The sequence below is a fragment of the Paenibacillus sp. NEAU-GSW1 genome (assembly GCF_009737085.1).
Taxonomy (GTDB): domain Bacteria; phylum Bacillota; class Bacilli; order Paenibacillales; family Paenibacillaceae; genus Pristimantibacillus.
The window spans coordinates 1-57,671 of sequence record NZ_WOVL01000019.1 but is presented as its reverse complement, the minus strand read 5'-3'; the positions used below and the strand labels follow the sequence as shown (position 1 = coordinate 57,671).

Below are 57,671 nucleotides of genomic sequence, written 5' to 3'. Positions count from 1 at the left end.
ACTACATCTCCGTCAAGCGACAGTACGGACAGCGGTTTAACGGGCTCTGTTTGAACTTCATATGGCAGTTTGCTCAGCAGTTTGCTCATTTTGAACGCTCACCTCAGTCATAATTATTTGAATATTACAATGCTCTGTTATAGAATTATTATAAACCTGTTTACCGAAAATGGTCAAAGTAAAAAACAAAAAAACCGTTGTTTTTTCGCCAATACACCAGATTCTATCTCTTAATTGTATATGTAACAGAGTTCATATTTCTGTGTAACAGCATAATACAATATAGCGTTATCATTTTGGTGTCGCCATACTATTGTTTTCCCACATGCGACCCTTTCCATTCAAATAACAGGAACACAAGGAGGATCCATAACATGACGGATGAACGATATTTAAAAAGAACGGTTTTGAAAGATTCGATAACGAGCCGCTATTTGCCCGAAGGCGAGCGCAGCCTGCGCGTATACTTGCCGCCCGGCTACAATGAGGTGCTCAGTTATCCGGCAGTCTATTGCCAGGACGGCGAAGATTTTTTCAACTTTGGACGAATCGCGACTACGGCAAATCGGTTAATCCTCGACGAAGGCGTCGAGCCTTTCATTATTGTCGGCGTAGATGTCGACAAGTCGAAGCGCACTTCGGAATATTCGCCAGACGGCGAACGCCACGCCGATTATGTCCGTTTTTTCGGCGAAGAATTGGTTCCCTATATTGAAAGCAAATATCCGATCAGACGGGAGCCCTCGCAGCGGCTGCTAGCCGGCGATTCGCTGGGTGGAACGGTTTCCTTCCATATAGCGCTGTCTTATCCTCATCTGTTCACGCGAGTGATGTCGCTTTCCGGCGCTTTTTACGACCGTTCGAGAGAAATTATGGAACAGCAATCCGATCTAAGCTGGCTTCAGCTGTATATGATCGTCGGCTTGCAAGAAACGGCTTTCGAGACAGACCGCGGGACGATGGATTTTGTCGCTATTAACCGCGATGCCCGCGACTTGCTGAAAGCTCGCGCCGCCGTGTTTTCCTACAAAGAAATGGATGGCATGCACCAGTGGGGATTTTGGCAGCAGGAAATTCCAGACGCGCTGAAATATTTTTTGGAAACGGAATAAATTACGTCAGGCCGCACGGTTAAATCTTGTTGTTTAGGATAAAGTTATTACTGACTACACTATCCAAGCTTCAGGAGGAAACCAGCATGTTCAAGAAACAATTCCAGCTTGCGGCAATTGCCATTCTGGCGGTAATGCTCGTTATGAGCGGCTGCGGCAAAAGCACAGATAACAATGCGAATAATAATGGCGGCAGCAACAACGCAGGCACGAATGCCGGCGGCGCGGCGGGCACGAAAGATATTACGGTCAACGCAGAGAACTGGAAGTTCGACCAGACTGACATTAAATTAAATGTCGGCGATACCGTCAATCTCACGCTTAAAAACACGAGCGGCAACCACGGCCTCGAAATACCGGATTTGAAAATCAACATCAAAGACGGCGAGACAGCAAAATTTACGGTCGACAAAGCCGGCACTTACGAATTCGTTTGCTCCATCATGTGCGGCACCGGCCACGCAGATATGAAAGGCAAAATTACGGTGTCCTAGTCAAAAAAAGGTACCGGCTCAATCGCCGGTACCTTTCTCATTTATCCGTTTTTTTTGCTGAAACCAGCAGCATCATTGGGCGCCGCAATTCATTAGCCATGCCTGGCATACCCAATATTCTTTTTTCCGGCTCAGGCTCGACCAGACCCGTAATTTCAAATCCGCTGCGAATAAGCGTGTTGACGTATGTCGTCAATGTTTTATGGTATTTCATGACGTCCTCGCCAAGAAAGTTTGTCGTTCGCAGACCTTCCTCGAAATAGTTGTCCACCGGCCAATGCAGCATATTCCCCGCTTCATCGAAATGCCATTCCTGCCTGCCCTCCGCCGTAAATACAGGGTGTTCTACCGAGAACACAAAACTGCCGTTACTAACTAGAAATCGCCTGATTTTATCGCAAATATCGCTAAAGGACTCGACATAATGAAGAGCGAGTGAGCTAATGACAACATCGAAGCTGTTCACTGGGAAATCAATCTCTTCAATCGGCATGCAAATGTAACGTACAGCATTTGAATCCGTTCTGATTTCAGCCTCGCTCAACATTTTTTCCGAAATATCGATTCCGACCGCCGAAAGAGCCCCTTGTTCCATCGCGTATCGGCAATGCCAGCCATAGCCGCAACCTACATCCAAAATGCGCTTGCCGGTCAAATCAGGCAGCAGCTTTTGAAACTCATGCCACTCGCCCGACCCCTCAAGACCTTTCTTCGAACGGTCCATCTGGCTATACTTTTCAAAAAAAACGTCATCATCATACTTATTCTGCTTCATACCGATCGCCTCCTAAGCTGATAACGATGCTAACTATGCCTGCAAGTCGCGCTGAATTTCCGATAGCAGCTTGGCGCAGCCTTGCTCCACCAGCTCATAAACTTCATCGAAGTTGCCGGAATAGTACGGATCCGGCACGTCGGCAATGTTCAGCTCCGGCAACAGGCTCATAAACGTAAACACGCGTCCTTCACGCCCCGTATCGCCCCCGATATCGTCTTCGATAATCGCCAAAACATCTTTTTCATTTTTCGTATCCATACATACGATATAGTCGAACTTGTCACGGTCAGCTTTGGCAAACTGCCTTGCTTTCATTCCGCTGTATGATATCCCTTTGCTGTCCAGTTGTTTTCGCGTTCCCTCGTGAGGCGGACGTCCGATATGCCAGTCTCCCGTACCGGCGGAGTCGATCTCGATCGCTTGCTCCAGTCCGGCTTTTTGCACCATGCTGCGAAAAACAGCCTCCGCCATCGGCGATCGGCAAATGTTGCCTAGACATACAAACAATACGCGCGCTTGCTTAGTCATGATCCGCTACCTTCCTTCTGTAAATTCGTTTGATTGAGCGACCGTCTAGGCAGTTTCCATTTATAATGGACCGACAGCATGCGGAGCGTAATAATAACGACGAATAAGAACAATAAATCAAGCGTGGAATGGAACCAGCCTTGTCCAATCGCAAGACCCGCAAGCATCGCCCATACCGCATAAATTTCGTCTTTGAGCACGAGCGGCTTCCGTCCGGCAAGCACATCGCGGATAATTCCGCCGCCGATTCCGGTCAGCATTGCCGCAACGAGCACAGCGCTAATCGGGTGCTTCATCTCTGTGGCATAAAGCGCGCCTTGAATGGCGAACGCGGCTAGGCCGATCGCGTCGAAAAACGCTTCGCTCCTTCGCCAGGTCAGAATCCATCTGGCAGGAAGCAAAAAAGCAATCGTCATGGCAATAATCGCGATTTTGAACAAATGCCCTTGATTCCATAGCATCGTTACCGGCATGCCGATCAGCAAATTACGCACAACGCCTCCGCCGAATGCCGTCACAAGTCCGAGAACGAATACGCCCAAAATATCGTACTCCTCTTCCATCGCAACGACGGCGCCGCTCACTGCGAACGCGACTGTGCCGATAATGCTGAATACGCCAAAAATATCAACGTCCAACAACTAATACTCCTCCGCTTCCGTATCCCGATCGCTCGCATAAGCGCATCGGTTGAGTCATTCCCCATTTTAGCCGCGCTTATTCGGTTTCGCAATGGTTTTTGCGTTCTTCCATGCAATCGTTTTATACTGACAAAAGCGAGAACGACACCCGAAAGGATATATACGATGATCAAACGAATTATGATTTTTACCGGAGGCAGGCTTGGCGAATGGGCGGCAAAGCTCGTAAAGCCTGATGATATGCTGATTGGCGCCGACAGCGGAGCGTTCTATTTGATCAGCCATCAATTGAAACCTCATACCGCTATTGGCGATTTCGATTCGGTAACCGCAGAGCAGCTGGAGCAAATCCGTTCCACAAGCACAGAAACTATAGAATGCGATCCGATCGATAAAGATTATACCGACACGGAGATGGCGTTTCGATTGGCGCTCGAACGGAAGCCGGCTGAAATTGTGCTCACCGGCGCGCTTGGGACACGCTTCGACCATTCGCTCGCGAATGTGCATCTTCTATCCCTCGCGCTAGAGCAAGGTATAGCAGCCGCAATTGTTGATGAGCACAATACGATCAGACTGGCGCAAGGACCTGCCGAAGTACGCCTGACGAAAGGCGAGTACAGCCACGTCTCCTTGCTCCCGCTGTCCGAGCGAGTAGCCGGCATTACACTTGATGGCTTTAAATATCCTTTGCATAATGCCGTCCTCCGCATCGGCCAATCGCTTGGCATCAGCAACATCATCGAGCAGCAAACCGGAAGTATCGCCTTCTCCGACGGCGTATTGCTCATTATTCAAAGCAAAGACTAGCTAACGTCTATTAATTGCTGTTCAGATCTATATTTAGTCTTCGCCTTCCGTCTCCAGCTTGAGTCCCTCCACATGCTTGCGGCTTAATAGCTTTCGTATTTTCCGGTTTTCCTTCGTTTCAAATACGATATCCATATCGTATTCCCCTTCCGGATACAGCCTCTCCTTCTCGATATACAGCTTGAGCCGCTTGCGATTGAACTTCATCTTGCTCCCCTGCACCTGCACAATAACTTCGCCTCGGGCATCCGCCTCTCGATAAACGATGCCCGTTCGCTTGAGCGGATAGATCCAAACGGCATCTCCCGGCTCAAACTCTTTCTTTAATGCTTGACGATTTTCTTCCTTGGCCTTGCGTTCTAACTCTTGCCCCTGTTTCTCCTTCGGGTTAAAGCCATTCCCTTGCGAGATTTCGGTTTCAGTTGGCTGCTCCGAAACGGGATGTGGCGAACTATCGGCTGCTGTGCTCTCTGACGGCTGCCTCATTTCCGCTATCCGTTCTGCACGCTGAAGGACACGCTCCGGCAAACCGCACCGGCGGGCAATCGCAAACGCGTGGCTGTCTCCTGCTTCCCCAAGCTCCAGCCGATACAGCGGCCTAAGCGTCTCCGTATCAAATGCCATCTTGGCGTTCATGCAGCCTGGAGTCCGCGCGGCAAAATTTTTGATCTCGTTAAAATGTGTTGTTGCGCCTACTAGCGAGCCCCTCTCAAGCAGCTCCTCCAAAACGGCAATCGACAAAGCAATGCCTTCGCTTGGATCGGTGCCAGCCGCCATTTCATCCAGCAGCAGCAAGGAACGATAGCTTGCATGCTCCAGCATTTCTTTCAGAACCGCAAGATGCGAGGAAAAAGTACTTAGCGACTGTTCCACGCTTTGCCCGTCTCCGACATCGGCAATGATTGAATCGAACAGGCCGAAGCGGCTTTTCTCATCCGCGGGCGCAAGCAAGCCGGATTGAACCATCGCAGCAAGCAAGCCTATCGTCTTTAAAGCGACTGTTTTGCCGCCTGTATTGGGTCCGGTAATAATAAGCTGCTTCCATCTTACGCCGAGCTCAACCGTCAATGGCTCAACTGCGCCGCCCAGGAGCGGATGCCTCGCTTCAACCAGCTGAATGATCGAACGATCGCTCAACGTCGTTTTTTTACCGTCATAAGAGCGTGCAAGCTTTCCTCTTGCCATAATGAAATCAAATGACGCCATCGCCTCCCGGTTGCCGAGAAGCTCAGAAGCGTACATATCGGCCATATCCGACAGCTTAGATAAAATAACGGTGCGTTCCCGTTCCTCGTCCGCCAGCCAGCTTTGCAGCTCGCTCTGCAATCCGGCCACGTCGATCGGTTCCACATAAATCGTCTGCCCGCTTGCCGACTCGCCCCACACCGTTCCCGGCACTTGCTTGCGCAGCTCTCGTTTAATGGCAATTACCGCTCTGCCGTTCCGTTTGCTGATGAACGATTCTTGCAGCGCCGCTTTATATTTCGATAGCGCGGATTGAAGCTTTTTCTCTATGCGGTCCTCTACTGCGACAATTTGTCTGCGTATCGATGCCAGTTCGCTGCTCGCCTGATCCGTAAGCCTGCCGAATCGCACGGCGCGCCCAAGCTCCTCGCGCAGCTCCGGGCAATCCCTGAGCGAGCCTGCATAGCTCGCAATAGTTGGGGCAATTTCCCTCTTGCTGTCCATATATTTTTTCATTTGCAAAACCGAGGCGAGCCATACGAGCAACTGTTCCAGCTCAGCTTCGGAATAGATTTTTCCTTTCCCGAGCAGCTCCACCAATGAATCTATGCCTTCCATTGTCGAGAGCGGAACGCTAGCGCCGGCAGCAAGCAGCCTCGACGCTTCTTCCGTCTCGTTCAGCCAAGCCGCTACTTGATTTCGATTGCCGCTGGGAGCCAGTCGCTCGGCAAGCCGCCGTCCCGAAGGCGATACCGTCATTTCAATTAGCTTTTGTTTCATTTTTCCATACTCCAAACGTTGCAAAGACGTTTCCATCATCATCAGTTATCCATCTCCTTTATCATCAATGCTGCATAAAAAAAACAGGGACAGAACGCTGCGCGCTCCATCCCTGTTTTCCTTTCAGTCAACAAACCCGTATAAACAAACGAATTGCGCCGCATTCGCACTAGCTCGCTATGCTCGCAAACGTTTATTTACACAAAAAAACCGTGCTCGAAGAGCACGGTGATTGGGCCGTTGACTAAATGTCATTTAGGCGGAATCCACATGTTCTTAACTCTTGGCATCGGACAACCGATCAAGGCAGAGAAATAGAAGCATGTGAATCCAAGTGATTCGACAAGCTCAAATAAACGCTGCTTAAAGACGATCATGTCCGATCTATCCAATTAGGAGTTAAGAACACCCGTAATCATTAAAATAGCCCCTTCCAAATGACAATAAAAACGATAACAACACTATAAAATAGAAAACACTTACTTGTCAAACCGTCTCCAGCCTAATTTCTAATCCGGTTGATGCAAACGCAATATGCTCCGGCAAGCCGTACGACTTGCGAAGATCAATATCATGCGACATATGCGTAAAACAAACGCGGCGCGGCTTCCATTCCTTCACAAGCTCGAGCGCCTCCGTTACGTCATAGACCGACCTCGTCTCATACGCGAAATGCTCTTTATAAAAGCTGGTTCCAAGCACGAGCAGATCCAGGCCATAGAGCGGCTTTTGCTGCTCGTTCGTCAAGCCGATCGCATCCGAGCAATAAACCCAGCTCTTTTTCCCGGAAACATGGTCAAAGCGGTAAGCGTACGAGTAGCCGTTCTTTCCGTGATGGACCCGCCAATTCGTCACGCGCCATTGTCCAAGCATCATCGGCTCATCATTCGCTGTAAATTGGATATGGCTGTGCAGCCACGGAAAACGAGCGCTAATCTCAGCTATCACCTCGGCAGGCGCGAATGCTTCGCCCTTTTTGCCTAGCCAGCGGCATGCGTCAGACCATTCCACAAGCCCTCCGATATGATCGAAATGAGCATGCGTGATCAGAATGCGGTCAACCTGGCGCAAGCCTGCGGCTTCCATCTGTCTGCCCCAATCAGGTCCGCAATCAATCAACGTCGTTCCCGACTCTGTTTCTTCAAGCTGCACGAGCGAACGAAGCCTCCGATTGACGCCCCCGGCCTCCGAGCGGGCTTCCCCGCAAACCTCGCAATCACAGTAGACGCGGGGAACGCCCATGGAATCCCCTGTCCCGCGAAACCAAATGCGCATCATATCGGAAGCAGCTCGATTTGCTCCATACCGCGAAGACGATCCATCATATCAAGCCAAGCCTGCGGTTTATTCGGAAGCGCCGAATAATAGCCCTCGAGAAAGCGCGTGACGAGCTCGGCCGGGATATGCGTACGGTCTTCATCCGCAGGAAGGAAGCTCAAGTTTAGCCCTTCCACCGCCTGACCCTCATGATCCCATGACGGATGGACATACTCGACAGCCAGCCGTTTATATCCCATATGCGAGAGCACCTCGCGGCGGACGAACGGATTCATCGGCGTTACGCCGCCGAACGAATGCTGCTCATCGCTGGAATACGGATCGTAAATTTCCGCGAACATGCCAATCGGCTCCGTGCCGGACTGCTCCGCCAGCCGCCTCAAATCGTTCTCGCGATTGCGCATTAGAAAACGGCCAATTCCTCGCGAATGATCTCCGATAATGGTAAAATCGGTCATCGCAACGCGAAGCTCCGGATAGTACCGGTATTCGGTCGAGCCGACGACTTCCTCTCCGTCAACAGCGACGTAGACATGAATACCCGGATCTTCCAGCGGCTCCTTCCATCGTTCATATGCAAGCACTTCCTCCGGCGGGAAAATACGGCCCAGAAGCGAATGCAGCGCAGCAAAATGCGGATCTTCGATCGAAGTAATGCGGTGGTAGTTCATCGTCATCGTATGCTTGCTCCCCTCTATGTCTTAAACGGATTTCGCCATTCCATAACGGCGGCATAATTGCAAGACTGCTCGTCGTCCAAATAATTTTCCGCCACGCCGACCGGCGTTCTGCCGCAGCGCAGCAAAAATGTAATGACGGGATCGGTAAGCTCGCCCGCCATTATCTTGCTCAAATATTGTTCCGCCGTCAGTACGGATGCATAGCTCGAATAGCCGGGCATTCGGCCGGCGCCAAGCAAGCGGGCAATGCCCAAATGAACGACAGTCTCGTACATCGACTGCATCAGCCATTTGCCGATACCCGTTTTGCGATAGGCGGGCACGACGCAAATATCGGCGATATACAGCGTATCGCCGCCCGGATTATGATTGCGGATAAAGCCGCTGTCGGTTATCTCTTCCCAGCTGTGATGATGTCCGTAATCGTCCATATCAACAATAAGTCCGGTCATGGAACCGATGATCGAGCCGCCTGCTTCCGCGCACAATGCGCCTTCCGGAAAGCGTGTAATATGCTCGGTCAATTGCTCTTTGTTCCACAGCAATTCTTCCGGATAAGGCGGCGGAAAGCTTTGCCGCTGCACCTCGATCATAGCCTCGAAGTCCGCTGCCGTATAGCGTCGAATAACCGCTTCTGCCGGCTTTCCATTATGGAACACATAGAACGTTTTCTTCATTATCGCGGCCCCTCCTGCTATCAGCAAATGCTAGTAACACGGCCTTATGCCCAATCGGGATAAAGATCCGTCCGGCGGTCTCGCCAAGTCGTTACCGAACCTCCCGACCGCACATCCTCTAGCAGCTGCAAGTCGAGATCGGCAACGACAAGCATGTCGTCGTTAATGACGCCCTCGCTCAATATTCCGGCTGGAGGGAACGGGATGTCATTCGGCGTAATAATAGCCGCTTGACCGTAATTGGCGCGCATAAAATCAACTTTGCGCAGCGCGCCTACAGTGCCGGTCGTAACGATATAGATTTGGTTCTCGACCGCTCTTGCATGGCAGCAATAACGCACGCGATAAAAGCCATGGCGGTCGTCCGTACAGGACGGACAGAAAATGACGTCGGCTCCTTTAGCCCGAGCCATCCGCACAATTTCCGGAAACTCAATATCATAGCAAGTGAGCATTCCGATTGTGCCGAATTCGGTCTCGAATACTTGCAGACCGTCGCCAGGCGTCATATTCCACTCCGCTACCTCGGTAGGCGTCAAATGAATTTTTGCCTGGCGGTCGATTTTGCCGTTCGGATGGAACAAATGCGCCGTATTGCGCCGTTTGCCCTCGCCGGCATCTACGACATGCGTTCCGCCTACGATATATACGCCATACTCGGACGCAAGACGCTGAAACAGCGCTTCGTAGGCTTCCGTAAATTCCGGAAGCGTTTCAATCGGCAGCGCAGCGCCGCTCTCATCGCCGATCGAGAGCAGCTGCGTCGTCAAAAATTCAGGGAACAGCACAAATTGCGTTCCATACTCCGAAGCGTTGCGCACATAGTGCGTCACTTGCTCGGCAAATTGGTCAAAGGAGCTAATATCCGCAAGCTTATATTGCACGGAAGCAACCCGATATTTCATCGTCCCATTCCTCTCTCCTACTTCCGCTGTTTAAACTGGATCGATATTGTCGTTCCGAGATCCGGCAGGCTGAAAACGTCGATTTTACCTTCGTGCAGGTCGACAATTCGCTTGGCTATGGACAGACCAAGGCCTACCCCCCCAGTTGCCCGGCTGCGGGCGCCGTCAACACGATAGAATCGTTCGAACATATGCGGAATTTCATTTTCCGGAATGCCGATCCCTTTATCCTTCACTTCGATTTTCACAATATTTTTCATCAGTGAGACGGATACTTCGATCGGTTCCTTGCTGTACTTGATCGCATTATCGAGCAAGATGACAAGCAGCTGTCTGATTTTATCTTTATCGCCGTACAGCCGAACCTGTTTGGACATCGCTTTAACGCGAATAGTCCGCTGGAATGTCGTCTGCAGCATGCCCGCCAGCTCGTTCACCACATGAACGACGTCAAACAGCTCTTGGCGAAGCCAATCCTCCTGCTCCGCTTCCGCGAGCATAAGCATCGACTTCGTCAAGCTTTGAAGCCGGGTCGTCTCGCGATCGATCGCCTCGATCGCTTCGTTCCGAACATTCTCATCGTCGCGTCCCCAGCGCTTCAACATCCCCGCATAACTGCTAATGACAGTCAGCGGCGTTTTCAGCTCATGCGACGCATCGGCCACAAATTGCTTCTGCCTGGCAAACGTGCGGTCGAGTCTCTCGATCATTTGATTGAACGCCCGCACGAGCTGCTGAAGCTCTGCCGATTCCTCGCTGCTGCTTGGCTCGATTTTGCGCAGCTTGCCGCTGCGGTCGATCTCGCGCATCGTATTCACCATCTGCTGCATCGGCGCCGTCAGCCTGGACGTGAACCAATACGTTCCGAAAATCGCAAACAGAATTGCGCCCGCGCTCGTTACCGTCAACGCTGCGACCAGAATTTGCAAATAATCGTCAAGCTCATTTAGCACCCGATTCACCTCAAGCATCGCAACGAGGTTGGAGCCGTCAAAAATCGGTACGCGCATGTACAAAATCCGTTCATTTCCTTTGGAAATCATCCCTGTATCGTGGTTGTTTTGAAATTGAACGGGCAAATTGAGCAGAACGGGATCAGAGCCGGTAATATTGACGACCCTATTGTCCGGCAATACGATCCGTATCATTTCGTTAACATTATAATATTCGCTAAGCAGATCCGGATCGTATATGCCCTTGCCGTTCTGGATGAGCGGATTTTCCAGCATGAGATTCACTTTGTTGCCAATCACGCGCTCTTCGCTTTCGGTCGTAATTTTGATCACATAAAAATAGACGAATATATTAAATAAAATAAGAATAAAGATTAACCAAAAAATCGTAAAAAGCGTAAATCGTTTACGCAGCGTCATGCTTCAGGCTCCTTAATCATATAGCCGACTCCGCGTACCGTATGAATCAGCTTATGCCGATACCCCTTGTCCAGCTTTTGACGTAAATATCGAATATAAACATCAACGAGATTCGTCTCGCCGATGAAATCATAACCCCAAACTTCCGATAAAATGTCCTCGCGAGACTTTTCAACGTTTTTGTTCTCAACCAGATACACAAGCAGCTCAAACTCGCGCGGGGTCAACTCGATGACGATGTCTTTGCGGAACACCTTTCTCGTCCGCAGCTCGATCGTCAAGTCGCCCACTTTAATTTGGTCGGTTCCCTCAGACTCTTTTGGATACTGTTGGAATATGCGCAAAATGTTGCGTACGCGGGCCAGCAGCTCCTCCATAGCGAAAGGCTTCGTAATATAATCGTTGGCGCCATGCTCAAAGCCGCTTACTTTATCGGGTACAGTGTCTCTTGCCGTCAGCAAAATGACCGGCACCGGATTGCCGGCTTGTCTTAATCTTCTAAGCACCTCGATGCCGTTTAGCTCCGGCAGCATCACATCCAGCAGCACAAGCTCCCACTCTCCGGAAGAAGCCATTTCATAGCCGGTTCTGCCGTCGGCGGCTGTGCCGACCGTATAGCCTTCATGCTCGAGCTCCAACTGCAATATGCGGGAAATTCCCGCTTCATCCTCTACTACCAGCACGCGATCGCTCATTCTTGATGTTCACCCGCTTCCTTATTGTGTATTTCGGACCATTTTTCCTTCATCATAATGAAGCTTACTTTCAAATGCAACTGCATAATATCCCATCCTATTTTATCATAATTTGCGATTCATTTCGCATAGCGCTTGATCTCATTCGCAATTGGCCTCAACGCAGGCAGCGCTTCCTTGCGCAGCCTCTTATCCATCGTCGGCCAAGCCCCTCTCCATATCGCATCCAGCACCTGCTCCGCCGGCAGCAGCGGGAACGCTGCGATTGGCCGGTGGGGCAGCATGCGCATCCATTCCGAGCGTCCGTTAAACTTGCAATCTTTGTTGGCGATCCACACCAGCTTGCCGCCCCGAATACGTAATTGCTCTCCCAATTCGGTAAAATAGTTCAGCCGTTCGAGACTCCATTTCGCAGGGAATGGATCTGCGATGACCGCGACAATCCGGCATTGCAGCATCCAGCTTCGAGCTTCCGCAAGATCCGCATGGCTCGAAATGTCGGTCAGCGTTACGGCGCAAGCCGTCCGCCGCAAACGAACCGCGAGCTTCTCCGATGCTTCGGCGCTATTGCTGAACGAACCATGTTTCGGAGCCATCCATGATACGCCATCGCTTGCCCATTCCGCAATACCGCTGCCTTTTCCGTCCTGTTCCTTCTCGTCAGCTATGCCGAGAAGCGCCCGCCATTCGGGCTGCGGCGACGGATATTCCGCAGCGGCGCAAGCGATGCCTAGAGTGCCGAGCAGCTTCGCCGTCGAAATGGCTAGAAACGTCGACCCTGCGCCCGCAGATAGAGGGGCAAACGATATATGTATTCGTTCACCCTGCGCAATTTGAGTCGATAGCTGATTATTAGCGGCCTTTGATTCGCTGACAAACATGCGCAGCGCCAATTCAACATCCTCCATCTTGCCATACCGGTCTATCTGCCGAAACATAACCATCCGCTCGAGAACGGCTATAAATCCAGCAGGCACATCCGATTGCAGAAGCCGGCTGGCAGGCTGCCGCTCCCGACCGTTCGCATCATAGCAATTCCCTCCGCTTAGCAAGTAATAGAGCAATGCGCCGAGTCCGAACACATCCGAGCGAGGATCGCTCTGGCCATCGTGCCGCGCTTGCTCCGGTGCGGCGAAGCCCGGCGTGCCGAGCAGCATCGTGTCCTGTGTTTGACCATTCTTATAGTGCCGGGCAATGCCGAAATCAATAAGCCGAACATGCCCGTTCTCTTCCATCATGACATTTGACGGCTTTAAATCGCGATGAATGATTTGCGGCGTTTGGCGATGCAAGTAGGCTAACGCCGAACATAGCTGAAGCCCGATTCGCAGCACCTCCTGAAACGGCATGCACCGGCCGTAGCGTTGAAACCTTTCTCCTGCTGTCTCGCCTCGAATGTACTCCATTACTATCGCTTCGCAGCTCATGTCTTGACCCGGCAAGTCAAGTCCGAAGCAATCCATGATGTGCGGCAAATTTGGATGGCTTAACCGCAGCAGCATGCGAGCTTCTTCAGAGATATCGCGATAGCCGAATCTATCGGAGCTTGGCGACGGCATCGCGATTTTAATCGCACGCAGCTTGCCCTGCAGCTTCAGATCTTCCGCCGCGAACACAGCTCCCATTCCTCCTTTGCCCAGCTTCGCTGCTATCCTGTAACGTCCGTTCCATATCGTTCCCGGCTGCAATTCGATATCCATTCGCAGTCCCCCTTTTATTGTCAGCATAAAAAAATCCCGATCCGCTACCGCGCAAATATGCGCGCAAATTAGCAGATCGGGATGCTTTCCCGCCGTAACAGCCTTCATTCAGTTGAACTTATCCTAACATAACCCTGCCGCGGCAAGCAATGGCGTTTAATTGCCACATTACCGTTTCAAGTCCGATGGAAAACAGCGGATCAAAGGCATTTACCATATCCAGAACGTTAACAGCTACCATAACCGTTTGAAAGATTGGAGCATTACTTGGCGTGGTTCCGCTATCTCGACAGCAAGGACTATGAGAACACAACGTCGAATAAGAGAAACATATTGGTGTCCTCACGCCTGTTTTCTGTGAAGAAAACGAACGCCAGACTTCGACGGATGGCTTACTGTTGAGTTTTAAAGGTGCTTGGAGCGTGTTTTGGGTGAAAAGAAACTTGCCCGCGAAAGCATTTTCGCCAAAGACAAAGGACTGCAACACGAAATGGTGAATATGCGCAAGGGGATATAGGTTAAGAAATCCATTTACCATATCCAGCATGTGAACGCTTATCATAAGCGACTAAAAGACTTTATGGACCGATTCCAAGGTGTTGCAACCAAGTACCTTGATAACTATCTATATTGGTTCAGATACCTTGAGCAAAGCAAGAAGGTTGACCGAAAAGTGCGAATAGACGGTCTATTACTTGGGGCTTGTCACAAATCGAACAAAACTACCGTTCAAATGCTAAGAAGTGCGTAGTTGGATAATGATTTATTCAACTATGGGTCAGTTTCTTAATAATTTTTGATAAGCAGGTGTAATTTTATGTTGGATTTAGAGAAAACAAGAGAAAAAATTATTGCTTTAAATGAGTCAGATGCAAAAAGCATTTTAATGCTTACAGCCGCTAATATACAAATGGTAAACGGAGGGAATGGAAGTTTTACAAGTGAAGCTTGTGTAAATGAATTAATAAGGTTATATAACAGCATCCCCGAACCTAAAGGAAAAGGAAAATGAAGATAAAGCATAATTCAACTATCGAGTGTTTTCCACAACAAAAAGTGGGAGATTGAAGGCTACTTTATTAACCTTCAACCTCTTATTCTGTATATAGCAACAATTAATACGAAAACAGCGTTTTTAAAAAAATCGGCGACAGCATGCACATACGTGCTCACTGTCGCCGATTAGAGACGGTCATTAGCTCATTAACTCTTTTCTAAATAAATCAAACTAACATCAGGGGTAATCCTTCGTTCACGAAATGGTTTATATCCTAAATTTTCGTATAGAGAAATGTTCTTATCGCTTTGGCTACCAGTGAATAATTCAAATCGAGCATTTGGATACAAACCTTCAATGGCGTTCATCAACTGTTTGCCGATGCCTTTGTTTTGAAAGTCAGGGTGAACCATCAGCTTGCCGATGAAGCATGTCCCGTCATGGTCAATCGCCCGCACGGAACCAACGATTTGGTCATCCGCCAAAGCTTTAAGTATGTTGTAATCTTTAAATTGTTGTTGAATTTGCTCTAGCGTCTGCGTTAGCGGTTCGATATTAAAATCGTTGTAGCGTAACGCTTCGCTTCGATAGGCGAGCTGTTGCAGCTTCAATATTTGTTCCGCATCCGCATAAGAAGCTTTTTCAATCACTACGCTCATCTTGTCTCATCCTTTCTTGGCTCTCCATTAAAATCCAATTCCGATAGCAGATGCACTTTTGAGGATAGTTGCATACTTTCCTCCCACTAATGCTTTTTGTTCGACGCGAAATTCTAATAATCCTTGCTATCCTAGTAGCCAAATAAAAAAACCTCCGATAACAATTATGGTTTCACTCATCGTACAGATGAACCTTAATTGTCTATTGAAGGTAATTTGCTCTAGCCCATTAAAGCTTTATTAAAACGCCCGCTTCTTCGAGCGGAGCACTTCCGCGAGGAACGCAAGCGCGAGGCCTTGGCCCCAGCCTTGCACCCGTTTGTGCGCAACGTCTTTGTAGCCTTGCTTGTCGAACATGACTGCTGTGCCTGCGGATACGTTCTGTACGGAGCCGTCTTCCGTAATTTGGCCCAAAATGCCGTCAATCGATTTTTGAATATATTTGTTGTACAGCGGTCCAAAGTTGAACAACCCGGTTGCAATGCCACAGGAGCCGGAAGTTTCTTCGTAAGCTGCAGGATCGTCAAGCACCGTATGCCACAAGCCGTTATCCGATTGGAGACGGACGAGCGCTGCAAGCTGATCGCGCAGCGAGCCTTCGATAATCATATAGGCCGGATGCTGAACCGCGATATGCGGCAGCGCCTTCGCCATCGTCAGCGATGCCCAGCTGTTGCCGCGCGCCCAGAAGATGCCGGACATATGGTTTTGCGCAATGTTGTCCCAGCCGTGGTAGTACAAATTCGTAACGCTGTCTTGCAACACCCGCTCATGTCCGTGATATTGCTTCAAGCCGTCTTCCAAATAGTCGGAGCGATCAAGCAAATGCCCCATACGGACAAGGAACAAGCCCGCCATCATCATCGTGTCTACCCAAGCCTGCTCAGGGAAGTTATATTCCTCGGAGTTAACCGTATGCTGGAAAATGCCTTCGGCAAACCGGATCGCGTCGTTTTTCAAAAAATCGGCCATTTGAATCGCAACATCCAAGTAACGCTGCTCATCTGTCGCTTTGTAAAGCGAAATCAAGGAATGGCCGATGGATACGCCGTTAATCGTCAAACGAGGCAATCCATCTTCCAACTGCTCGTCAACCCATTGCTTCAGCAAATGGATATATTTCTCGTTGCCTGTTGCCTCATACGCCTCGCATACGCCGTAGAACGCTACGCCGCCCGGCCAATCCCAGCCGAAATCCATACGGAAGGTGCGCTCGACAACACGATCAATCACGTCACGAATTTGTTGTTCATCAAATTGCAATTGCGGCATATCTATCGTCTCCTCATTATTCATCCTATTATTTCAACCCGCTTGTGCTGATACCTTCCACAATGTACTTCTGGAAGATAAAGAATACGGCAATAACCGGTACCAAGCTGACAACCGACATCGCGAACATCGCGCCCCAGTTCGATACGCTTTCGCTGTCAAGGAACATTTTCAAGCCGAGCGATACGGTGTAAGCGCTTGGTTTGTTCAGGTATAGCAGCGGACCCATCAGATCCTCCCAACGCCAGTAGAAAGAGAAGATCGCCGCTGTTGCCAGCGCTGGTACGATCAACGGCAAAATGATTTTGAAGAACAAGCCAAATTTGCCTGTGCCGTCGATAGTTGCTGCTTCATCCAATTCTCTGGGAATGGAACGGATAAACTGAACCATCAAGAAAATGAAGAACGGAATGCCGAAAAATTGCGGAACCGTGATTGGAGCGATCGTGCCGATCCAACCGAGCTTCGAGAATAAAATGTATTGCGGAACGAGTACGACATCATGCGGCAGCATCAACGTTACCATCATGATGCCAAACCAAATGCTGCGGCCGAAAAATTGCAGACGAGCAAATCCGAAAGCGACGAATGCAGACGATAGCACTGCGCCGATCGTCGAGATGACTACGATTTCAAACGAGTTGTAAATAAAGCTCATAAACGTTTGACCGGCGACGCCAAGCCATCCTGTTTTGTAGTTGGTCCAAATCCATGGATCCGGGATAAGCGATCCCGATGTCGTAAAGATAACCGAACTTTCTTTAAACGAGCTCATAATGAGCCAGATAACCGGATAGATCATAATGATGGCAAGAGCGCCGACGAGTACGTGATAGAGCGGCCATTTCATGTTGCCGATACGCATTGTTTAACGGCCCCCTTCCGATTCGTAGTGAACCCACAGCTTGGATGATGCAAATACAAGCGCTGTAAGAATGCCGACGATGATGAGCATGACCCATGCCATTGCCGATGCGTAGCCCATATCGAAAAAGACGAACGCTTGGCGGAATAAGTAGAGCGAGTACAATAGCGTGCCGTCCATAGGACCGCCTTCGCCCTTGGAAATAATGTAAGCAGGAACGAAAGTCATAAATGCGCTGATTAATTGCATGATCAAGTTGAACAAAATGATCGGCGTAAGCATCGGAAGCGTGATGCTGAAAAATCTGCGGAAGAAGCCTGCGCCGTCCACGCCAGCCGCTTCATAAAGCTCGCCTGGAATGTTTTTCAAACCGGCTAGAAAAATCAACATGGAAGATCCGAACTGCCATACGGAGAGCGTAATAAGCATGAACAAAGCGGCATCCGGATCGCCAAACCATCTAACACTATTAAAACCGAGGCCAGTCAACAGTCCGTTAATGATGCCTTGATCGCCAAACAGGTTGCGCCACATAATCGATACCGCAACGCTGCCGCCAATGATAGAAGGCAAATAATAAACGGTTCTGTAAAGCCCGACAGCTTTCGAAGTTGTGTTCAGGATCATCGCGACGAACAACGCGAAGATCAAACGAAGCGGTACGCCGATAAATACGTACAGCAGCGTAACTTTCAAGGAAGTCGCATAACGATCATCCGATGTAAACATATTGGTGTAATGCTCAAGCCCGAGCCAGCTGGGCGATGATAAAAGATCGTAATCTGTGAAGGAGAAATACAACGAAGCGACTGCCGGAATTAAAGTGAAAATGAGAAATCCGAGTACAAACGGAGAAATAAAGCTGTAACCGATCAAGTTGTTTTTCAAAGAAAGCGATTTCATTTTTACCAACTCCTACCGCTGAAGTCTGTCTTGTCTCTACTTATTATGGAATGGGCGATGGCTGATCAGCGCCAACCATCGCCCCGTTCGTTACTTATTTGTTTTTCGAAAGTACGGACTCCGCGTCTTTTCTGAATTTCGCAGCAGCGTCTTCGGCCGACATTTGGCCGTAGTTCATTGCTTCTGTTACGCTTTTCAGCGATGCGAATACTTCAGCGGAACCGATTGGATCAACTGGATCCATTGGGGAGCTGTTCGTTTCAGACCAAGCTACATAATCAAACACTTGTTGTTGCGCCGGTGTCAGAAGCGGTTTCAGCTCTTCTTTGATTACGCTGGAGACGGGTACGCCGCGCTCGCCAAGAATCAGTTTGTTCGCTTCAACATCATTAATCCAGAAGTCGATAAATTTAGCTGCTTCTTCTTTCACTTTCGAGTTTTTCGAGATGGAGAAGAACATCGACGGTTTCAGGTACAAACCTTTTTTCATTTCCGGTCCTACCATTGGAGCGAATTCCAACGGGCGGTTGGCTACTTGCTGCAGTGCCGCAAATTGGTTCGACCATTGCCAGATACCGATCGCTTTTTGTTTAACAGTCAAGTCATCTTCGATGCCTTTAATTTGTGCCAGCACGTCCGGTGTCGGTACAGAGCCGGATTTTACAAGCTCAGCCAGTCTGCCGAAGAAATCAACGAACAGTTTGTCATCGTCGTAGCCAAGGCCGTTGCCGTCCGCGTTGTAAAGCGTTTTGCCTTGTGTACGGAGGTAGTAGCCGAAGAATACTTCTGCGCGCATGCCTGTATCGAAGTAGAGACCGGCTGCTTTTGCTTTAGCCGCAAGTTCTGTGTATTGGTCCCAAGTCCAGTTTTCCGGAATGCTGTCGACGCCAGCTTGTTTCAGAAGTGCCGGATCGTATTGGAAGCCAAGCGAGTTAACGCCAAGGTTCATGCCGAAGTTGCCGTCGCCCAGTTTGCCAGCGGAAAGAGCGTTCTCGCTAATGTTCGTTACATCGATTTGTTTGCCGAAGTACGGCGTCAAATCTTCAAGCTGGCCTTTGCCTGCATATTGAGCATAATAAGCGGTATCGATTTGCATAATATCCGGAAGCTCGTTAGCGGCTGCTTGTGGAGCGATCTTTTTCCAGTAATCATCATAGTTTGCGTATTCAACTTCGACTTTGACGTTCGGATTTTTCGATTGGTACAGTTCGATAACTTTTTTCGTGTACTCGTGACGCGGTTCGCCGCCCCACCAAGACATGCGCAGCGTAACTTGCTTGTCGCCGCTGTTGCTGCTGCCAGCCTGTTCGCCAGTGCCGGCGTTTTCAGCATTGCTTCCATTGTTGTTGCCGCATGCTGCGACAAATACTAGTGCCAGCGCCATCAGGAGAAAAAGCATTTTTTTCGTGTGCTTCATTTGTTGATCCCCTTTCGTTTCTGTGCAGTTGAATTGTTGTCTTACAAGTTACATTATAGCTTTATGTATCCGCTTTCTTAATAAAGAAAACCGCTTTCTTTGTTAAAAAAACAGAGATTGCCGTCCATTCAGGACAGCGATCTCTTATATTCGGAGGGCGTATGCCCCGTATGCTTTTTAAAAACTTGGCTAAAATATTGCGGATTGTCGCCGAAGCCGAATTGCTCGGCCAGCTCGAATACTCTGACGTCTTCAATGCCTTTAATGACGTCGACTGCTTTATCGATTCGCAGCTTCATCACATAATTTGAAAATTTCTCGCCTGTTTCTTTCTTAAAGAGCTTGCCCAAATAATCAGGATTCATATATAGAATCTCGTTTGCTACCCAGTTAAGCGACAGCTCTGGGTAGCCGATATTTTGTTCAATGACAGCGATCATTTTGCGAATGACGCCCGACTGCTTCGATTTATGCGATGAGAAATTATCGGCGCATATTTGCAGCGCTGTTTCCGTCACAAAGCTTTCAATGGCGCGAAGCGTATCCAGTTCATCCAGCCTGGCGATCATTTTCAAATAATTGTTCATCTTATCGGCGCCGCTTTGCCTTACGATAGACATAAACAACGGAATGACGTATGACTTCGTCATGCCGTTGTTGAGCCGCTGTTCCGACAATAGTTGAAAATAACGTTCAAGCTCCAGCTTCGCTTCTTCGGAATTGCCTGCCTTCACGTCCATCGTCAGCTGTTCGTCATCGTAATAAAAGCTGCCGTTGTCAAAACCGGCTGGCGAGCCTACATCGTTAGGCGTAATAATGGCCCCCTCGCCTAGATGAAAACGATAATTCAAACATTCCATCGTTTCGCGGTACATTTTGCGCGCGTCCGTAATTTCCGCTTCATCACTGACCGCAATGGTCACGTCTCGCTTATAGAAATCGGAAAACGTCCGCTTAATGCCGGCCAAATGGCTGAACAACAACTCACGTTCTATTTCCTGGATCAGAATAAGCACTTGCTTGCCGATTGTCGTGCTTAGCAGCACGAGTTCCTTGCCAAGCACATCCTCCGCAATATTCGTCAGCGCAAACAAATGCTCAAATTCATAATGGCCTTCTACTTGCAGCAATATAAGCCTTACATTTTGCTGCTCGTATTCCAGATGGAACATTCTCCGATAGTCTTCCCAATCGCGTTTGCCATATGTTTTGTTAGTAACCAGCTCTTTCAGAAATTGCGACTTGGCATGGGGCAGTACTTTCGTCAGCTCCTGTTGCATCGTCATGACAAACTGGCTTTGCGACTGCTTGGCTGCAAGCTCATCGCATACTTCTTCAATAGCCTGCTCGATAGCGTTCTCGTTGCACGGCTTGAGCAAATAATGCTTGACGCCATATTGCATGGCCTTGCGGGCATAATCGAATTCGCTAAACCCGGAAAGCAAAATAAACGCAATGTGCGGATATTGTTCATACACATTTTCAACAAGCTGCAGCCCATCCATGCCAGGCATCTTAATATCAGAAATGACGATATCGGGCTGATGCTCTTCTATAAACGCAATCGCTTCGATGCCGTTTCTCGCCGTCCCGACAAGCTCGGCATTTAATTCAGACCAACGCACAAGGCTTGATATGCCTTCCAAAATAATTCGTTCATCATCGACTAACAGCACTTTAACCAAGATGATCCCTCATTTCATACGGAAGCTTTAAACTGACCTTTGTGCCGGCATTGATCGCGCTTACTACAGTCATTCCATAAGCATCGCCGTATAGCAGCTTGATGCGTTCTTCGATATTTTTCAAACCAAGGCCTGTTCCCTTCGTTTTCGCCTCGCCGCTTAACAATTGGTCCGCATACTGCTGCTTCATGCCTGGTCCGTTATCCTGAACCGAAATAAATAGGAAGTCCTCCTGCAGCTCTGCGCTCACTTGAATGACGCATGTATCGATCATTTGCTCAAGCCCGTAGTTGACCGCGTTCTCAATTAACGGCTGGAGCGAAAGTTTTGGAATGCCGCAGTACAACAGCTCGTCCGGAATTTCGAGATGGAAATCGAGCCTTTCCTCGAAACGAAAATTTTGAATCGTAATATAGTACGAAATGATCTCTAATTCTTTGGAAAGCGGAATAATCGGCTCTTTAATGCTGATTGAAGTTCGCAGCAGCGAGCCTAATGCTTCGACCATTTGCGATATTTGCGTCTGGCGGCTCATTTTTGCGCTCCAATTAATCGTCTCGAGCGTATTGTATAAGAAATGCGGATTGATCTGCGCCTGCAGCGCTTTAAATTGCGTATCTTTAATGGCCAATTGCTTCACGTAGTTTTCTTGTATGAGTTCATTAATCCGGTCAAGCATGATACGGAAATTGCGATGCATTTGACCTACTTCATCCATAGCGAGCTCCGGAGTGCTTGCGACATCCGTGTTCTCGAAATTGCCGAGCTGAACCCGCTTCATCTTCATATTCAAGCTTTCGATCGGTTTCGTGAGCTGTTTGGCAAACCGCAACGAGAACAGGATGGATAAAGCGATCAATATAATAAAAGCAATAATGATCGTATTTTTAACTTGAACAATGCTTTGGAAAATATCGTCGAACGGCAGCAGCGTATAGTACGTCCATCCCATCTTGGCAGACTTCACATGCGCGACGAAATATTGCCGCCCTTCATGCGGCATCATTTGATAGCCTCTTCCGCCATCGTTCATATGCTGCAGCGTCTCGGCTGCCACGGTCGTATCGTCAGGGTAGATCACCTTATCGCCTTGAACGATGATCATCGAGGTATGCTGTGAACTGTCCCCGGCCGTATAATCGGAAAACATTTTGTTCGTATCGACGCGAATCGTCAATATGCCCAAATTTTCAAGCTCGATATTCTGATAGCTTCGAATTTCCCTGGCAGCAGTCAGGCTGTCATCGAACTCATCGGCCGACACCCATGTATTGCCGCCTTTATTCTGGGCAGATGCCGAAATAATCCGGTTCAACCGTTCGTTCTTCATCGTAATGCTTTGGTTGCCTGCGGCATATTCCGTTCGATTGACATCGTAAATTTGAACCGATTGAATATATTTGCCCAGTCCGCCCAAATCGACGATCCGATCCTTTATGTTTCTCATAATGACATAGTTGTCATATTGCGAGCCTCCGCTGCGGATCGCGCTCAAATATTTTTGAATCGTCGAATCGGTAGCGATCGTAAAGCCTAACTGCGAAATTTTGTCTAATTCGTTCTCAATGCCGACGGATGACAGGCTCAGCGCTTTTGCGGACTGTTGATAAACCTTTTCGTCATATATGCCGAACGCGTACTGCTGCATAACGGAACTGACGCTGGTAACGACCGCCAGCATAACGAAAAAAAGGACAAACAGCTTGTATTTAATCGGCAAATTCGTATAGAGCGCCTTAAATTTCCGCATCCTGTCCCCTTCTTTCAAGTCGCAAGCTTATTAACTGATCGTTAGTCGGAAACTACGAAAAAGGTTGGACTTCCGGCTGCTGTTGATCGCTCCTACAGCTCAACCTTTCTCTCCGTTCCTTAGCCGCTCAATTTAATAAAAAGCAACTTTCAGACTCTTATTTTTTAGTTAAATGGAGCGTAATTTCTTCGCGGTTGTGGAACAGCTGTCTGGACTGCTCGATCACGAATGCAGTTGAAAGACGTTCCTTCACTTCGCGAATCGTTTGAAGCGGCTTGCGATGCATCAGTTTGACGGTAACGACCGCCGTCGCATGCGGCGCAAGAGACGGTTCCAGATCGAGCACGAGTTTGCACATTTGCATCGGACTCCAGCTCATATCGCAGACGAGCAAATCGAACGAGCCCGGTTGAAACTTCACATCGGCAGCGTTGCGCTTCAAGCAAGTCAGCATCGGATGGTTCGCAAGCGACGGATGCATCTCGCCCGGGTCAACCGCAGTTACGCGAACTCCGCGCTCCAGAAGCAGCGATGTCCATCCGCCCGGAGCCGCGCCGACGTCAAGCGCATTGCGGTATGCCGAATAATCAAGGCCAAATTCACGTTCTGCTTCCAGCAGCTTGAACTTGGCCCGCGAGATTTGCCCTTTCTCCCGTTGGAAACGGACGGCGCCGCCCGGCCAATCGGAAAGCATGTCCGACGGACTGCCGTATCCGATATACAGCTCGCTTTCGCCAGCGTATATCGCCATTATAACATCCGGTTGCTGAAGCGACGATTCAGCGCCCATTTCCTCCAGCACCGCATCCAGCAGCGCCTTTGTATCAGCCGCCGAATAAGGATACTTGGTAGCCTTCACTTTTCGCAAATGAATGGATACCCGCTTGTCCTCCAAAATAAGAGCCGCCCTTCTCGCGGTTTCGGAAAGCTCCTGCAAGTCATCCGCATCGCCATGTATGGCGATGACGCGGTCGATCGGCTGCATATGACGCAAAAAAGCAGGACGTTCGCTATGAACGGCATGAATAGCCGCCTCGCGGTCCAGCGACGTATCAAATATAAAAACCTCTCCGGCGACAAGCTGCGTCGCTTTCATATCGGGCAGAAGCCGCCGAAGTTCTTCTATCGCATATGGGGAATACCCCTGATTTGCCGTGCCAATCCATCGGCTCACACCGACACCTCCATCTAACAATCATTTCCGTTTTGCTATTTCCTCCAGCACTGCCGAAGGCATCGGCCCATTAAAGAGCTTAACATGCATTGGCGCATGCGTGGACAGCAGATGATACATTTGTATTCTTCCCGCTGCGCTCGACGTGTGCAAATATACTTGCTCCGGATACTTAGCCCGCTCTACCAAATGGCAGACGACTTCATAACCGGTCGGTTCGTTCCAGCCCAAATCATAATCCAAAGATAAAATGCCAATCGGCTCAGCGTCGATCAGCTGCTTGCATTCCTCTGCATTGCGGGCAAGCACAAAGCCTTGCGGGCAAGGCCGAAAATCGTCCAAAAAGACGTGAATCATAGATGAATCCCCCATTCACGCATCAGATTCAATTGCTTTTCGTATCGTCCATCCTCGTCTGGAGGCGTTTCCAGTATAAAGGGGACAGCTCGAAGTCCCTCCAGCGACATTATCCAGCGCATCGCTTCGAGTCCAATATAGCCTTGACCGACCGGTGCGTGCCGATCCCGCCGTGATCCTCCCGGATACAACGAGTCGTTAAAATGCACGGCTGCAACCGCATTCAAGATTCCCTGCTTTTCAGCTGTCTCAAGCCAAGCTTCGTCTCCTGCGCCTTTCCACATCCCGCTGGCAAACATATGGCATGTATCAAGGCAAAAGGCGAGCTTTGCCGGCTCATTGCATAAATTGCGAATTTGCGCCAGCTCCTCGAACGTCGTTCCCATAAACGCATGTTCGCCGGATTGTATTTCGATGAGCAGCTTAGCTTCTCCTGACCAATTCGCCGTCACCTCATTTAAGCTCTGAATAATCGATTGATAGCCTCGCAAAATCTCGGCTCCCTTATAGATGCCGAAATGCACGACAACGCCAATCGAGCCGCAATGCTCTGCAATGTCCAAATCATTGAGCAGCGATTGAACGACCCGCTCCCTAGCGCCCTCGCCGTCAGCCGCCAAATTGGTCGGATAGGGCGTATGGGCAATGGTTGCGATGCCGTGCTCGCGGCACAGATCGGCGCATTTTGCGGCATCCCGGCGATCAAAGCTTTTTACTGTCAAGCTGCGAGGGTTTTTCGGAAAGTATTGAAATGCGCCCATCCCGCTGTCCTTCGCCGTCTTGGCCGCTGCTGCATAGCCGTTACGAATGCTCAGATGCCGGCCGGTCCGCATCATCGCTTATTGGTCCTTCTGGCATGACGGGCATAGAAATGCCTTGCGGGAAGAAACTTCGATCTGCTCGATAGCTGTACCGCATTGTATGCAGGGCAGCCCGGCACGATCATATACTTTCTCATTTCCGTTAAATCCACCGGTCAGATGATCCTCTGCTGTAAACGGCATTTCCATATAGCCGCCGCGTGCCTGCGCCTCTGTTAGCACTCTATGCATCGAATCATAAAGGCGTGCCCACGTGTCATCGCCGATAGCTGTTATTTTTGTATCGGGCCTAACCGATGCGGCAAAAGCGATTTCATCCGCGTAACAATTGCCGATACCCGAAATTGCATGCTGATCGACGAGAGCCGCTTTGAGCGTTCCGCGTTTTTTGGCGAATCGGCTGACAAACCGCTCCAGCGTCAGACGTTTATCGAATGGATCCGGTCCTAGAGAGGCAAGCTCCTTGTCAACCTCTTTCACGGACATATGCTTCAAATAGCCTAGTCGCAAGCCGATGAAATAAAGATTGCCGCTCGTAAATTTGATCGTGACTTGTACTGTACGGTCCGGCTTTTGCTCGTCTGTTCCAAAAAACATGCTGCCGCCCAGCATTAAATGCAGCAACAGCCGTTTGCCGTTATCCAGATGAAACAGCAAATGCTTGCCGCGCCGCTCAATAAACCATACTGTCTTTCCCGCCAACGCTTCTTCAAACTGTTCGGCGGTCATATGAACGGAAGCCTCTCTCGTCACTTCCGTTCCTGTAATCTGCGCGCCGGCAATTCGATCCGACAGCATCAGCCGATAATTTTCCATTTCCGGCAATTCAGGCATTACCGCTCGCTTCCTTCCTGTCCGTTCGCTTCCTTCTCTTATATCCCGGTCGAGCTGGAAATATACGAGATCAGCTCATCTAAATTTGCACATACCGCATCGGGCCTGCAGCCGGCGATCGAAGCGTAGCTTTCCATATTGTCTGCGTTCGTGAGGCCCGTAAGAACCAGCACAGTCCCGCAGCCGGAAGCTTTGCCGGCAGCAATATCTGTCGCCAGGTTGTCGCCGACGACCCACGTCTCATCCGCTGTCAACTCCAGCTTATCGAGCGCATAATCCATTAAAATCGGCGAAGGCTTGCCGATCAACATCGGCTCTTGCCCGCCTGCCGCAGTCAGCATAGCGCCGATTGAGCCTGCTCCGGGCATTAAGCCCGTTTCCGACGGGAGCAGCAAATCTGGATTGGTCAACACATACGTTGCCCCGTTATGAATGTGGCGAACTGCTGCGGCAAGACGCGCATAGCTCAATTCACGGTCAATGCCTTGCAGCACGAAGTCCGGAGCTTCTTCAACCACTTGCAAGCCGGCTTCCTCCGCCGCTCGAATCAATCCGGCTTCGCCGATAATAAATACGGCCGCGCCCGATTTAAGCCGGGCAATATGCTCGGCAGCCGCTTGCGCGGAAGTGCATACCTCGCTTGCCTCCGCTGCGATCCCCATCGCATTCAGACGTTCAGCGACCGTCTCCGGCGCTGCGCTGGAATTGTTTGTGACGAACCGGTAAGGCAGCCGCCACTCTTTCAACTTATCGATCAGCCGGTCAGCGCCTTCTATTCGTTTCGTTCCATGATACAACGTGCCGTCCAAATCAAGCAAAATGCCGCCCGGCTTCGTCTCAATCCCATGCTCTTTCATTTCCCCTGCATCCTTCCCGACTTGCGCTGAAGCCGTTCTTGGCGATTCCGAAGGCTGGCGAGCTCCGCTCTTTTCTTCGCGTCTGCCCGGCCAAGGAGCGGATTGCCAAGCGCATGCTCCAGCGCCTCTGTTGCGTATTGTAAAGCCGAACTGTAATCTTTCAGCTTATGTTCATAGTACATCGACAGCTCCACGCAAGCGTTCAATGAAGCCGCACCATACTTAACCGGAACAGCTATAGCCTTCTGCCACAATAACACAGCTCGGGTCCAATTTCCAGCCTTCTTGTCACGCCCTGCGAGCTTAAGCAAAGCGTCCGCTTCGCCACCCTCGGCATCTGCGGCGAGCGCAAAAAGCAGCTCGGCTCTTTCGAGCAGTCCCATTTTCTCCAGCCACAATCCAGTGCGCACCAGCTCCTCGGTTTGCTCCGGAAGAGCCACATACCGCTTAGGCCAATCCTGCGCCTCATCCATTGTCTTGTTCCCTAGCAGATGGCCGAAACGAATGGCAAGGCAGGCAAGCGACAGCATATCGATTTCATTGTGGCGGAACACGCCCTTTAACGTATCCGGTTCGCCGTCAGCTAAATATTGAAAATAGAGCTGCGGGGCAAGCGAGCCCGGAACATCGTCGATGCGCTCGATGCCAAGCCGTTCCTCCTCCACATGGCTAAGCTTGCAGGAAGTTAACGTATTGCGCCATATGCTGCGGGCGGGATGAAGAAAATCAAGATGCAGCGGCTCCCATGCGCGGCTGTTTCTGCCGTTCATAATAAAACGGTTCAGCATAACGGGCCAATCGAACGTTTTCCCATTATAGGTCACCAGGTATCGGAAGCTAGGAAGCATCGTTTCCAAATACGCGAGCATCGCTCTCTCCTCTGCCGGATGCCGAATAAGCGTTTGCTCCACGACAAACTGCTCCCCTTGCAAATAGGCAATGCCGACCATAAAGGGCACATTGCCTGTACCGATGCCGAGCCCCGTCGTCTCCAAATCGAGAAACAGCAACTGCTCCGCATGAACCGTTTCGCCATGAAAGGCGGACAGTCCGGCCGCCGCTTCCCGCAGCTCTGTCAGCTGATGAATCCCGTGGCGATGGCTTGCCGGATATCTGGTTTCCCGAAGCAAAAATTCGCCTTCTGCATTGCATCGCAGCCGTACGCCAAAAGGCGTCCATTCCGGATGCAGCCGCTCTGTTTCAACTTCAACCGGCTGCGGCCGTGTCGCCTGTACGTCAGCCGCGGCTTGGTGCGCATCGGATGTTTCCGATAAGGCTTCGGCTGCGAGCGCGCCGGCCGCTTCGTTATAGCCAGTACTTACGCTTCCGCTCCCTCGAAGCCGATTCATTCGATCTCGCAGTGCGCTCATCGCGTCCCCTCCGATTCGAACAGCCTCTCTATCAAGCTGTTGTCATACAGATTCATTATATAGCCCCCAGTAGCTCTATAGCCTTTTGCTTGGCGTTAAGTCCTTCGATTTGCGTACCTATACATGAAGGGCAGCCGTCGGAGCAAGGGCATTTTTTTAACACGTTCTTCGCAGCGGCTTTTATTTCGTCGAAGCGCTTGTATACGTCTTCGGCCAAACCAATGCCGCCAGGGTAATGGTCATAAATAAAAATAGTAGGCAATTGCGTATGCTCGGCCCGAATCTGCGATACGACGTGAGTATCGTTTCGGTCGCACATGACATGAATCGGAACGATATGCCCCAATACATTGGCAATCCCGACCAGCAGCTGTTCCAGCGTTTTAGTATCCATGCTCGAATCGACTTCCGTCAGTTCTAACCAGGTCCCGCTGGTATGCAGCTCTTCTTCGGGAAGACTAATCGTTCCATACCCGATATTCTCGAAACTGGTTAAGCGGATTTTTTTAAAAATGGTCGGTATGGCGTTAATTCGCACCTCTCCGTAATGAATAGAAGAAATTCGTCTGCTTTCCGTTCTGTCAATATCCAGAACCTTAAGTTTAACGGCCAGGTTTGCGTCGGTGTAATAGTCGACTTCGACTTCCCGGACATAAGCTTTTTTATGTTCCCAGTCCAGCTTTTCCACTTGGAACTGGACGCCCTCGTGGAGATAGATGGCTTCGTCGTGAAGCAAGGTCATCGCGCTGAACCGGTCCATCTCTCCGATTATGTTTACGTTAGCTATGTCCGATTGGTCTATGATCACGACGTTTTCCTGAGCGGCGGAACGCAGACTTACTTCGCTGGCAGGGAAAGACTGGTTCGCCCAGTAGTAAGTACTTGCCGCGCGATGAAGCACCCTTTCTTCTACAAGGTATTCTAGCACCTCCTCTATTTCGCCTTGACCGAATTGTTCGCCCTGCTTAAACGGAAGTTCGTACGAAGCGCATCGTATATGATCGACAAGAATAAGCAAGTTTTCCGGATTAATTCGAGCCGACTCCGGGGAACGGTCGAAGAAGTATTCGGGATTCTGAACGATATACTGGTCGATAGGCGTATTGCTGGCAACCATTAATACAAGAGCTTCGCCGTGACGTCTGCCTGCCCGGCCTGCTTGCTGCCATGTACTGGCGACGCTGCCGGGATAGCCGGTCATTACGCACACTTGCAGCTGCCCAATGTCTACGCCCAGCTCCAGCGCGTTCGTACTTACTACGCCCAGAATGTCGCCGTTCCGCAGCCCTTTTTCGATTTCCCTGCGCTGGTTCGGAAGATAGCCGCCCCGGTAGCCGCGAATGGACTTAGCCGCGATTTCGTTTTTAACCAGTTCCTGCAAATGGCTTAAAATAATTTCGACCCTTACCCGGCTTCGGGCAAACACAATAGTTTGTATTTTATTAGAAAGAAATTGTTTCGCCAGCTGGTTTACTTCTGCCGTTGAGCTTTTCCGCAAATTCAGCGGCTTGTTTACGATTGGCGGGTTATAGAAAACGAAATGCTTCCTTCCTCTCGGCGCGCCGTTGTCGTTGATGAGTCGCATAGGCTCTCCGGTTAACTGCTCAGCCAGCTCCTTCGGGTTGGCGATTGTCGCAGACGTACATATAAATAACGGGCTGCTGCCGTAAAACTTGCAGACACGCTTAAGCCTTCTAATGACATTGGCTACATGGCTGCCGAAAACGCCCCTGTATGTATGCAATTCATCAATAATAATGTATTTCAGATTGCTAAACAGGCTTACCCATTTCGTATGATGCGGCAAAATCGCCGAATGAAGCATATCGGGATTCGTAATGACGATATGCCCGACTGTCCGAACGATCTGCCGAATGGCCGGGGCGGTATCCCCGTCATACGTGAAGCTTTTTATATCAATACCCATTTCCTCAATCATCTCATTGAGTTCGCTTTTTTGGTCTTGCGCCAGAGCTTTCGTCGGGAACAAATATAGCGCGCGGCTGCCGTCGTCTTCCGCTATCGTCTGCAGTACAGGCAGGTTATAGCATAATGTTTTGCCCGAAGCTGTCGGCGTGACAGCGACGACGTTCTCGCCTTTTCGAATCGTTTCATAGGCCGTGTGCTGGTGCGAGTAAAGTTCCGCAATGCCGCGTTTAGCCAGGGCGTCTTTAATGCGCGGGCTTACGCTCTCAGGCACCGGCTTTGTTCTGGCCTCCTGCGGCTGTATCTCATGCCAATTAATAATATTTTCATTTCCCCGCAATTCCTCGATTAGCTGGGAAAGCGTCTTTTTCTGAAACAAACAATCCACTCCTTAACTAGAACGGTTGTTCTTATTATAAATGGCGATACAAAAATAAAAAAGACCTGGCGTATGCCAAGACTTAGTAAATGTTCTCTTCGATATCCTGTTCATTTGCTCATAGAGTCTCTTATGCACGAATAATAATGGCAAACGGAACATTTGATGTGCAGTTTGCTGTTTAACCTACATAAAACAGGGGGGATCCCATCGTCATTTTAATGACTTATGGGACACCCCCTTTTCATATGTCTTACGGATTACGGACAAGGGATCATCATATGAAATAAATCATGAGCGGCATGCGAATTCGGGAATATAGCTCTCGCTTCCTGCTCAAGCTCCGAAATATGAAGCTCCGTAAATCTTGAGCTGAAATGCGTCATGATTAGCTGCTTAGCTCCAGCTTCGCGAGCCGCCTCCGCAGCTTCGGCTGTCGTAGAATGACCGTACAAATGTGCTTTTTCCTGCTGATCGGCTGCAAAAGTCGCTTCATGCACAAGCAGATCGGCGTTCCGCGCAAGCAGAACAGTATTCGAGCAAGGCTTCGTATCCCCAAGTATCGTAATGATTCTTCCTTTAAGCGGAGCGCCGGAAACTTCGGCCGCCGATATTGTGCTTCCGTCCGGCATCGTTATGTCGATACCTTTCTTCAGCATCCCGTAAAGCGGACCTTCGGGAACGCCAAGCGCCTTTAGCTTCTCCGCATTCAGTTTGCCGGGGCGATCATGCTCGACAATACGATAGCCAAAACAAGGAACGCGATGCTCGAGCTCCCTCGCTTCAATTGTAAATCGATCATTTTCCCAAATGACGCCCGCTTCAATTTCGTGATACTCAATTTCATAATCGAGATGCGTGCTGCTGAGACGAAGCGCCGTTTCCGTAAACTCGCGAATACCGGGAGGCCCAAACAATTTTAAAGGGCCGTTCCCGCCAACATACGATCTTGTGCCAAGCAATCCTGGAATGCCAAATGTATGGTCGCCGTGCAAATGAGTGACGAACAGCGCCTCCAATTTATTCAGCTTTAACGGCGTACGCATAAATTGATGCTGCGTCGCTTCACCTGCATCGAACAGCCATAACGCGCAATCCGGCTCAGGAAGACGCAGCGCAATCGATGTTACATTGCGTTCCTTTGTCGGCCTGCCGGCGCCAGTTCCGAGAAACCATATATCCATCACGTTAATCCCTCACATTGTTGCGAAGCGCATGACGTTTCTGTTATCTTTCGACCTTCTCGACATTGAAATATTGCGCTTCCGGATGGGCAAATACCATTGCGGAAACCGACGCTTCAGGTTCCATCATAAAGCCTTCCGTCAATTCCACGCCAATATCCTCAGGCTTCATCAAGTCGAACAACGGCTCTTGATCCTCCAAATTCGGACAGGCCGGATAACCGAACGATACGCGAATGCCTTGATAACGAGCGCCATGGCGCTGCTTCATAGTCATTGTTGGCGGATCCGGGTATCCCCATACATCGCGCATCATATGGTGCACACGCTCGGCGAGACCTTCCGCAACTTCCAATGCGACCGATTGCAGCGCATGCGAGCGTAAATAGTCGCCTTTTTCTTTCCATTCTTGCGCTAGCTCGCGCACGCCTTGACCCGCTGTAACTACGAGAAAGCCGACGTAGTCCATGACGCCGCTCTCAACCGATTTTAAATAATCGGCTAGGCACAAGTACGGATCAACCTGCTGGCGAGGGAACGTAAACCGTTTGATTTCTTTCGTATGATCCTGAGGATCGTAAATAATGATGTCATTGCCCGAAGATTGCGCCGGGAAAAACCGGTACATGCCGTGCGCTTGAATAATGCCGTTTACATGGCCCTCGTGAAGAATGCCATCAACGGTTTCTTTCAGCTGCACCGCTTTTTCATTGCCTTCGTTCAGCAGATTTTCGACATTGCCTTTCAAGCCCAGGTGATGGCCGAGCAGCATTTGCATATTGACGTATGGCACGATATGCGGAATCGGAACGTTGCGCAATACATGACGATCCGTATCCGGCGGAATGTAAACTGGCGCATCGGTCGAAATTTTCGAGCGAATGGCACGGGAAAGCTCAGGCAGCGGCTTTTTCTCTTCCGCTTCTTCCGCTCCGGAAGCCTTGTAAGCGGCCAGCTCTTCTTCCATTTTGGCGCGATGCTCTTTGTCCATCAGCTTGTTCGCAATATCGAGCCCGTCCATTGCATCCTTTGCATAAAGCACCAGACCGTCATACTCCGGACCGATTCTCGTTTTCGTAAACTTGCGAGTCAAGGCGGCGCCGCCAACAAGAATTGGCGCATCTATGCCGGCGTTGCGCATATCTTGCGCGGTTATAACCATTTGCTGAGCTGATTTCACGAGCAAGCCCGACAAGCCGATCGCATCCGCTTTCTCCTCGCGATATGCCTCAATGAGCTTCTCCGGCGGAACTTTAATGCCAAGATTAATAATTTTATAGCCGTTGTTCGAAAGAATAATTTCGACAAGGTTTTTGCCGATGTCGTGCACGTCGCCTTTAACCGTCGCCAAAATAATTTTACCTTTGACAGACGATTCATTTTTCTCCATGAACTGCTCAAGATGGGCAACGGACGCTTTCATTACTTCCGCGCTTTGCAGCACCTCGGCAACGATCAGCTCGTTATTGTTGAACAGTCGGCCGACCTCTTCCATGCCGCGCATGAGCGGACCGTTAATGACTTCAAGCGGCGAATATTTGTTGAGCGCCTCATCCAGATCCGGAATAAGCCCCTCTTTGGTACCTTCGACAACGTAGGAAGCAAGACGCTCCTCCAACGTAAGATTGGAGATTTTCTCCTTCTTCACAACCTTCTTCTCACGGAAAGCGGCAACGAAAGCGGCTAATGTATCATCGTTCGTATTGTAGATCAAATCCTCAGCCAGCTTGCGCTCATCCTCTGGAATCGAAGCATAACGCTCAAGCTTCTCCGTATTCACGATCGCGTAGTCGAGACCGGCTTTCGTACAGTGGTACAGATATACGGAGTTGAGCACTTCGCGGCCCGCATCCGGCAAACCGAAAGAAATGTTACTCAAGCCGAGAATCGTCTTCGCCCGAGGAAACTTCTCTTTGATCATCCGAATACCCTCGATCGTTTCTACAGCCGAACCGATATACTGCGGGTCGCCTGAGCCAACCGGGAACATGTTCGGGTCAAAAATGATATCGTCAGGATTCATGCCGTATTTATTAACGAGCAAATCGTAAGAACGCTCGGCAACTTCCATTTTTGCTTGGCGAGATACCGCTTGGCCGCGCTCGTCGATCAAAATCATAACGACTGCAGCACCGTACTGATGAATCAGCGGCAATATTTTTTCAAACTTCGATTCGCCATCCTCAAGGTTGATCGAGTTAATGATCGCCTTGCCTTGCGAATATTTAAGGCCAAGCTCAATGATATGATCATAAGTGGAGTCAAGCATTAAAGGAACTTTAATCTTTTTGACGACCTCTGGTATAAATTGATGGACAGCATACGCTTCATCAATATCGGTATCCTGCAGGTTGATATCGATGACATGCGCGCCGCCTTTAACTTGCGCTCTCGCAATTTCCGACGCTTCGTCAAACTTGCCTTCTTTAATCAAACGTTTAAATTTGCGGGAACCGGAAATATTCGTACGTTCGCCGATCATGATCGGACGATTTTCCGGCTCGATGTACACCGTATCGATGCCGGAAACTGCCGGTGCATGGGTGCCAAAAACGGTACGCGGCTGGAACTTGCTCATCATTTCGTCCATCGCGCGAATATGTTCAGGTGTTGTGCCGCAGCAGCCGCCGGCGATGTTCAGCCAGCCCTGCTCGGCAAAAGCAGACATTTTTAAAGCAAGCGATTCCGGCGATTCATGGTAATGGCCATTCTCGTCCGGCAGCCCGGCATTCGGGTAACAGCTGATCGCCGAATCGGCGATCTCGCTGAGCGAGCGAATGTGGTCGCGCATAAACTCAGGGCCAGTCGCACAGTTTAATCCGATAGAAATTGGCTTTAAATGCTCTAGCGAGATATAGAAAGATTCGATGCTTTGACCCGCCAACGTCGTTCCCATCGGTTCAATCGTGCCGGAAATCATAATCGGAAGTTCAATGCCCGTATGTTTATAAGCGTTACGCACACCAATGCTGCCCGCTTTTACGTTAAGCGTATCCTGGGAGGTTTCGAGCAAGATTGCGTCTACGCCAGCTTCAATTAGCGCGACCGTTTGCTCGAAATAGCTTTCGACAAGCTCGTCGAACGTGACGCCGCCGGTTACAGACAACGTTTTCGTTGTAGGTCCAAGCGCTCCCGCTACATAACGAGGGCGTTCAGGCGTTGAATATTTATCAACAGCGTTACGCGCAAGCGTAGCCGCAGCAATATTGATCTCTCTTGCCTTCTCGGGAATGTCATATTCGGCGAGCACGACGCTAGTTGCGCCAAAAGTATTCGTTTCAATAATATCAGCGCCAGCCTCCAGGTATTGCTCGTGAATACGTTGGATGACATCCGGGCGAGTCAAAACGAGCATTTCGTTACAGCCGTCCAGCTCCTCGCCGCCAAAATCCTCTTCTTTCAAATCTGCTTGTTGAATCATCGTCCCCATTGCACCGTCAAGGATTAGGATTCGTTGCTGCATAAGTTCTTTTATCGTAGGTTTAGACAAAATTCGGCACCCTTCTTTCCGAAAAATCATTAACAATTAGTGTAACAGAATCACTGCTTTGTGAAAAGGCAGTCCATCGACAATCTGCGATTTTTACGCTATAATTGATCATATCATTTAAATTCAATTGGAAAAGAGGGAATGAACATGGCTGAAATCCGAATCCGCAATACAGAAGAACGCATTACGGGCGAACAGAATGTTCGTCAATTTCTAGAAAGCCAAGAAGTGCTTTATGAGCATTGGGACGCAGGTAAGCTTCCTGAGCATCTGCAAAATAAATTTGTTCTTTCCGACGAGGAGAAAGCGGGAATTTTGGCTACCTTCGACGAGGAAATTCGTGATCTGGCTTCCCGCCGCGGCTACAAAACATGGGATTTGATCGCTTTGTCCGACGCTACGCCTAACTTGGATGAGCTGCTTAAAAAGTTTGAGCAAGTTCATACGCACACGGAAGATGAAGTGCGTGCGATTACAGCGGGCAAAGGCATTTTCATCATTAAAGGTTCCGAAGAAGTCGGTTACTTCGACGTAGAATTGGAAGCTGGCGACGTTATTTCCGTTCCGGAGACGATTCCTCACTTCTTTACGTTGATGGAAAACCGTCAAATCGTTGCGGTACGTCTGTTTATCGAAACTGAAGGCTGGATTGCTCATCCGTATGACGATCCTGCATTCAGCAAAGCACAATAATTTATTGTTCGAATAACGAAAAATCCCCGTACCGTCGATCGAAGGTGCGGGGATTTTTCGTCGTTTCTTATTGTTCGAGAAGCGTTAATATTTGCTCAAGGTGTGAGATCTCGTGGGAAGGGACGATTTCATCGTTGCGAACCGCACCATGGCGGTTGACCCATACGGAAGTCATACCGATTGTGTTCGCACCTAAAATATCAGTCGTCAGCTTATCGCCAACCATAATACCGTGATCAGGTTCGATGCCAAGTCGTTCAAGCGCATGGCGGAAAATCGAAGCTGCCGGCTTGCCTTCGCCAAACTCGCCGGAAATAATAATATGATCGAAATAAGGCACCAAGTCCGGTACGCCAGCCAGCTTTTCTCTCTGGAGGTCAGGAGAACCGTTCGTAAGCAAGAGCAGTTTGTATTTGCCTTTCAAATGGTCAAGCAAACGGAACGTTTCTTCATACACGTATGGACGTTTACGGCGTTCAGCAGGAAATTGCTCCGCCAGCTTTGTACCCAAATCTTCATTGTCTACGCCAAGCGCTTTAAGACCGCGCGTCCAGGATTCCTTGCGATAGTTTGGCGCGAGCTGCTCCAGCTTGCGGAATTCCTCTTGCTCGCCTTCACGAAAATTAGCCCAAAGTCCTTCAAATGGGTTAATGCCGATCATTTTTGTAAAAGGGAACGTTTCATACCCTTCATACAGCGCGCGCGCTTCGCGGCGAACCGCTTCTTCCAGCTCTACGGCGTCTACGCCGGCAGCCTCTGCGCCTGCTTGGCAAGTTACCTCAAACGCTTCTTTTACGCTGCGATCGTCCCACAGCAATGTATCGTCCAGATCGAATAGTACTGCTTGTTTAGCCATAGCTCTCATTACTCTCCCATTGTTTGTCTATTTTTGTTCAAAAGGCAAGTTGTTCACTTTCGCGAACTCCTGCAGACGCTCGCTAATATCGTCCGTCGGGTAGCGGTTCAGCACTCTGGAGAAAACCCAGTTGCCGCCTTTGTGCTGCTCGATGACAACATACCCTTTCTGAACGCTAATTCCTTTGATCGCCGAAACACCTAAACGCTTGTCCCCCGTCATCTTCCGCGTCTGAACGTAATCTTTGCCAACCGTAATATACGGTTTGCGCAAGAAAAACACCAATGCTAGAAACAAATAACAGCCGATGGTGACGTAAAACATCGTATCCGGCTTGAAGCCTTTGCTGGTTGAAACGAGAACAACGTACATCGAAATAAACAATACAAGAAGAATTGGCGCAATATAGCTTCTTCCTGTGTAACGGTCTTTCTTCTCGCTGCCTAGAGCGATGCTTGACGCACCTTGCTTCTTGCGCGCTTTATTGACTTGACTCATATTTTTGCGCACTTTGCGCTCCCATGAACGTGACACTCAGCTTCCTCCTAATCGGATTAACAATTATTGCTTCTTATCTTCCTGGTCTTCCACCCACTCAATATTGTCCAACTGTTGGCGGAAATTGTTTCTGAAGTTCTCCAAATACTTCTTGCGAAGCTCGTCGCGTTCCGCAAGCTCTTCTTCCGTCAAGCCAACCGTTTTATGTTTGCGCGATAGCTCATTAATTCGCGTAATTAATTGTCCCATTGCCAATTCACCTCGCTTGCAGTCTGAATAAAACCCTCCTACCTACTTTGACATTTCACGCCTTCAATTGTCAAGGCGAGCGCCGCTTCCGAAACAACAAAAAAGGACAGTCGAACGCTGCGATTCGTTCACTGTCCATATCAGATGTTACTGTTTCGGCATAATGAGCTGCTGTCCTGGCATCAGTTCCGACGAAGATAATTGGTTACGTTGTTTAATATCGTAAATATATCGTCTTATATCTTGAGAACCTTCTGTGAAACGATCCGCTATTTCCCATAGCGTATCTCCCGATGCGACAATAATTACTTGCTCATCGATCGTGACTGGAGCAACTTCACCAGAAGCATTCGTTTGTATTAATAGAAAGCTCGAGAACAACAATACAAAAACAATAATACTTACGATAGCTTTTAAAGCATGGCGTTGTAGCAAGCCTGTAATCTCTCGAATCGACTCGCTTGCTGCTGTTTCTTTCTTATGTATCGACTTATAGAAGGAAGGATTCATCATCATCATTATCAGCACCCCAAACATTTGTTCTGTTGTTCTTAGATTACACGAACAAGTGTTTGCAGTCAATACAAAAATGCGAACTTTTGTTTTTAGGAACTAATGTTTGTACGAACTCCGGTTCTGTGCTATAATTTGCTACAAAACTAGTTCTGGAGTGATCTCATGTCGAAGATTTCCAATCGCCAACAGTCGATTCTTGAATTTATAAAGAATGAAGTTCGAGATAAAGGCTACCCGCCTTCCGTTCGGGAAATCGGCGAAGCGGTCGGGCTCGCTTCCAGCTCCACTGTACACGGTCACTTGGACCGTCTCGAGAAGAAAGGCCTTATCCGCCGCGACCCGACGAAACCTCGCGCGATCGAAATCTTGGACCAAGAAGATGTAGACGGCATTATCCGCCCTGCTGTCTCCCATATTCCGATCGTCGGCAAAGTAACGGCCGGCGTGCCTATAACTGCAACGGAGAACATCGAAGATTACTTTCCGCTCGCAACGCATTACGTTGGCGACGACGATGTCTTTATTTTGAACGTAATGGGCGAGAGCATGATCGAAGCCGGCATCCATGACGGCGACTACGTTATCGTACGGCAGCAGCAATCCGCCAATAACGGCGATATTGTCGTAGCTATGACCGAGGACGACGAAGCGACGGTCAAAAGGTTTTTCCGCGAGAAGGATCATTTCCGGCTCCAACCGGAGAACCCCTCGATGGAGCCGATCCGACTTCGCAACGTTACCATTCTCGGCAAAGTAATCGGACTTTTCCGCGATATTCACTAAGCTCAACAACATTAAGAAGCTGTTCCCGCAATATCGGATGTTTCCGCATCCGTACCGTGGGAACAGCTTTTTTGTTCGCACTCATTTGCTAACGTTCCTCCACATCAGCGCTGACATGAACACATAACGTATCAAACTCGCTAAATAGCGAAATAAACTTCGCTTTTCAACCTCAAAACAAACCTTATATTCTCATTAGCGAACTAACTTTCGTTGAACAAGAACAAATGTTCGTCAATAAAGAAAAGCGATTCGTTAATCGTTTTCGACCGTCCCTTTTCATTGTAACCTGCGAAACTGGGTTCGCTATATTGCGAACGAGCTTCGCAAAAACATTTATCTGTTGAGTATCTTGCACTGAAACATGCCGTCATCTTCATTAAAAGTAACTTTAGCTCGCTCCACCACATCTTCATGCTCGAATTGACCCTCAGCTTGCAGCAACGCACCGTGCGCTGGGTGCGCGCGTAATGAGCATGCAATTGCGCACATTGCTTGATTACGAACCACATACGCTAATTAACGAACTATACTTCGCTATTCCGTCTCAAAACTAACCTTATACACTCATTAGCGAACTAAATTTCGCTGCACAAGAACGAATGTTCGCAAATAACGAAAAACGATTCGTTACTCTCGTTCTACCGCCCGTTTCCGTTGTAAACTGCGAAATTGGGTTCGCTATATTGCGAACGAGCTTCGCTAAGCACGCTTGAAGATTGGAAACTCTTTACTTCAGGCACTTCAGGCACTTCAGGCACTTCAGGCACTTCAGGCACTTCAGGCACTTCAGGCACTTCAGGCACTTCAGGCACTTCAGGCACTTCAGGCACTTCAGGCACTTCAGGCACTTCAGGCACTTCAGGCACACTTTCACTTGCTTCTCGGAAGCATTTGATAACCGTTTTGCAGGCACTCCCGCAATATCAGCTGCAATTCCTCCCTTTCGCTTCACAATAAAAAAATCCCCCGACGCCTAAAGGCGCCAAGGGATTTCCATCCTAGTAGAGCGTCAAATATTGATCGCGTTCCCACTGGTGAACTTGTGTTTTGTACATGTCCCACTCGATTTCTTTCAACTCGTAGAAGTGAGCCAGCGCATGGTCGCCCAGCGCCTCGCACATAACCTCGCTGCGCAGCAGCTCGTCAAGCGCTTCTCTCAAATCAAACGGCAAGCTCGGAACGCCGGACTCAATGCGCTCTTCTTCCGACATGATATAAATATTGCGGTCGATCGGCGCAGGCAGAACCGTTTTGTTCTGAATGCCGTGCAGACCGGCTTTAAGCATTACAGCAAGTGCCAGGTACGGATTCGCAGCCGGATCCGGATTGCGAACTTCTACGCGGGTGCTGAGGCCGCGGGATGCCGGAATACGGATCATCGGCGAACGGTTGCTCGCGGACCATGCTACATAACAAGGCGCTTCATAACCCGGAACGAGACGTTTGTAAGAGTTGATCGTCGGGTTCGTGATTGCCGCCATCGCGCGCGCATGCTGCAGGATTCCAGCCATGTAATAGCGAGCGGTTGCACTAAGACCCAAACGGTCGCTTTCGTCATAGAACACGTTCGTGTTGCCTTGGAACAACGATTGGTGACAGTGCATACCGGAGCCGTTAACGCCGAACAACGGCTTAGGCATAAACGTTGCATGCAGGCCGTGTTGTCTTGCGATCGTCTTCACGACAAGCTTAAACGTTTGAATTTGATCGGCAGCTTTAATCGCGTCCGCATATTTAAAGTCGATTTCATGCTGGCCAGGAGCTACCTCATGGTGGGAAGCTTCGATTTCAAAGCCCATTTCTTCAAGCGTCAACACGATTTCACGACGGCAGTTTTCGCCCAAATCCATTGGAGCAAGGTCGAAATAACCGCCTTGGTCGTTCAATTCGGTTGTAGGCTCACCGCGCTCGTCAGTTTTAAACAGGAAGAACTCTGGCTCTGGACCAACGTTCATTGCCGTGTAGCCCATTTCCTCCGCTTCTTTCAGAGAACGTTTCAAAATGCCGCGCGGGTCGCCGGCGAACGGCGTTCCGTCCGGCATATAAATATCGCAAATAAGACGAGCGATACGGTCTTCCGTAACCCAAGGGAATACAACCCATGTATCAAGATCCGGGTATAGGTACATGTCAGATTCTTCAATACGTACATAACCCTCGATGGAAGATCCGTCGAACATCATTTTGTTATCAAGCGCTTTATCCAATTGGCTGACCGGAATTTCAACATTTTTGATCGTTCCGAGCAAGTCCGTAAACTGCAGACGGATAAACCGGACGTTCTGTTCTTCGGCAATTCGTTTAATATCAGCTTTCGTGTAGCTCATGAGATCATCTCCTAAAAAAAGTTAGATTAGCGCTTTTGCCAAAAACGGGTTAATTGGCCTTGAATAAGCGAAGCTTGCCCCGGACGCTTCTCCAGCAGCTGCTGCTTGAGCAGGCGGTGAAGCTGCGCTTCCGAAAGCTCTTTGCGCTTGTTCTCCGATTGCTCGCTTACCATTGTGGCGTCGTCGGATTCTTTTGAAACCGGATTCATAACTTGCTTAATTCCAGCGATGTTTACACCCTTCTCAATTAACGCCTTTATTTCCAGAAGTCTTTCCACGTCGTTAAATGAGAATAAACGCTGATTGCCTGAAGTTCGCGCCGGCACGATCAGCTCATGCTGCTCGTAATAGCGGATTTGGCGGGCCGTCAGATCCGTCAGCTTCATTACGATACCGATCGGAAACAAGGCCATGTTTCTACGTATATCATCACCCATGTCGCATCAACCTTCCAAAATTGCTCGTTTATACGTATATATTAACGTCCTTCCAAAAACGTGTCAAGTTATGTTAGGTTTAATCACAATTAAATTACAACCAAATGACTTGAAACGAGTCGATGCAACGCAGTCAAAACGCCGTATTTAGCATGCGCATACGTTAGCCCGCCTTGCATATAGGCGATATACGGCTCGCGAATCGGAGCATCCGCTGACAGCTCCAGACTGCCGCCTTGTATAAACGTGCCTGCCGCCATTATAACCGGATGCTCATAGCCAGGCATATCCCAAGGCTCCGGCACAACGTGGGCATCAACCGCAGCCGCCTGCTGAATCCCTTGCACGAAGGCAATTAAATGATCCGCGCCGCCAAAACGAACCGCTTGAATCAAATCGGTACGCGGCACGTCCCAGCGCGGCTGAGTCTCAAAGCCTAGCTTCTCGAACAGTGCGGCAGCGAATACACTTCCCTTAACCGCTTGTCCAACCAGATGCGGCGCCAGAAACAATCCTTGGTAAATTGACCGCAGCGTGCCAAGCATAGCGCCAACTTCGCCGCCGATGCCCGGAGCGGTCAACCGATAGGACGCTGCTTCTACCGCGGACGCCGTTCCGGCAATATAGCCGCCAGTCGAAGCTAAACCGCCGCCGGGATTTTTAATGAGCGAGCCCGCCATCAGATCGACGCCGACTTCAGTCGGCTCTATCAGCTCGGTAAATTCCCCGTAACAGTTGTCGACGAACACAAGCACATCCGGTTTAATCGCCTTAACACGCTTTACCATTTCACCGATTTCCGCAACGGTGAAAGAAGATCTCCAGCTGTAACCTCTCGAACGTTGAATCCCGATAACCTTCGTTTTTTCGTTGATCGCCTGTTCAATCCGCTCCCAATCCAGCGCGCCGCTCTCCAATAGCGGCACCTCGCCATAGCCAATGCCGAAATCCTGCAGAGAGCCTGTCCCGTCACCTGGCTTGCCAATCACCTTATGCAATGTATCGTAAGGAGAACCGGTAATGTACAAAAGCTCGTCCCCCGGCCGCAACAATCCGAACAGTGCGACGCTGATCGTATGTGTGCCGGAGGCGAAATGCGGACGCACTAAAGCAGCCTCGGCGCCAAACACATCGGCGTACACGAGATCCAAAACCTCGCGTCCCCGATCGTTATAGCCGTAGCCCGTCGAGCCCGAAAAATGAAAATCGCTTACTTTGTAGCGTTGAAACGCCCGAATTACTTTCCAGCTGTTCTTTTCTGCAATGCGATCCACTGATTTGAGCTGGCTGCCTGCCAGCTCCTCCGCTTCCTCTGCGAGCCGCTCGAGCTTTTCCCAAAGCTCGCCATAACCCTTTAAATCATGCTGTCCATTCTGTTGCTCTTGCATGCTTGTTTCTACTCTCCCTTTTTTCGCTTCCCGTTATACATCCATTCCCGCAACATCACACATCCGCGTAACGTTAATATCCTCTAAAAAAATGCTATTGCTTAATAAACGGCTGCAGTTGATGTCCGTTTATTTCATATTGCTGCCGGCTCACCTGCACTTTAAGACGCAATTCGCCATTATCGCCGTCGACATCCTGTCCGATAACTTCGCCGCTGCGGTAAGCCAAAGCGATTAAATCGCCTCTCTCGGCCGGAAGCACGAACGTAATCGTATCACCGGTCAGCTTATCTTGAATCCGCTGACGTAAAGAAATAAGATCGTCCATTACGTAGGCGCTAATAAGCAGCGAGTCGCCAGAAGTGCCGCGAAGCATCTGACGCGTATCGCCTTCATATAAGTCTTTTTTATTAAACAGCGTAATCGTCGGCTTGCCGGACGCGCCCAGCTCATCCAAAATCCGCTCAACGACCGACATCTGCTCCTCGCGCATCGGCGAGCTGCAATCCACAACATGAAGCACCAAATCCGCCTCATTTACTTCCTCGAGCGTCGCGCGGAATGCGGCAATGAGATCATGAGGCAAATTTTGAATAAAACCGACCGTATCGGTCAGCACGACTTCTCTGCCGTTTGGCAGCTCCAATATCCGCGAGGTTGGATCGAGCGTCGCAAACAGCTGATTTTCAACATACACATCCGCTTGTGTCAGCTCGCGCAGCAGCGTCGATTTGCCTGCGTTCGTATAACCGACCAATGCCACCTGAACGACTCCGGCCTTTTTGCGGCGCGCCCGGTGCAATTTGCGGTGGCGCACTACTTCTTCCAGCTGCGCTTTCAAATCGGAAATACGGCCGCGAATATGTCTGCGATCCGTCTCCAGCTTCGATTCGCCCGGACCGCGCGTGCCGATGCCGCCGCCCAACCGCGATAAATTTTTGCCGTGGCCGGACAGTCTAGGGAGCAAGTAACTAAGCTGTGCGAGCTCAACTTGAATAATGCCTTCACGCGTTTTTGCGCGCTGAGCAAAAATATCGAGAATCAGCTGCGTCCGGTCAACGATTTTCAAATCCAGCGCTTCTTCCAAGTTACGCACTTGCGCGCCCGATAGCTCTTGGTCAAAGATGGCGGTTGTCGCTCCCAGCTCGTCTGCGACAGCGCGCAACTCTTCCACTTTGCCCTTGCCGATAAACCATTTCGTATCCTTAGCTTCTTTGTTTTGCACCAAAGTGCTCAGAACCTCAACGCCTGCTGTTTCCGCCAGCTGAACGAGCTCTTGAAGCGAATGCTCGGGATCGCTGATTTCCTTCTTCACCTCAGGTGTAATTAAGCTGACAAGAACGGCGGTTTCCCGCCGCTCCGTCCCTGTATCGTACGATTTTTCCCGCATCTTTTGCTCCTTACATCAGGATCTTTGAGCGGAGCTCAAAGTCACTCCGTTTTACATCAGGATCTTTGAGCATGACATCAGGATCTTTGAGCGGAGCTCAAAGTCACTCCGCATACTCAAAGTCACTCCGTTTTACATCAGGATTAAAAAATTATTTGGAAGCCGATTCCCATTTCAAATCTTCCGGCTTGATCGCCATCAGCTCCTGCTTCGGCGGCACGCCGCTCGCGTATTGATGAAGCAGCCGCACAGCCTGATGCCGAATCGATTTTTCAATAATGTTTCGGACGTACCTCGCATTGCTGAACGAAAACATATCATTCATCTTTTCTTGAATCAAATGCTGCCTTAATTTAAATATGGACTGCGGCAATAAATAATAATCCCGATCTTTCGTCATAAGCTCGGAAATTTGCACCAGCTGGTCGACCGTATAGTCGGGAAAGTCGATTTGAATCGGAAATCGGGACGGCAGTCCCGGATTCGTCTGCAAGAACAAATCGATTTCGGCAGGGTATCCGGCCAATATAAGCACGAATTGATTGCGATGGTCTTCCATCGCTTTTACAAGCGTATCGATAGCCTCTTTTCCAAAATCTTTCTCTCCGCCGCGGGCCAAGCTGTACGCCTCGTCAACGAACAAGACTCCGCCTATCGCCTTCCGAACGAGATCCCTCGTTTTTTGCGCGGTATGGCCGATGTATTCGCCGACGAGATCGGCGCGTTCGACTTCGATTAAGTGACCCTTGGTCAGAACGCCCATCTTCTGAAACAGCTTCGCCACAATACGGGCTATCGTCGTCTTCCCCGTCCCTGGATTGCCTTTAAAGATCATATGATAGACCTGAGAGCCCCCGACAAGCCCGGCCTCCGAACGCATGCGGCTAATATATAACAGGGCGTAAATTTCAAATACGAGCGCTTTTACATTGTCCATGCCGACCATCGGCTCAAGTTCTTTCTGAATTTCGGCATAATGGTCCGTCGCCGGCAGCGGCTTGACGGCAGGCAAAGGCTCGCTTTCGGCCGCCATAACCGGAGGGGCAGCTGTTATTGGATGCGGCTCCGGACTTCTAAGTATAACGTTAATTTGACGGGACGGCCTTGATCCGTTATTCGATCCCGAAATGACATGTCCGCTCATCTGTTGCATCACCTATCCTTCGCACCGTCGCTGTGGGAATTTTGCCGATCTCCATCCTGTGGAAGAGATGTCCGGCAAAAACCCGCACTACAAATGTATTCTATCGGAATCAGCCATATTAACAGATTTAAGCAGTAACGAATACGCCATCCTTTGGAAACCTTTTGCCGATCATAAAATGAGCAGGAGCAGCCGCAAAACGAATCACAAGCTCATTCGTTAATCGCGCAGGCTGCTCCCGTCTGCCGTTATGATCATGATTCGCTTAGCTCCCCGGTCCGCTCCGACAACGATTTGCGGTGCTTCAAGCTCAGCGTGAAATAGCGGAATCTTCCGTTGCGAATGCTCGACAGCAGCCTTCCCGCCGTCTTGCGAGCCAATGCCGCTTCTTTGCCGGTCACATCGCCTTGACGGAGCGCATCCTCCAGCTCATCCTCGTCAAGCAAGAACACCTCGCCAGTCGGCAACACGACAACATCCAAATACAGATCGTCAAACCAAGGCACCTGCTGGTCCGTAAGCCCTTGCGTTTTGCAAATATCGATGTACCATTGCACAACACGGCCTTTATCATCGAACATCGTCGTCACAACAAAATGCTCGCCTCTCGGAAAATGCTGCATCCATAAGTAGCCGCGATCCGCGAGACATAGTTTGCGGCCGTTATATTCCTTCCAGAGCGGATCTCTTAGCTCGTGAATCCGGTAAAAGGTAACGAGCCCTTTAAACTCTTCGTTGTCCAGCGCCAAGCACGAATAGCTCTTACGTAAAATACGGCGCCAGTTCGCGCGGTCCGAAAATTTTCGTTTCATACGGAACGTACCTTTCCGCTCAAGATAAGCCACAAACGGATGGCTTTCACTGTTGATGGATAGCGTTGTAAAAAGCTTACCATATCTTAACGTTCATCTCCAGCACACTTGAAAAATAAACCAAGCCAGCTTGCTTTATTATACAGCTAAGCCGCCCTTTGTCGGGGCGGCTTAGCTGTACAGCGTATCGGCTATACTTCTTCGATTACGATTTTCTCGATGATAACCGGTTCAACCGGCTTCGTGTCCTTAACCGGCGTTTTCGCAATTGCAAGCACGGTCTCCATGCCGGTCTCCACTTTGCCAAAAATCGAATAGTTCGGCATTTGATTCAAATTGGCAGAATCGGGTCCCGTACTAATAAAAAACTGGCTGCCGCCCGTATTTGGCTTGCCCGTGTTCGCCATCGCCACGATGCCGGGCTCATATTTCATTTCCGTATCCAGCTCGTCCGGAATTGAATAGCCGGGATTTCCGACGCCTGTGCCTTTCGGATCGCCGCCTTGAATCATAAACGATTCAATAATTCGATGGAAGGTTAGTCCGTCGTAAAAGCCTTGCCTTGCCAAAAACACAAAATTGTTAACGGTAATCGGCGATTCCTTCGCAAACAGCTTCACCGTGAAATCGCCTTTATTCGTTGTAAACTTGGCTTCGTACGATTTGTTCAAATCGATGGACATTTCAGGCATCTTCTCCCAATGCATCGGCTTGTCTACCGCCGCAGAGGAAGCCTTCCCGCCTGCATCCGCTCCGCAGCCGGTAAATAAAGCGGCTGCGGTGAGGAGCATGATGACAGTGCTCCAGCCATGTCCTTTTCCTTTGCTCATTTGTTGCATTCAGCTCCTAACTTGTTCAAGCCTGCTGACTAGGCTATTTGTTGTCATTGCTTAATTGCCGTTTCCTTTACCGTTCCCGTTCGGCTTATTGTTGCCGCTCCCGGCAGCTTCACCGTTGACAGCCGTGTCCGGCGGCGACGTTGATACGCCTCCGCCGTTATCATCGGCAGCAGGAGTTCCGCCCGCCGGTTCACCGCCGTCGTCAGTTCCCGGCGTAGCTGTCGCCCCGCCGTCGACTGGCGGCACCGTCGCGCCGTCGCCCGGTTCCGCAGTTTCGCCTGGAGGCGGTGTTGCTGTGCCTTCATCGATGTCGCCAGGCAATCCGCTGCCGTCGCCGTTCGGGTCATTCGGCTCCGGTTCCATCGGCACTTCCGGAATGCTGATATCCGTCTCCGGAATCGCTACTGTAATGGTATCAGAAGGCTCGCTAGATAAATCATTTTCCGCATCGTATGCGACGACATAATATTCGTATGTCATACCAGGGAAGACGCTCATATCCTCGACTAACGGCGTGAGAGAATCAACGAATACGGAAAACTTCGTCTCCGAGGCTTCTTTCCGGTAAACCTGATACGTGATGCCTGTGCTCTCCGCGAGCGGCTCCCAGGAGAGCTGCACCTTCAGCTGGTCCTCCAGGAATACAGCATTGAAGTTCGTCACCGCAGCCGGCGCTTTCTTTTCCTCCGGAATGCTGCTCGGTTTGCCAAAGCTGGTTACCGGCATACCTTTCATCGCTTTTGTCATTACTTTTGCGAACATTTTCGCCGACTGCGCGCTGCTCTTCTGCAGCACATGGTTTTTGTCCGTCTTATCGTAGCCCATCCAGACGGCTGCTGTCCACTCCGGCGTGTAGCCGACGAACCATGCGTCGCGGTTTGCGCTTGAGGTAAGGCCAGGAATGCCGTGCTGCGTCGTGCCTGTTTTGCCGGCAACCGGTCGGTCAATTCTAGCCCCAGTACCCGTTCCGCCTTTCTCCAGAACCGTTTGCAGCATTTGCGTCATGTACCATGCCGTTTCTTCTTTCATAAGCTGCTTCACTTCAGGAGCCCGGTACGTATAAACTTTTTTATTGCTCGAATTCAAAATGCTCGTAATCGAATGCGGGTCGACCGACTTCCCGTCGTTTGCAAAAACGCTGTAAGCTTCGGCCATCTGCATCGGCGTAACGCCTGTTGTCAAACCGCCAAGCGCGATCGACAGGTTGCGGTCATTTGTGCTGTCCAGCTCGAAGCCGAGCTTTTTAGCAAACGACATGCCGCTCTTAATGCCAACCTGATTCAGCATCCATACGGCAGGCAAATTCCGCGATTGCTTGATCGCCTCTTGCATCGTAATCGGCGTTGCGCCCTTCGAATCTTTCGGGCAATAATCGCCGAAACATTTCTTATCGTTAGCAAGCACCGTTGACGGCACGTAGTCTCCCGTCTCAAGAGCCGGACCGTAAGCGGTAATCGGCTTGAAGGCGGAGCCAGGCTGCCTTTCGACCTCGACGCGGTTCAAGCCTTTGCGAACGTAATCGCGTCCGCCAGCCATCGCTTGAATGGATCCGTCGCGATGATCCATAATAATCATGGCGCCTTGAACCTTCTGCTCGTCGACGCTTTCCTCGAAATTGGCGTCGTTCTCGAATTCTTCTTCAACGGCCGTTTGCGCCTTCGTATTCAGCGTTGTGTAAATGCGATAACCGCCGATGCGCAATTCTTCCTCAGTCATCCCCGGCATCACTTTTACCGCTTCTTCAATGACGTAATCGATATAAGCCTTGTAAGGATCCGATTGCTTCTCTTCCAAGTTTTTCGGCTCTTTGTATACCGCCGCGTTCGCCGTATCCATCTGCTCTTTCGTAATGTAGCCTTGATCGAACATTAGCTTAAGCACGACCGCTCTGCGCGACTCGGATTGCTCCAAATTGTCGATCGGATTGTAACGGTTAGGACCTTTCGGCATCCCCGCTAGCGTGGCAATTTCCCACAGCTCCAGATCCTTCGGTTCCTTGTCAAAATAAAACTCGGCCGCATTTTTAATGCCGTATACCCGTTTGCCGAAATAAATGCGGTTCAAGTACATCGTCAAAATTTCTTGCTTCGTTTTTTTGTTCTCCAGCGCCACGGCGATCGATGCTTCCGTCGCTTTGCGGAAAAGCGTTTTGTCTGCTGTAAGGAACATATTTTTCGCAAGCTGCTGCGTAATCGTACTTCCGCCCTCTACTGCGCTGCGGGCAATTACGTCCTTTACGACCGCGCGTCCAATCGCAAAGAAATCAATCCCGGAGTGTTCGTAGAAACGTTGGTCCTCTGTCGCTACAATTGCGTCAAGCATCAGCTTCGGAATTTCATCGTATTCTACATTTTCGCGGTTTTCATTGGCGTTATAGAGCTTGCTCACTTCATTGCCGTTCACATCGTATATGATGGATGCTTCGCCAAGGACGAGCATGTCCGCTTTTTCCGTCAAAATGCGCTCGCCGTTCAGAATGATAAGCAAGTAGCCGATGATCCCGCAGACGATCGCGATAACCGCCGTAAAGAACAGGCCGAAAAACCATTTCCGCGGAGTCATCCTCTTTTTGCCTTTGCCTCGCGATGAAGCGTGCTTTCCTCTAGGTCTTTGTTCAACCACAGCTGTTTCCCCCTTTAAGCTTTGCTGAGCAAAACTTGCTTCGCAAGCCTAAGCCTGAAGTTTTGCGGAGCAAAACCTACTATCTATTTATGCCCCAGAAAAGCAGGAGCAACCCGCTGTGAGCGGGTTGCTCCTGCCATTCCGCTATCTAGTTAAACGCTTATCGCTGCAAGAAAGTTTCAAAACGGTCGGAGCAGAACCTCAAATCAGTTGTCCGAGCTGTTGTTATCCTGTGCGAACGAAACGTTACGCTGCGGCGTAAACGTTGAAATTGCATGCTTGTACACCATTTGCTGGCGCCCTTCGCTGTCGATAATAATCGTAAAGTTATCGAACGCTTTAATAACGCCCCTGATTTGAAAACCGTTCATCAAAAAAACCGTTACCGGAATATTGTCTTTGCGCAGTTGGTTCAAGAACGTATCCTGAATATTGATCGACTTGTTCATTGGACGTTACCTCCGTCTAAAAAAGATTGATTAGAAGTATATTCAAGATTGACTTGAAACTTTCCTGCTATTATACCATGAATACGTTCTAAATTGTTGTGAAAATTTTCCCCCGCATCAATCCATTCGATGTCTTTCATGTGTCTAAACCATGACAATTGACGTTTGGCGAACCTTCTCGTATCCCTTTTCAGCAGCGTAACAGCCGCATCCAGGGTGCATTCCCCGCGTAAATACATCGCTATTTCCTTATAGCCGAGCCCTTGCATCGCAACCGCATTTAGCGCAATTCCGCGTTCCAGCAGCCGCTGCACCTCTTGCACGAGCCCTTCCTCCATCATCGCATCAATGCGCTTCTCAATGCGGGCGTAAAGCTCCGCACGGTCCATCGTCAGTCCGATTATACAAAGTTCGTAAGGAGATTCCCGTTTTTGACCTTCCAGCTGCGAGGATAGCGTTTGTCCGGTCAAATGGAATATTTCCAGCGCCCGTATAATTCGCCGCATATCGTTTGGATGAAGTCTTTCCGCCGACTTCGGATCGACCTTGGCCAGTTTCTGATGCAGCGCTTCCGCTCCATATTCCTCGGCAAATCGCTCCTGTTGGGCGCGAAAAGCTTCATCGGACCCGCTCTCTGAAAACTCAAAGCCATAGCAAACCGATTCCACATAAAGACCGGTCCCGCCTACAATAAAAGGCAGCTTGCCTCTACCCGCGATTTCAAGGATGCCGTTTACGCAGCCCGTTTGGAAATCCGCAACCGAATAGGGCGTCTCCGGTTCAATGATATCGATTAAATGATGGGGAATGCCCTGCTGCTCGGCAATGGGGAGCTTTGCCGTTCCGATGTCCATGCCGCGGTATACCTGCATGGAATCGCCGGAAATAATTTCGGCATCATAGGCTTTGGCAAGCGTCAAGCTTAACTGTGTTTTGCCGACGGCCGTCGGGCCGATCAGCACGAGCAGCGGCTGTTTGCCGCTTTTGCTAGATATGACTCGCAACCTCTATCACTCCATAAGCTATTTTCGACGTATTGACATGCGTTTTGCGGAAACCTAACCGCGCGTATTCTCCGCTTTCTTTATGCTCCTTCAGCAGCACCGTTTTGCGGGCAGCTCGGAGCGCCTCCGCTACTGCTTCCTCGCTGAGCGCGCCCGCATTGGCCAAGGACCGGAGCGGTTGAATTGCGCTTGATTCATGGATAGGCTGGCGAAACATCGGATCGAAATAGACGATATCGACGCTTTTGTCGGGCAGCCCTTTTAAATAGTCCAGATGGTTGGCATTTATCATTTCGATACGACGCATCGCGGCGTCTACGTCATCAAGCCCGCTTTGATAAGAGGCCAACCCTTCGCGGACAAGCGCGCACAGCACCGGCTCGCTTTCGAGCGCAATCACGGAGCCCTTCGCACCGGCGGCGTAAGAAAAGACGAGCGAATCCGAGCCAAGACCAGCGGTGCAGTCAACGATGCGATCGCCCTCTCTGCAGCCCGACAGCTCGATAAGCGGATCGCTTTCCCCTTTTCGTAGCCGTTTCACACGAACAAAAGCCATGCTGGGGTGGAAAAAAAGCGGCGAGTCCGTCTGCCCGTCATAGAAGCGGACTTCCCTCTCTGTCACGACGAGCATTTGCAATGCTTCCTCGTTTGCAGCCGCCAGTTGCCGCAGCGTATTTCTTCCCCTTGGTTTAAAAGCAGCGCCAAGCTCATCTGCAAGCCGTCTTGCTTGCGCATAAGCAGCCGGCGACGGCTTGTCGCTTGTCGTTACAATCATGACATCACCCGTTTAAACATTTTTTCCAGCTGATACGTTGACAGGTGGACGACGATCGGCCGGCCATGCGGACAAGTGTACGGCTGATTGCAAGCCGCAAGCCGCGCCAGCAGCGCTTCGCCTTCTTCCCTCGTTTTCCTGTCATTCGCTTTAATCGAAGCTTTGCAAGAGCACATAATCGCCGCTTTTTCCCTAAGCTTTGCAATATCGATCGACTTGCGCTCGCTTAGCAGCAGCTCCGCCATCTCTTCGACAATCGCCTGCTCTTCGCTTTCCGGAAACCATTCCGGATAGGCTCGGACAAGAAACGTCTGCGCTCCAAACGGTTCGATCTCAACGCCTGCCTCATTGAACAAGCCGATCATGGACCGAAGCTGTTCCGCCTCGCCCGGCGTAAATTCAAGCGTCAGCGGTACGAGCAGCTGCTGGCTCGCAGCGGCAGGATTGCCGAATTTCGTATAATAATATTCATAATTGATCCGTTCATGAGCGGCATGCTGGTCAATTAAATACAGACCATCCTCCGACTGCGCGACAATATAAGTTCCGTGAAGCTGTCCGATCCAGTACAGCTCGGGAAATGCAGGAGAAGAAGCCGGAGAAGCTGGTTGCTGCTCATGCACAGGCTGTTCGCCGGCAGCATAAACATCCGCCGGCAGCTGTTGATCCTTCGCAATCGGCGGCGGTTCCGTAATTGCTGACGGCTCGACATGCGCTTCTTCCATCCACGCATCTGCGCCTGATGCTGCCCGTTTGTCAGCCATTGCGGGCTGCGCTGCAGGCGCCGCTTCCTCCCAAGAAGCCGACCGCTCGCGGAAAGCGGCATCGCGCTGCTCAACCGGCTTGTACAGCCGTTCCGCCGCATCGCTTGGCACATATTCGCGCTGCTCTTTGTAACCGCCATAATTGGAGCTGTGGCTCGCGGAAGAGCCCCCGCGATTTACAAACGGCTCCCGTGTCTGAATGGGATCAGACACCTCAGACCTCGCGGGCTCAGGACGGTGAAAAGAAATCGCGTCCTGTACGAAGAGCGGCTTGGAACGCTCGGTTTTAAGCGACGATTCCGGGCCGGGGATGTGGCGGACCGCGCCAAGCGATTTTTTCACCGCTTGCTCCACAAGCTGCCGAAGCTCCGCTTCCTTGCTGAAACGCACCTCCATTTTCGATGGATGGACGTTGACGTCAAGCAGACTTGGATGCATGCTGAGCTCTACCGTGACTAACGGGAAGCGATTGATTGGAAGCAGCGTATGATACGCTTGCAGAATCGCTTGATTAACTGCATGGCTGCGAATATAGCGTCCATTGACGATAACGGTGATGCCGTTTCGGTTAGCTCGGGTCAATTCCGGTTTGGAAATATAGCCGCGAAGCTCGTAATCCGGGCTTTCGCCTTCAATAGACAGCATTTGCTTTGCGGTATTGGAGCCATAAATGGCTGCAATGACTTGCAGCCGGTCGCCGGTTCCTAGCGTGCGCAGCAACACGTTGCCATTATGCGTCAGCGTAAAAGCAATGCCAGGGTGAGCAAGAGCAATCCGATAAATGTAATCGGAAATATGACCAAGCTCCGTCTGGATCGTTTTCATATATTTCAAACGGGCCGGCGTGTTGAAGAATAGATCGCGTACGGTCATATCGGTGCCTTGAGGCGCATTCGCCGGCTCGTCAGCTTTAATATCGCCGCCTTCGATGACGATTTTATGCGCCAGACCGTTCGTCTCGCTGGATGATACGCAAGTCAAACGGGAAACCGCGGCAATACTCGGCAGCGCCTCGCCGCGAAAGCCGAGGCTGGCAATTCTGAACAAATCGCTGCTCGTTGCGATTTTGCTAGTCGCGTGCCGCTGAAAAGCGGTCGCGATGTCGCCTGCTTCTATGCCCGACCCGTTGTCGGTTACCCGAATCAGCGTCAAGCCGCCCTCTTCGACCGTAATGTCGATCTCTGAACTTCCGGCATCGATCGCATTCTCGACCAGCTCTTTAATGACAGACGAAGGCCTCTCAACGACCTCGCCAGCGGCGATCTGATTGGCCAGCTGCTCGTCCAGCACCTTAATTTTCCCCATTCGCGTTTCCTCCTTCGCTAACAATTGCAACCGCCATAATTCGGATAAAATATCGTTAATCGTTTATTTTACGTTTCATATCGTTGAGCCATTGCATCGCCTGCATAGGCGTCATATTAAACAAATCCAGCTTGCGCAGCTGCTCAGCCAATTGCTCGGCTTTCGGGCTCGCCTTCTTTTTGCCTGAATCAACGGTTTGCTCCGGCTCGTCAAATATGGACAGCTGCACCGCTGCCGATGCCGTTTCGCGGATCGCTTGCCGCATAACCTCTGGATCCTGAATATCCGGAGTCGAATTGATCGGCGCAAATACTGTATAACCAAATGATTTCTTTACGTTTTCCGGTTGCCCAACTGGCTGAACGGCTCTTGCTCCTTGCAATTGCGCCTCCGCTTCTGACTCCGCTCGCTCAAGCAGTTCATAAGCTCTGCCGATAACCGATTCCGGCAACCCTGCAAGCCGTGCGCAATAAATGCCGTAGCTTGTGCTCGCCGCGCCGGGAATCAGCTTGCGCAAAAACGTAACATGATCGCCGCTTTCCTGCACAGCCATGCAGGCGTTCGCGAGCGACGGAAGCGAAGCTTCCAGATGCGACAGCTCGTGAAAATGAGTAGAGACGAGCGCTTTGCAGCCGATCTGATAATGAACGAATTCAATTACCGCTTGGGCGATCGCCATACCTTCGCCCGTCGACGTGCCGCGTCCGAGCTCGTCGATGATAACAAGACTGCTCGCGGTCGCTTTTTCCGTCATCAGCTGAATATCTTTCATCTCAACCATAAAGGTGCTCTGTCCGCCGATCAAATCGTCGGCTGCGCCGATCCGCGTAAAAATCCGGTCGATAAGCGGAATTTCCGCTGCTTTTGCCGGAACAAAGCAGCCGATCTGCGCCATGATGCAAATGAGCGCAACTTGGCGCATATAGGTGCTTTTGCCCGCCATATTCGGTCCGGTGATAAGCAGCATGGAATGCTCGTCCTTGCGGAGAGCGGCGCTGTTCGAAATAAAAGGCGCGCCCTCGACGACCGCTTCGACGACCGGATGACGGCCGTCGTCGATGACGAGATCGAAACCGTCCGTAATAGCAGGACGGGTAAAACGGCGCTCCGCGCTAATTGTCGCAAACGACTGGTAGACGTCCAGCTCCGCGATGACTTCGGCCAACTTTTGCAGCCGATGCAATTGCTGCGACAGTTGGTCGCGAAGCTCAAGGAATCGCGAATATTCGAGATCGACCATTTTATCCTCGGCTTCCAATATGAGCCGCTCTTTTTCTTTCAGCTCCGGCGTAACGAAGCGCTCTGCGTTGGCCAGCGTCTGCTTCCGCTCGTATCGGCCTTCAGGCAGCATCGCAAGGTTCGCTTTCGACACTTCCAAAAAGTAGCCAAACACTTTATTAAATCCGATTTTAATGGATTTGATGCCGGTCGCCTCGCGTTCCTGGCGCTCCAGTTCGGCCAGCCACTTTTTGCCGTTCGTGCTCGCTTCTCTAAGCTGATCGAGATATTCATCATATCCGGCACGGATTAGGCCTCCCTCGCGGATCGACACCGGCGGTTCGTCGACGATGACTGTCTCGATCATGTCGGCGAGATCGGCGCAATCGTCCAAGCCGGCAACCAGCTGGCGAAGCCGCTCGGAGCCTGACTTTTCGCTCAATGCGGCTAGTTCGGGCACTCGGCGAATGGAGTTTTTGAGCGCGTTCATGTCACGGCCGTTCGCGCTTCCGAAGGCAACGCGGCCGACAAGGCGCTCCAAATCGTAAATATGATTAAGCTCAGCGCGGATATCTTCTCTTAAAATCAGATCACGATACAACGTATCGACCGCTTCGTATCGCGCTTCGATCACCGATCGGCTAAGCAGAGGCTTGTCGATCCATCTTCGAAGCAGCCTCGCGCCCATCGAGGTTTGCGTACGGTCAAGCAGCCACAGCAGCGATCCTTTTTTGTTGCGATCGCGAACCGTTTCCGTCAACTCCAGATTGCGGCGCGTATAATGGTCCAAAATCATATATTGATTCGGCTCATAGGCCCGAATTGCGCGGACGTGGCCAAGGGAACGTTTCTGCGTATCGTCCAAATAACCGGTCAGCAAGCTTACGGCGCGCAATCGACCTTCGTTAAGCGCAGCCAGTTCAGACGGATCAAATTGCTGTTCAAGCTTCTCCTGCGACATTGGCAACCGCGGCGTAAGAAGTACGGGGCGGTTCCATACCGCATGCTGGCCCAGCTTGTCCAGCAACACCTCGTCGCCGACAATTTCGGCAGGCTGGTAAACGTTGATTTCGTCGAGAAGCGTGTCGATATTGAATGGAAGCGATGTAGCGTAAAACTCTCCCGTCGACAAATCGCATGCTGCTAAGCCCATCGTCTGCCCTTGCCCAGCGATGGCAACCGAGACGATAAAGTTGTTCGTTTTTTCCGCGAGCGACTTCGATTCCATAACTGTGCCGGGCGTAATGACCCGAACGATCTCGCGGCGCACGACACCTTTTGCAGCAGCCGGATCTTCGACTTGCTCGCAGACAGCTACTTTGTAGCCTTTCTCAACCAATCTCGATATGTAATTTTCAGCCGAATGGTAGGGTACGCCGCACATTGGAATTTTTTCCGCCGTCCCGCCCTCTCTTCCAGTCAGCGTAATTTCGAGCTCGCGGGAAGCGTTGATCGCATCCTCAAAAAACATTTCATAAAAATCGCCCAGCCTAAAAAATAAAAAGGCATCCTTGGCCTCTTCTTTTATGGCGAGATATTGTTGAATCATGGGAGTATAGCCGGCAGCCATGTTCGCCCCTCCTCAAAGGTTGTGCGAAGCTATAGTTTCTTCGCCTCTCTATTCAGCTCAAATACAGCTCTATTGGACTCTAGCCTAAGCCATTATACCAAGCCGTTTGCCCTCGCGCCAACCTTTGAAAGAGGCTCTTCTGGATATTGCCATTTCGTATGAGTTACTTTTGCATGTATTAGGCTCGTTTGAGCCTAATACTGCAGAATCTTCTGCGGCAGACTCGTTTTAGGCTCATTTGGGACGAATATGCACTTTTGTCGGGATTAGTGGAGTTACTTTTGCGGAGGCCGTCCCAAAAGTGGTTCGCTCGCTGAAAAAACGGGTCGCATCAGTAATTGAAGAAGCGGTATTCATGAAAATAGTGTTGCAGAGAGCTATCCCTGCAACACTATTTTTCGATTTTGATGCTTTGTGGCTTTCTTCAGCAAATGATGGGCAAGCGAAAGCCAC

The 57,671-nt window shown here is 50.2% G+C and carries 52 protein-coding genes and 2 pseudogenes (1 of these 54 running past the window's edge); 8 read left to right on the top strand and 46 right to left on the bottom strand.

All coding sequences use genetic code 11. The features are described from left to right. Nucleotides 1-77, bottom strand: partial view of a pyruvate dehydrogenase (acetyl-transferring) E1 component subunit alpha gene (gene pdhA / locus GOM71_RS15620; RefSeq protein ID WP_156282772.1) — the start only. The gene continues 991 nt to the left of window position 1, outside the view; 77 of the gene's 1,068 nt are visible here — the first part of the coding sequence; it begins with the start codon at nucleotides 75-77; its stop codon lies off the left edge, out of view. Nucleotides 78-374: 297 nt separating this feature from the next. On the opposite strand from pdhA, the gene GOM71_RS15615 reads away from it, so the two are divergent. Both GOM71_RS15615 and GOM71_RS15610 read left to right on the top strand, forming a co-directional pair. Continuing rightward, nucleotides 375-1,112, top strand: a complete 738-nt coding sequence (locus tag GOM71_RS15615) for an alpha/beta hydrolase (protein WP_156282706.1) — start codon at nucleotides 375-377, stop codon at nucleotides 1,110-1,112. An 86-nt stretch (nucleotides 1,113-1,198) separates the two neighbouring features. Next, nucleotides 1,199-1,606, top strand: a complete 408-nt coding sequence (locus GOM71_RS15610) for a cupredoxin domain-containing protein (protein WP_156282704.1) — start codon at nucleotides 1,199-1,201, stop codon at nucleotides 1,604-1,606. A gap of 37 nt (nucleotides 1,607-1,643) precedes the next feature. Here GOM71_RS15610 and GOM71_RS15605 read toward each other — a convergent pair whose 3' ends face one another. From GOM71_RS15605 to GOM71_RS15595, 3 genes are read right to left on the bottom strand one after another with little or no spacing between them, the layout of a single operon-like run. After that, entirely contained in the window at nucleotides 1,644-2,381 is a 738-nt protein-coding gene (locus GOM71_RS15605; RefSeq protein WP_156282702.1) for a class I SAM-dependent methyltransferase, read from the bottom strand. Nucleotides 2,382-2,414: 33 nt separating this feature from the next. After that, nucleotides 2,415-2,912, bottom strand: coding sequence for a low molecular weight protein-tyrosine-phosphatase (locus tag GOM71_RS15600; RefSeq protein ID WP_156282700.1), 498 nt, complete (start codon nucleotides 2,910-2,912; stop codon nucleotides 2,415-2,417). Then, entirely contained in the window at nucleotides 2,909-3,550 is a 642-nt protein-coding gene (locus GOM71_RS15595) for a trimeric intracellular cation channel family protein (RefSeq protein WP_156282698.1), read from the bottom strand. The genes GOM71_RS15600 and GOM71_RS15595 overlap by 4 nt, the downstream gene beginning before the upstream one ends. 168 nt (nucleotides 3,551-3,718) lie before the next feature. On the opposite strand from GOM71_RS15595, the gene GOM71_RS15590 reads away from it, so the two are divergent. Then, nucleotides 3,719-4,363, top strand: coding sequence for a thiamine diphosphokinase (locus tag GOM71_RS15590; protein WP_156282696.1), 645 nt, complete (start codon nucleotides 3,719-3,721; stop codon nucleotides 4,361-4,363). 33 nt (nucleotides 4,364-4,396) lie between these two features. On the opposite strand, the gene GOM71_RS15585 is transcribed toward GOM71_RS15590, so the two are convergent. The 8 genes from GOM71_RS15585 to GOM71_RS15550 all read right to left on the bottom strand — a co-directional run bounded on the left by GOM71_RS15585 (nucleotide 4,397) and on the right by GOM71_RS15550 (nucleotide 13,636). Beyond that, a complete protein-coding gene (locus tag GOM71_RS15585; protein ID WP_156282694.1) occupies nucleotides 4,397-6,370 on the bottom strand; it encodes an endonuclease MutS2 in 1,974 nt (657 codons plus the stop codon). Nucleotides 6,371-6,814: 444 nt separating this feature from the next. Then, the gene (locus tag GOM71_RS15580; protein WP_156282692.1) at nucleotides 6,815-7,606 is read right to left on the bottom strand and encodes an MBL fold metallo-hydrolase; all 792 of its coding nucleotides are present in this window, start codon (nucleotides 7,604-7,606) and stop codon (nucleotides 6,815-6,817) included. Further along, the gene (locus GOM71_RS15575) at nucleotides 7,603-8,277 is read right to left on the bottom strand and encodes a GNAT family N-acetyltransferase (protein ID WP_156282770.1); all 675 of its coding nucleotides are present in this window, start codon (nucleotides 8,275-8,277) and stop codon (nucleotides 7,603-7,605) included. The genes GOM71_RS15580 and GOM71_RS15575 overlap by 4 nt, the downstream gene beginning before the upstream one ends. 23 nt (nucleotides 8,278-8,300) lie before the next feature. Further along, complete coding sequence (locus tag GOM71_RS15570; protein WP_483311051.1) at nucleotides 8,301-8,966, bottom strand: GNAT family N-acetyltransferase; 666 nt, start codon at nucleotides 8,964-8,966, stop codon at nucleotides 8,301-8,303. A 41-nt stretch (nucleotides 8,967-9,007) separates the two neighbouring features. After that, a complete protein-coding gene (locus tag GOM71_RS15565) occupies nucleotides 9,008-9,868 on the bottom strand; it encodes a carbon-nitrogen hydrolase family protein (protein ID WP_156282688.1) in 861 nt (286 codons plus the stop codon). A 17-nt stretch (nucleotides 9,869-9,885) separates the two neighbouring features. Next, the gene (locus GOM71_RS15560) at nucleotides 9,886-11,241 is read right to left on the bottom strand and encodes a HAMP domain-containing sensor histidine kinase (RefSeq protein ID WP_156282685.1); all 1,356 of its coding nucleotides are present in this window, start codon (nucleotides 11,239-11,241) and stop codon (nucleotides 9,886-9,888) included. Next, nucleotides 11,238-11,936 (bottom strand): response regulator transcription factor, encoded by a 699-nt coding sequence (locus GOM71_RS15555; protein ID WP_156282684.1) that lies wholly within the window; start codon nucleotides 11,934-11,936, stop codon nucleotides 11,238-11,240. The genes GOM71_RS15560 and GOM71_RS15555 overlap by 4 nt, the downstream gene beginning before the upstream one ends. 119 nt (nucleotides 11,937-12,055) lie before the next feature. Continuing rightward, complete coding sequence (locus GOM71_RS15550) at nucleotides 12,056-13,636, bottom strand: protein kinase domain-containing protein (RefSeq protein WP_173275683.1); 1,581 nt, start codon at nucleotides 13,634-13,636, stop codon at nucleotides 12,056-12,058. A gap of 160 nt (nucleotides 13,637-13,796) precedes the next feature. On the opposite strand from GOM71_RS15550, the pseudogene GOM71_RS25150 reads away from it, so the two are divergent. The 3 genes and pseudogenes from GOM71_RS25150 to GOM71_RS15535 form a co-directional block, all read left to right on the top strand. Further along, a pseudogene (locus tag GOM71_RS25150) lies at nucleotides 13,797-14,038 on the top strand (IS1595 family transposase); the annotation flags it as partial. A gap of 58 nt (nucleotides 14,039-14,096) precedes the next feature. Beyond that, nucleotides 14,097-14,387, top strand: a pseudogene (locus tag GOM71_RS15540) (IS1595 family transposase); the annotation flags it as partial. Nucleotides 14,388-14,453: 66 nt separating this feature from the next. Beyond that, nucleotides 14,454-14,648: a hypothetical protein gene (locus GOM71_RS15535; protein ID WP_156282680.1), complete on the top strand. Its 195-nt coding sequence runs from the start codon at nucleotides 14,454-14,456 to the stop codon at nucleotides 14,646-14,648. A gap of 191 nt (nucleotides 14,649-14,839) precedes the next feature. On the opposite strand, the gene GOM71_RS15530 is transcribed toward GOM71_RS15535, so the two are convergent. The 16 genes from GOM71_RS15530 to metH all read right to left on the bottom strand — a co-directional run bounded on the left by GOM71_RS15530 (nucleotide 14,840) and on the right by metH (nucleotide 35,549). Beyond that, a complete protein-coding gene (locus GOM71_RS15530; protein WP_156282678.1) occupies nucleotides 14,840-15,292 on the bottom strand; it encodes a GNAT family N-acetyltransferase in 453 nt (150 codons plus the stop codon). Nucleotides 15,293-15,532: 240 nt separating this feature from the next. Then, complete coding sequence (locus GOM71_RS15525; protein WP_156282676.1) at nucleotides 15,533-16,564, bottom strand: glycoside hydrolase family 88/105 protein; 1,032 nt, start codon at nucleotides 16,562-16,564, stop codon at nucleotides 15,533-15,535. A 28-nt stretch (nucleotides 16,565-16,592) separates the two neighbouring features. After that, nucleotides 16,593-17,429 carry a carbohydrate ABC transporter permease gene (locus GOM71_RS15520; protein WP_156282674.1) on the bottom strand — a complete coding sequence of 279 codons (837 nt, stop codon included), beginning with the start codon at nucleotides 17,427-17,429 and terminating at the stop codon, nucleotides 16,593-16,595. 3 nt (nucleotides 17,430-17,432) lie between these two features. Then, nucleotides 17,433-18,332: a carbohydrate ABC transporter permease gene (locus GOM71_RS15515; protein ID WP_156282672.1), complete on the bottom strand. Its 900-nt coding sequence runs from the start codon at nucleotides 18,330-18,332 to the stop codon at nucleotides 17,433-17,435. Between the two features lie 94 nt (nucleotides 18,333-18,426). Next, nucleotides 18,427-19,749 carry an ABC transporter substrate-binding protein gene (locus GOM71_RS15510; protein WP_156282670.1) on the bottom strand — a complete coding sequence of 441 codons (1,323 nt, stop codon included), beginning with the start codon at nucleotides 19,747-19,749 and terminating at the stop codon, nucleotides 18,427-18,429. A gap of 128 nt (nucleotides 19,750-19,877) precedes the next feature. Further along, on the bottom strand, nucleotides 19,878-21,425 hold the full coding sequence (locus GOM71_RS15505) for a response regulator transcription factor (RefSeq protein ID WP_367649642.1): 1,548 nt from the start codon (nucleotides 21,423-21,425) through the stop codon (nucleotides 19,878-19,880). A gap of 1 nt (nucleotide 21,426) precedes the next feature. Then, on the bottom strand, nucleotides 21,427-23,184 hold the full coding sequence (locus tag GOM71_RS15500; protein WP_156282666.1) for a sensor histidine kinase: 1,758 nt from the start codon (nucleotides 23,182-23,184) through the stop codon (nucleotides 21,427-21,429). A 157-nt stretch (nucleotides 23,185-23,341) separates the two neighbouring features. Then, a complete protein-coding gene (locus tag GOM71_RS15495; protein ID WP_367649635.1) occupies nucleotides 23,342-24,358 on the bottom strand; it encodes an SAM-dependent methyltransferase in 1,017 nt (338 codons plus the stop codon). 21 nt (nucleotides 24,359-24,379) lie between these two features. Then, on the bottom strand, nucleotides 24,380-24,715 hold the full coding sequence (locus tag GOM71_RS15490; RefSeq protein WP_156282664.1) for a cyclic-phosphate processing receiver domain-containing protein: 336 nt from the start codon (nucleotides 24,713-24,715) through the stop codon (nucleotides 24,380-24,382). Beyond that, nucleotides 24,712-25,551 carry a deoxyribonuclease IV gene (locus GOM71_RS15485; protein ID WP_367649634.1) on the bottom strand — a complete coding sequence of 280 codons (840 nt, stop codon included), beginning with the start codon at nucleotides 25,549-25,551 and terminating at the stop codon, nucleotides 24,712-24,714. The genes GOM71_RS15490 and GOM71_RS15485 overlap by 4 nt, the downstream gene beginning before the upstream one ends. A gap of 3 nt (nucleotides 25,552-25,554) precedes the next feature. Then, on the bottom strand, nucleotides 25,555-26,370 hold the full coding sequence (locus tag GOM71_RS15480) for an Fpg/Nei family DNA glycosylase (protein ID WP_156282662.1): 816 nt from the start codon (nucleotides 26,368-26,370) through the stop codon (nucleotides 25,555-25,557). Between the two features lie 38 nt (nucleotides 26,371-26,408). Continuing rightward, complete coding sequence (locus GOM71_RS15475; RefSeq protein WP_156282660.1) at nucleotides 26,409-27,227, bottom strand: TIGR01457 family HAD-type hydrolase; 819 nt, start codon at nucleotides 27,225-27,227, stop codon at nucleotides 26,409-26,411. After that, nucleotides 27,224-28,597 (bottom strand): ribonuclease H-like domain-containing protein, encoded by a 1,374-nt coding sequence (locus tag GOM71_RS15470; protein WP_156282658.1) that lies wholly within the window; start codon nucleotides 28,595-28,597, stop codon nucleotides 27,224-27,226. Before GOM71_RS15470 ends, GOM71_RS15475 begins: the two co-directional genes overlap by 4 nt. Before the next feature lie 55 nt (nucleotides 28,598-28,652). Continuing rightward, the gene (locus GOM71_RS15465) at nucleotides 28,653-30,902 is read right to left on the bottom strand and encodes a DEAD/DEAH box helicase (protein ID WP_156282656.1); all 2,250 of its coding nucleotides are present in this window, start codon (nucleotides 30,900-30,902) and stop codon (nucleotides 28,653-28,655) included. A gap of 260 nt (nucleotides 30,903-31,162) precedes the next feature. Then, nucleotides 31,163-32,086, bottom strand: a complete 924-nt coding sequence (gene rnz, locus GOM71_RS15460; RefSeq protein ID WP_156282764.1) for a ribonuclease Z — start codon at nucleotides 32,084-32,086, stop codon at nucleotides 31,163-31,165. A gap of 43 nt (nucleotides 32,087-32,129) precedes the next feature. Continuing rightward, nucleotides 32,130-35,549, bottom strand: coding sequence for a methionine synthase (metH, locus tag GOM71_RS15455; RefSeq protein WP_483311050.1), 3,420 nt, complete (start codon nucleotides 35,547-35,549; stop codon nucleotides 32,130-32,132). A gap of 174 nt (nucleotides 35,550-35,723) precedes the next feature. On the opposite strand from metH, the gene GOM71_RS15450 reads away from it, so the two are divergent. Next, a complete protein-coding gene (locus GOM71_RS15450; RefSeq protein ID WP_156282652.1) occupies nucleotides 35,724-36,269 on the top strand; it encodes a 1,2-dihydroxy-3-keto-5-methylthiopentene dioxygenase in 546 nt (181 codons plus the stop codon). Nucleotides 36,270-36,336: 67 nt separating this feature from the next. Here the strand turns inward: GOM71_RS15450 and GOM71_RS15445 are convergent, their stop codons facing one another. The 4 genes from GOM71_RS15445 to GOM71_RS15430 form a co-directional block, all read right to left on the bottom strand. After that, nucleotides 36,337-37,125, bottom strand: coding sequence for an HAD family hydrolase (locus GOM71_RS15445; protein WP_156282650.1), 789 nt, complete (start codon nucleotides 37,123-37,125; stop codon nucleotides 36,337-36,339). 27 nt (nucleotides 37,126-37,152) lie between these two features. Continuing rightward, on the bottom strand, nucleotides 37,153-37,659 hold the full coding sequence (locus GOM71_RS15440; protein WP_367649633.1) for a hypothetical protein: 507 nt from the start codon (nucleotides 37,657-37,659) through the stop codon (nucleotides 37,153-37,155). A 27-nt stretch (nucleotides 37,660-37,686) separates the two neighbouring features. Next, complete coding sequence (locus tag GOM71_RS15435; protein ID WP_173275680.1) at nucleotides 37,687-37,872, bottom strand: DUF896 domain-containing protein; 186 nt, start codon at nucleotides 37,870-37,872, stop codon at nucleotides 37,687-37,689. Between the two features lie 147 nt (nucleotides 37,873-38,019). Beyond that, nucleotides 38,020-38,391: a LysM peptidoglycan-binding domain-containing protein gene (locus GOM71_RS15430; protein WP_173275677.1), complete on the bottom strand. Its 372-nt coding sequence runs from the start codon at nucleotides 38,389-38,391 to the stop codon at nucleotides 38,020-38,022. 159 nt (nucleotides 38,392-38,550) lie between these two features. Between GOM71_RS15430 and lexA the strand changes: the two genes are divergently transcribed. Further along, nucleotides 38,551-39,171: a transcriptional repressor LexA gene (gene lexA, locus GOM71_RS15425; protein ID WP_156282644.1), complete on the top strand. Its 621-nt coding sequence runs from the start codon at nucleotides 38,551-38,553 to the stop codon at nucleotides 39,169-39,171. Nucleotides 39,172-39,812: 641 nt separating this feature from the next. On the opposite strand, the gene GOM71_RS24115 is transcribed toward lexA, so the two are convergent. From GOM71_RS24115 to mutS, 14 genes are all read right to left on the bottom strand, one after another. Then, nucleotides 39,813-40,040, bottom strand: a complete 228-nt coding sequence (locus tag GOM71_RS24115) for a hypothetical protein (RefSeq protein ID WP_216651757.1) — start codon at nucleotides 40,038-40,040, stop codon at nucleotides 39,813-39,815. A gap of 132 nt (nucleotides 40,041-40,172) precedes the next feature. Then, on the bottom strand, nucleotides 40,173-41,501 hold the full coding sequence (gene glnA / locus GOM71_RS15415) for a type I glutamate--ammonia ligase (RefSeq protein ID WP_156282642.1): 1,329 nt from the start codon (nucleotides 41,499-41,501) through the stop codon (nucleotides 40,173-40,175). Between the two features lie 26 nt (nucleotides 41,502-41,527). After that, the gene (locus GOM71_RS15410; protein ID WP_156282640.1) at nucleotides 41,528-41,938 is read right to left on the bottom strand and encodes a MerR family transcriptional regulator; all 411 of its coding nucleotides are present in this window, start codon (nucleotides 41,936-41,938) and stop codon (nucleotides 41,528-41,530) included. 89 nt (nucleotides 41,939-42,027) lie between these two features. Further along, nucleotides 42,028-43,326 carry a methionine gamma-lyase family protein gene (locus GOM71_RS15405; RefSeq protein ID WP_156282638.1) on the bottom strand — a complete coding sequence of 433 codons (1,299 nt, stop codon included), beginning with the start codon at nucleotides 43,324-43,326 and terminating at the stop codon, nucleotides 42,028-42,030. A 94-nt stretch (nucleotides 43,327-43,420) separates the two neighbouring features. Beyond that, nucleotides 43,421-44,716, bottom strand: coding sequence for a GTPase HflX (gene hflX / locus GOM71_RS15400; protein WP_156282636.1), 1,296 nt, complete (start codon nucleotides 44,714-44,716; stop codon nucleotides 43,421-43,423). 151 nt (nucleotides 44,717-44,867) lie between these two features. Further along, complete coding sequence (locus tag GOM71_RS15395; protein ID WP_156282634.1) at nucleotides 44,868-45,860, bottom strand: AAA family ATPase; 993 nt, start codon at nucleotides 45,858-45,860, stop codon at nucleotides 44,868-44,870. Nucleotides 45,861-46,114: 254 nt separating this feature from the next. Next, nucleotides 46,115-46,672 (bottom strand): ribonuclease FAU-1 family protein, encoded by a 558-nt coding sequence (locus GOM71_RS15390; RefSeq protein ID WP_156282632.1) that lies wholly within the window; start codon nucleotides 46,670-46,672, stop codon nucleotides 46,115-46,117. A gap of 191 nt (nucleotides 46,673-46,863) precedes the next feature. Next, entirely contained in the window at nucleotides 46,864-47,502 is a 639-nt protein-coding gene (locus GOM71_RS15385) for a peptidylprolyl isomerase (protein ID WP_253944870.1), read from the bottom strand. A gap of 60 nt (nucleotides 47,503-47,562) precedes the next feature. Further along, nucleotides 47,563-50,133 carry a PBP1A family penicillin-binding protein gene (locus GOM71_RS15380; RefSeq protein ID WP_367649632.1) on the bottom strand — a complete coding sequence of 857 codons (2,571 nt, stop codon included), beginning with the start codon at nucleotides 50,131-50,133 and terminating at the stop codon, nucleotides 47,563-47,565. Nucleotides 50,134-50,339: 206 nt separating this feature from the next. Continuing rightward, complete coding sequence (gene hfq, locus GOM71_RS15375) at nucleotides 50,340-50,582, bottom strand: RNA chaperone Hfq (RefSeq protein ID WP_156282630.1); 243 nt, start codon at nucleotides 50,580-50,582, stop codon at nucleotides 50,340-50,342. Continuing rightward, on the bottom strand, nucleotides 50,579-51,577 hold the full coding sequence (gene miaA / locus GOM71_RS15370) for a tRNA (adenosine(37)-N6)-dimethylallyltransferase MiaA (protein WP_367649641.1): 999 nt from the start codon (nucleotides 51,575-51,577) through the stop codon (nucleotides 50,579-50,581). Before miaA ends, hfq begins: the two co-directional genes overlap by 4 nt. Further along, nucleotides 51,570-52,361: a class I SAM-dependent methyltransferase gene (locus GOM71_RS15365; protein WP_156282629.1), complete on the bottom strand. Its 792-nt coding sequence runs from the start codon at nucleotides 52,359-52,361 to the stop codon at nucleotides 51,570-51,572. Before GOM71_RS15365 ends, miaA begins: the two co-directional genes overlap by 8 nt. Further along, nucleotides 52,358-54,430, bottom strand: coding sequence for a DNA mismatch repair endonuclease MutL (gene mutL / locus GOM71_RS15360; RefSeq protein WP_156282627.1), 2,073 nt, complete (start codon nucleotides 54,428-54,430; stop codon nucleotides 52,358-52,360). The genes GOM71_RS15365 and mutL overlap by 4 nt, the downstream gene beginning before the upstream one ends. Nucleotides 54,431-54,485: 55 nt before the next feature. Then, the gene (gene mutS / locus GOM71_RS15355) at nucleotides 54,486-57,218 is read right to left on the bottom strand and encodes a DNA mismatch repair protein MutS (protein WP_156282625.1); all 2,733 of its coding nucleotides are present in this window, start codon (nucleotides 57,216-57,218) and stop codon (nucleotides 54,486-54,488) included. Nucleotides 57,219-57,671 lie beyond the last annotated feature (453 nt).

Excerpts from the sequence above, each read along its gene's own strand:
- GOM71_RS15510 (WP_156282670.1), bottom strand. The coding sequence starts at position 19,749 with ATGAAGCACACGAAAAAAATGCTTTTTCTCCTGATGGCGCTGGCACTA.
- GOM71_RS15410 (WP_156282640.1), bottom strand. The coding sequence starts at position 41,938 with ATGGGTGATGATATACGTAGAAACATGGCCTTGTTTCCGATCGGTATC.
- GOM71_RS15480 (WP_156282662.1), bottom strand. The coding sequence starts at position 26,370 with ATGCCTGAATTGCCGGAAATGGAAAATTATCGGCTGATGCTGTCGGAT.
- metH (WP_483311050.1), bottom strand. The coding sequence starts at position 35,549 with ATGCAGCAACGAATCCTAATCCTTGACGGTGCAATGGGGACGATGATT.
- GOM71_RS15600 (WP_156282700.1), bottom strand. The coding sequence starts at position 2,912 with ATGACTAAGCAAGCGCGCGTATTGTTTGTATGTCTAGGCAACATTTGC.
- GOM71_RS15550 (WP_173275683.1), bottom strand. The coding sequence starts at position 13,636 with ATGGATATCGAATTGCAGCCGGGAACGATATGGAACGGACGTTACAGG.
- mutS (WP_156282625.1), bottom strand. The coding sequence starts at position 57,218 with ATGGCTGCCGGCTATACTCCCATGATTCAACAATATCTCGCCATAAAA.
- GOM71_RS15490 (WP_156282664.1), bottom strand. The coding sequence starts at position 24,715 with ATGATTCACGTCTTTTTGGACGATTTTCGGCCTTGCCCGCAAGGCTTT.
- GOM71_RS15405 (WP_156282638.1), bottom strand. The coding sequence starts at position 43,326 with ATGCAAGAGCAACAGAATGGACAGCATGATTTAAAGGGTTATGGCGAG.
- hflX (WP_156282636.1), bottom strand. The coding sequence starts at position 44,716 with ATGCGGGAAAAATCGTACGATACAGGGACGGAGCGGCGGGAAACCGCC.
- GOM71_RS15430 (WP_173275677.1), bottom strand. The coding sequence starts at position 38,391 with ATGATGATGATGAATCCTTCCTTCTATAAGTCGATACATAAGAAAGAA.
- GOM71_RS15565 (WP_156282688.1), bottom strand. The coding sequence starts at position 9,868 with ATGAAATATCGGGTTGCTTCCGTGCAATATAAGCTTGCGGATATTAGC.
- mutL (WP_156282627.1), bottom strand. The coding sequence starts at position 54,430 with ATGGGGAAAATTAAGGTGCTGGACGAGCAGCTGGCCAATCAGATCGCC.
- hfq (WP_156282630.1), bottom strand. The coding sequence starts at position 50,582 with ATGAACAAGTCGATCAATATTCAGGATACGTTCTTGAACCAACTGCGC.
- GOM71_RS15450 (WP_156282652.1), top strand. The coding sequence starts at position 35,724 with ATGGCTGAAATCCGAATCCGCAATACAGAAGAACGCATTACGGGCGAA.
- GOM71_RS15500 (WP_156282666.1), bottom strand. The coding sequence starts at position 23,184 with ATGCGGAAATTTAAGGCGCTCTATACGAATTTGCCGATTAAATACAAG.
- GOM71_RS15615 (WP_156282706.1), top strand. The coding sequence starts at position 375 with ATGACGGATGAACGATATTTAAAAAGAACGGTTTTGAAAGATTCGATA.
- GOM71_RS15525 (WP_156282676.1), bottom strand. The coding sequence starts at position 16,564 with ATGCCGCAATTGCAATTTGATGAACAACAAATTCGTGACGTGATTGAT.
- GOM71_RS15535 (WP_156282680.1), top strand. The coding sequence starts at position 14,454 with ATGTTGGATTTAGAGAAAACAAGAGAAAAAATTATTGCTTTAAATGAG.
- GOM71_RS15475 (WP_156282660.1), bottom strand. The coding sequence starts at position 27,227 with ATGAAAGAGCATGGGATTGAGACGAAGCCGGGCGGCATTTTGCTTGAT.
- GOM71_RS15385 (WP_253944870.1), bottom strand. The coding sequence starts at position 47,502 with ATGAGCAAAGGAAAAGGACATGGCTGGAGCACTGTCATCATGCTCCTC.
- GOM71_RS15470 (WP_156282658.1), bottom strand. The coding sequence starts at position 28,597 with ATGAGCGCACTGCGAGATCGAATGAATCGGCTTCGAGGGAGCGGAAGC.
- GOM71_RS15435 (WP_173275680.1), bottom strand. The coding sequence starts at position 37,872 with ATGGGACAATTAATTACGCGAATTAATGAGCTATCGCGCAAACATAAA.
- GOM71_RS15485 (WP_367649634.1), bottom strand. The coding sequence starts at position 25,551 with ATGATGCGGACCGGCCGGCATCTGAGCATTCGTAACGGCTATGCAGCA.
- GOM71_RS15580 (WP_156282692.1), bottom strand. The coding sequence starts at position 7,606 with ATGATGCGCATTTGGTTTCGCGGGACAGGGGATTCCATGGGCGTTCCC.
- GOM71_RS15610 (WP_156282704.1), top strand. The coding sequence starts at position 1,199 with ATGTTCAAGAAACAATTCCAGCTTGCGGCAATTGCCATTCTGGCGGTA.
- GOM71_RS15560 (WP_156282685.1), bottom strand. The coding sequence starts at position 11,241 with ATGACGCTGCGTAAACGATTTACGCTTTTTACGATTTTTTGGTTAATC.
- GOM71_RS15585 (WP_156282694.1), bottom strand. The coding sequence starts at position 6,370 with ATGATGATGGAAACGTCTTTGCAACGTTTGGAGTATGGAAAAATGAAA.
- lexA (WP_156282644.1), top strand. The coding sequence starts at position 38,551 with ATGTCGAAGATTTCCAATCGCCAACAGTCGATTCTTGAATTTATAAAG.
- GOM71_RS15445 (WP_156282650.1), bottom strand. The coding sequence starts at position 37,125 with ATGGCTAAACAAGCAGTACTATTCGATCTGGACGATACATTGCTGTGG.
- GOM71_RS15555 (WP_156282684.1), bottom strand. The coding sequence starts at position 11,936 with ATGAGCGATCGCGTGCTGGTAGTAGAGGATGAAGCGGGAATTTCCCGC.
- GOM71_RS15530 (WP_156282678.1), bottom strand. The coding sequence starts at position 15,292 with ATGAGCGTAGTGATTGAAAAAGCTTCTTATGCGGATGCGGAACAAATA.
- glnA (WP_156282642.1), bottom strand. The coding sequence starts at position 41,501 with ATGAGCTACACGAAAGCTGATATTAAACGAATTGCCGAAGAACAGAAC.
- rnz (WP_156282764.1), bottom strand. The coding sequence starts at position 32,086 with ATGGATATATGGTTTCTCGGAACTGGCGCCGGCAGGCCGACAAAGGAA.
- GOM71_RS15365 (WP_156282629.1), bottom strand. The coding sequence starts at position 52,361 with ATGATTGTAACGACAAGCGACAAGCCGTCGCCGGCTGCTTATGCGCAA.
- GOM71_RS15390 (WP_156282632.1), bottom strand. The coding sequence starts at position 46,672 with ATGAAACGAAAATTTTCGGACCGCGCGAACTGGCGCCGTATTTTACGT.
- GOM71_RS15515 (WP_156282672.1), bottom strand. The coding sequence starts at position 18,332 with ATGAAATCGCTTTCTTTGAAAAACAACTTGATCGGTTACAGCTTTATT.
- GOM71_RS15605 (WP_156282702.1), bottom strand. The coding sequence starts at position 2,381 with ATGAAGCAGAATAAGTATGATGATGACGTTTTTTTTGAAAAGTATAGC.
- GOM71_RS15395 (WP_156282634.1), bottom strand. The coding sequence starts at position 45,860 with ATGAGCGGACATGTCATTTCGGGATCGAATAACGGATCAAGGCCGTCC.
- GOM71_RS15520 (WP_156282674.1), bottom strand. The coding sequence starts at position 17,429 with ATGCGTATCGGCAACATGAAATGGCCGCTCTATCACGTACTCGTCGGC.
- GOM71_RS15590 (WP_156282696.1), top strand. The coding sequence starts at position 3,719 with ATGATCAAACGAATTATGATTTTTACCGGAGGCAGGCTTGGCGAATGG.
- GOM71_RS15575 (WP_156282770.1), bottom strand. The coding sequence starts at position 8,277 with ATGAACTACCACCGCATTACTTCGATCGAAGATCCGCATTTTGCTGCG.